The sequence below is a fragment of the Alicyclobacillus contaminans DSM 17975 genome, from assembly GCF_000429525.1.
In the GTDB taxonomy this organism is placed as follows: domain Bacteria; phylum Bacillota; class Bacilli; order Alicyclobacillales; family Alicyclobacillaceae; genus Alicyclobacillus_A; species Alicyclobacillus_A contaminans.
Genome location: NZ_AUCA01000005.1, coordinates 1 through 57,671, shown reverse-complemented (window position 1 = coordinate 57,671; position 57,671 = coordinate 1). Strand labels below are relative to the sequence as shown.

General features: G+C 60.1%; 58 protein-coding genes, 1 pseudogene and 1 riboswitch (1 of these 60 running past the window's edge). Of the genes and pseudogenes, 19 read left to right on the top strand and 40 right to left on the bottom strand.

From position 1 onward, the window contains the following. The 8 genes from G463_RS18530 to G463_RS0103435 all read right to left on the bottom strand — a co-directional run. Positions 1-459 carry the 5' end (the start) of an acetate--CoA ligase gene (locus tag G463_RS18530; protein WP_035485480.1) on the bottom strand. 1,125 nt of this gene lie to the left of the window's left edge, so the window shows 459 of its 1,584 coding nt (coding positions 1-459); it begins with the start codon at positions 457-459; its stop codon lies off the left edge, out of view. Positions 460-603: 144 nt separating this feature from the next. After that, positions 604-1,788 carry an acyl-CoA dehydrogenase family protein gene (locus G463_RS0103465; RefSeq protein WP_026974071.1) on the bottom strand — a complete coding sequence of 395 codons (1,185 nt, stop codon included), beginning with the start codon at positions 1,786-1,788 and terminating at the stop codon, positions 604-606. A gap of 29 nt (positions 1,789-1,817) precedes the next feature. Next, positions 1,818-2,165 carry a thioredoxin family protein gene (locus G463_RS0103460; RefSeq protein ID WP_026974070.1) on the bottom strand — a complete coding sequence of 116 codons (348 nt, stop codon included), beginning with the start codon at positions 2,163-2,165 and terminating at the stop codon, positions 1,818-1,820. Beyond that, complete coding sequence (locus tag G463_RS0103455) at positions 2,165-3,463, bottom strand: MFS transporter (protein WP_051321883.1); 1,299 nt, start codon at positions 3,461-3,463, stop codon at positions 2,165-2,167. Before G463_RS0103455 ends, G463_RS0103460 begins: the two co-directional genes overlap by 1 nt. Positions 3,464-3,629: 166 nt before the next feature. Then, positions 3,630-5,141, bottom strand: coding sequence for a carboxypeptidase M32 (locus G463_RS0103450; protein WP_342663810.1), 1,512 nt, complete (start codon positions 5,139-5,141; stop codon positions 3,630-3,632). A gap of 39 nt (positions 5,142-5,180) precedes the next feature. Then, complete coding sequence (locus G463_RS18525; RefSeq protein WP_051321882.1) at positions 5,181-6,257, bottom strand: phosphodiester glycosidase family protein; 1,077 nt, start codon at positions 6,255-6,257, stop codon at positions 5,181-5,183. A 162-nt stretch (positions 6,258-6,419) separates the two neighbouring features. Beyond that, entirely contained in the window at positions 6,420-7,256 is an 837-nt protein-coding gene (locus G463_RS0103440) for a sulfurtransferase (RefSeq protein ID WP_035485477.1), read from the bottom strand. Positions 7,257-7,274: 18 nt separating this feature from the next. Then, entirely contained in the window at positions 7,275-8,060 is a 786-nt protein-coding gene (locus G463_RS0103435) for an SDR family NAD(P)-dependent oxidoreductase (protein ID WP_026974066.1), read from the bottom strand. Between the two features lie 128 nt (positions 8,061-8,188). On the opposite strand from G463_RS0103435, the gene G463_RS0103430 reads away from it, so the two are divergent. The 3 genes from G463_RS0103430 to G463_RS0103420 all read left to right on the top strand — a co-directional run bounded on the left by G463_RS0103430 (position 8,189) and on the right by G463_RS0103420 (position 10,818). Further along, the gene (locus G463_RS0103430) at positions 8,189-8,512 is read left to right on the top strand and encodes a hypothetical protein (protein ID WP_026974065.1); all 324 of its coding nucleotides are present in this window, start codon (positions 8,189-8,191) and stop codon (positions 8,510-8,512) included. Between the two features lie 92 nt (positions 8,513-8,604). Continuing rightward, positions 8,605-10,161: a glucose-6-phosphate dehydrogenase gene (gene zwf, locus G463_RS0103425; RefSeq protein ID WP_051321881.1), complete on the top strand. Its 1,557-nt coding sequence runs from the start codon at positions 8,605-8,607 to the stop codon at positions 10,159-10,161. A gap of 9 nt (positions 10,162-10,170) precedes the next feature. Then, the gene (locus G463_RS0103420; protein ID WP_026974063.1) at positions 10,171-10,818 is read left to right on the top strand and encodes a cyclase family protein; all 648 of its coding nucleotides are present in this window, start codon (positions 10,171-10,173) and stop codon (positions 10,816-10,818) included. Positions 10,819-10,835: 17 nt separating this feature from the next. On the opposite strand, the gene G463_RS0103415 is transcribed toward G463_RS0103420, so the two are convergent. Next, positions 10,836-11,096 (bottom strand): hypothetical protein, encoded by a 261-nt coding sequence (locus tag G463_RS0103415; RefSeq protein WP_026974062.1) that lies wholly within the window; start codon positions 11,094-11,096, stop codon positions 10,836-10,838. Position 11,097: 1 nt separating this feature from the next. Continuing rightward, positions 11,098-11,994 (bottom strand): phosphogluconate dehydrogenase (NAD(+)-dependent, decarboxylating), encoded by an 897-nt coding sequence (gnd, locus tag G463_RS0103410; RefSeq protein ID WP_026974061.1) that lies wholly within the window; start codon positions 11,992-11,994, stop codon positions 11,098-11,100. Positions 11,995-12,045: 51 nt separating this feature from the next. On the opposite strand from gnd, the gene G463_RS18520 reads away from it, so the two are divergent. The 5 genes from G463_RS18520 to G463_RS18505 all read left to right on the top strand — a co-directional run bounded on the left by G463_RS18520 (position 12,046) and on the right by G463_RS18505 (position 16,357). Further along, positions 12,046-12,708 (top strand): HAD family hydrolase, encoded by a 663-nt coding sequence (locus tag G463_RS18520; RefSeq protein ID WP_051321880.1) that lies wholly within the window; start codon positions 12,046-12,048, stop codon positions 12,706-12,708. A 68-nt stretch (positions 12,709-12,776) separates the two neighbouring features. Beyond that, entirely contained in the window at positions 12,777-13,901 is a 1,125-nt protein-coding gene (gene mnmA / locus G463_RS0103400; protein WP_026974060.1) for a tRNA 2-thiouridine(34) synthase MnmA, read from the top strand. 407 nt (positions 13,902-14,308) lie between these two features. Continuing rightward, positions 14,309-15,241: a LysR family transcriptional regulator gene (locus G463_RS18515; protein ID WP_051321879.1), complete on the top strand. Its 933-nt coding sequence runs from the start codon at positions 14,309-14,311 to the stop codon at positions 15,239-15,241. Then, complete coding sequence (locus tag G463_RS21545) at positions 15,226-15,867, top strand: TetR/AcrR family transcriptional regulator (protein ID WP_026974059.1); 642 nt, start codon at positions 15,226-15,228, stop codon at positions 15,865-15,867. The genes G463_RS18515 and G463_RS21545 overlap by 16 nt, the downstream gene beginning before the upstream one ends. Then, positions 15,800-16,357 (top strand): SDR family NAD(P)-dependent oxidoreductase, encoded by a 558-nt coding sequence (locus G463_RS18505; RefSeq protein WP_281171050.1) that lies wholly within the window; start codon positions 15,800-15,802, stop codon positions 16,355-16,357. Before G463_RS21545 ends, G463_RS18505 begins: the two co-directional genes overlap by 68 nt. Positions 16,358-16,486: 129 nt before the next feature. On the opposite strand, the gene tkt is transcribed toward G463_RS18505, so the two are convergent. Then, on the bottom strand, positions 16,487-18,478 hold the full coding sequence (gene tkt, locus G463_RS0103380) for a transketolase (protein WP_425387046.1): 1,992 nt from the start codon (positions 18,476-18,478) through the stop codon (positions 16,487-16,489). Positions 18,479-18,721: 243 nt separating this feature from the next. Here tkt and G463_RS0103375 point away from each other — a divergent pair, with 243 nt between their 5' ends. Next, positions 18,722-19,129, top strand: coding sequence for a hypothetical protein (locus G463_RS0103375; RefSeq protein ID WP_026974057.1), 408 nt, complete (start codon positions 18,722-18,724; stop codon positions 19,127-19,129). Between the two features lie 55 nt (positions 19,130-19,184). Here G463_RS0103375 and G463_RS23105 read toward each other — a convergent pair whose 3' ends face one another. The 5 genes from G463_RS23105 to G463_RS0103350 form a co-directional block, all read right to left on the bottom strand. Further along, positions 19,185-19,325, bottom strand: a complete 141-nt coding sequence (locus G463_RS23105; protein ID WP_169725414.1) for a hypothetical protein — start codon at positions 19,323-19,325, stop codon at positions 19,185-19,187. A gap of 267 nt (positions 19,326-19,592) precedes the next feature. Continuing rightward, complete coding sequence (locus G463_RS18500; RefSeq protein ID WP_051321877.1) at positions 19,593-19,952, bottom strand: ArsR/SmtB family transcription factor; 360 nt, start codon at positions 19,950-19,952, stop codon at positions 19,593-19,595. Next, positions 19,936-20,382, bottom strand: coding sequence for an SRPBCC family protein (locus G463_RS0103360; protein WP_035485471.1), 447 nt, complete (start codon positions 20,380-20,382; stop codon positions 19,936-19,938). The genes G463_RS18500 and G463_RS0103360 overlap by 17 nt, the downstream gene beginning before the upstream one ends. A gap of 185 nt (positions 20,383-20,567) precedes the next feature. After that, entirely contained in the window at positions 20,568-23,006 is a 2,439-nt protein-coding gene (locus tag G463_RS0103355) for an ATP-binding cassette domain-containing protein (RefSeq protein ID WP_051321876.1), read from the bottom strand. Further along, the gene (locus G463_RS0103350; protein ID WP_026974054.1) at positions 23,003-23,569 is read right to left on the bottom strand and encodes an ECF transporter S component; all 567 of its coding nucleotides are present in this window, start codon (positions 23,567-23,569) and stop codon (positions 23,003-23,005) included. Before G463_RS0103350 ends, G463_RS0103355 begins: the two co-directional genes overlap by 4 nt. A gap of 105 nt (positions 23,570-23,674) precedes the next feature. Next, a riboswitch (TPP riboswitch) is annotated at positions 23,675-23,778 on the bottom strand. Between the two features lie 100 nt (positions 23,779-23,878). Between G463_RS0103350 and G463_RS18495 the strand changes: the two genes are divergently transcribed. Both G463_RS18495 and G463_RS0103340 read left to right on the top strand, forming a co-directional pair. After that, positions 23,879-24,754, top strand: coding sequence for a 5'-3' exonuclease (locus G463_RS18495; protein WP_051321875.1), 876 nt, complete (start codon positions 23,879-23,881; stop codon positions 24,752-24,754). Positions 24,755-24,808: 54 nt separating this feature from the next. Continuing rightward, on the top strand, positions 24,809-25,882 hold the full coding sequence (locus tag G463_RS0103340; protein ID WP_051321874.1) for an AbrB family transcriptional regulator: 1,074 nt from the start codon (positions 24,809-24,811) through the stop codon (positions 25,880-25,882). Between the two features lie 144 nt (positions 25,883-26,026). Here the strand turns inward: G463_RS0103340 and G463_RS0103330 are convergent. The 14 genes and pseudogenes from G463_RS0103330 to ispG form a co-directional block, all read right to left on the bottom strand. Continuing rightward, positions 26,027-27,926, bottom strand: a pseudogene (locus G463_RS0103330) (fructose-specific PTS transporter subunit EIIC). A 157-nt stretch (positions 27,927-28,083) separates the two neighbouring features. Beyond that, positions 28,084-29,979 (bottom strand): BglG family transcription antiterminator, encoded by a 1,896-nt coding sequence (locus G463_RS0103325; protein ID WP_026974050.1) that lies wholly within the window; start codon positions 29,977-29,979, stop codon positions 28,084-28,086. A 47-nt stretch (positions 29,980-30,026) separates the two neighbouring features. Then, positions 30,027-30,194, bottom strand: a complete 168-nt coding sequence (locus G463_RS22740) for a hypothetical protein (RefSeq protein ID WP_156900076.1) — start codon at positions 30,192-30,194, stop codon at positions 30,027-30,029. 103 nt (positions 30,195-30,297) lie between these two features. Further along, positions 30,298-30,642 (bottom strand): CHY zinc finger protein, encoded by a 345-nt coding sequence (locus G463_RS0103315; protein WP_035485468.1) that lies wholly within the window; start codon positions 30,640-30,642, stop codon positions 30,298-30,300. A gap of 22 nt (positions 30,643-30,664) precedes the next feature. Beyond that, positions 30,665-31,444 (bottom strand): bifunctional phosphoribosyl-AMP cyclohydrolase/phosphoribosyl-ATP diphosphatase HisIE, encoded by a 780-nt coding sequence (gene hisIE / locus G463_RS0103310; RefSeq protein ID WP_051321873.1) that lies wholly within the window; start codon positions 31,442-31,444, stop codon positions 30,665-30,667. Then, positions 31,420-32,202, bottom strand: coding sequence for an imidazole glycerol phosphate synthase subunit HisF (gene hisF / locus G463_RS0103305; RefSeq protein ID WP_026974047.1), 783 nt, complete (start codon positions 32,200-32,202; stop codon positions 31,420-31,422). The genes hisIE and hisF overlap by 25 nt, the downstream gene beginning before the upstream one ends. Then, positions 32,196-32,945, bottom strand: coding sequence for a 1-(5-phosphoribosyl)-5-[(5-phosphoribosylamino)methylideneamino]imidazole-4-carboxamide isomerase (hisA, locus tag G463_RS0103300; RefSeq protein WP_026974046.1), 750 nt, complete (start codon positions 32,943-32,945; stop codon positions 32,196-32,198). The genes hisF and hisA overlap by 7 nt, the downstream gene beginning before the upstream one ends. Next, positions 32,908-33,609 (bottom strand): imidazole glycerol phosphate synthase subunit HisH, encoded by a 702-nt coding sequence (gene hisH, locus G463_RS18490; RefSeq protein WP_051321872.1) that lies wholly within the window; start codon positions 33,607-33,609, stop codon positions 32,908-32,910. The genes hisA and hisH overlap by 38 nt, the downstream gene beginning before the upstream one ends. After that, positions 33,606-34,202, bottom strand: a complete 597-nt coding sequence (gene hisB, locus G463_RS0103290; protein WP_035485525.1) for an imidazoleglycerol-phosphate dehydratase HisB — start codon at positions 34,200-34,202, stop codon at positions 33,606-33,608. The genes hisH and hisB overlap by 4 nt, the downstream gene beginning before the upstream one ends. Then, a complete protein-coding gene (gene hisD / locus G463_RS0103285; RefSeq protein ID WP_035485466.1) occupies positions 34,202-35,500 on the bottom strand; it encodes a histidinol dehydrogenase in 1,299 nt (432 codons plus the stop codon). Before hisD ends, hisB begins: the two co-directional genes overlap by 1 nt. Then, a complete protein-coding gene (hisG, locus tag G463_RS18485; RefSeq protein ID WP_035485464.1) occupies positions 35,497-36,135 on the bottom strand; it encodes an ATP phosphoribosyltransferase in 639 nt (212 codons plus the stop codon). Before hisG ends, hisD begins: the two co-directional genes overlap by 4 nt. Beyond that, positions 36,132-37,229 (bottom strand): ATP phosphoribosyltransferase regulatory subunit, encoded by a 1,098-nt coding sequence (locus tag G463_RS18480; RefSeq protein WP_051321871.1) that lies wholly within the window; start codon positions 37,227-37,229, stop codon positions 36,132-36,134. Before G463_RS18480 ends, hisG begins: the two co-directional genes overlap by 4 nt. A gap of 403 nt (positions 37,230-37,632) precedes the next feature. Then, complete coding sequence (locus G463_RS18475; protein WP_035485462.1) at positions 37,633-38,292, bottom strand: MOSC domain-containing protein; 660 nt, start codon at positions 38,290-38,292, stop codon at positions 37,633-37,635. A gap of 37 nt (positions 38,293-38,329) precedes the next feature. Continuing rightward, positions 38,330-39,418, bottom strand: a complete 1,089-nt coding sequence (ispG, locus tag G463_RS0103260; protein ID WP_026974043.1) for a flavodoxin-dependent (E)-4-hydroxy-3-methylbut-2-enyl-diphosphate synthase — start codon at positions 39,416-39,418, stop codon at positions 38,330-38,332. 168 nt (positions 39,419-39,586) lie between these two features. Here ispG and G463_RS0103255 point away from each other — a divergent pair, with 168 nt between their 5' ends. From G463_RS0103255 to G463_RS0103245, 3 genes are all read left to right on the top strand, one after another. Further along, positions 39,587-40,654 carry a class I fructose-bisphosphate aldolase gene (locus G463_RS0103255; RefSeq protein WP_026974042.1) on the top strand — a complete coding sequence of 356 codons (1,068 nt, stop codon included), beginning with the start codon at positions 39,587-39,589 and terminating at the stop codon, positions 40,652-40,654. Between the two features lie 147 nt (positions 40,655-40,801). Then, on the top strand, positions 40,802-41,371 hold the full coding sequence (locus tag G463_RS0103250) for a DNA-3-methyladenine glycosylase I (protein WP_026974041.1): 570 nt from the start codon (positions 40,802-40,804) through the stop codon (positions 41,369-41,371). Between the two features lie 54 nt (positions 41,372-41,425). Further along, positions 41,426-41,611, top strand: a complete 186-nt coding sequence (locus G463_RS0103245) for a YjzC family protein (RefSeq protein ID WP_026974040.1) — start codon at positions 41,426-41,428, stop codon at positions 41,609-41,611. Between the two features lie 5 nt (positions 41,612-41,616). Here the strand turns inward: G463_RS0103245 and G463_RS0103240 are convergent, their stop codons facing one another. The 6 genes from G463_RS0103240 to G463_RS0103210 form a co-directional block, all read right to left on the bottom strand. After that, positions 41,617-42,009 (bottom strand): hypothetical protein, encoded by a 393-nt coding sequence (locus G463_RS0103240; RefSeq protein ID WP_026974039.1) that lies wholly within the window; start codon positions 42,007-42,009, stop codon positions 41,617-41,619. Between the two features lie 263 nt (positions 42,010-42,272). Beyond that, positions 42,273-42,899 (bottom strand): hypothetical protein, encoded by a 627-nt coding sequence (locus G463_RS0103230; RefSeq protein ID WP_026974038.1) that lies wholly within the window; start codon positions 42,897-42,899, stop codon positions 42,273-42,275. Positions 42,900-42,914: 15 nt separating this feature from the next. Beyond that, entirely contained in the window at positions 42,915-43,838 is a 924-nt protein-coding gene (gene cyoE / locus G463_RS0103225) for a heme o synthase (RefSeq protein WP_035485460.1), read from the bottom strand. A gap of 70 nt (positions 43,839-43,908) precedes the next feature. After that, positions 43,909-45,522 (bottom strand): cytochrome c oxidase subunit I, encoded by a 1,614-nt coding sequence (ctaD, locus tag G463_RS18470; RefSeq protein ID WP_035485457.1) that lies wholly within the window; start codon positions 45,520-45,522, stop codon positions 43,909-43,911. A 74-nt stretch (positions 45,523-45,596) separates the two neighbouring features. Then, entirely contained in the window at positions 45,597-46,265 is a 669-nt protein-coding gene (coxB, locus tag G463_RS0103215) for a cytochrome c oxidase subunit II (protein WP_026974036.1), read from the bottom strand. A gap of 384 nt (positions 46,266-46,649) precedes the next feature. Next, the gene (locus tag G463_RS0103210) at positions 46,650-47,813 is read right to left on the bottom strand and encodes an MFS transporter (RefSeq protein WP_245575677.1); all 1,164 of its coding nucleotides are present in this window, start codon (positions 47,811-47,813) and stop codon (positions 46,650-46,652) included. A gap of 217 nt (positions 47,814-48,030) precedes the next feature. Between G463_RS0103210 and G463_RS0103205 the strand changes: the two genes are divergently transcribed. From G463_RS0103205 to G463_RS0103195, 3 genes are read left to right on the top strand one after another with little or no spacing between them, the layout of a single operon-like run. Next, positions 48,031-48,507 (top strand): hypothetical protein, encoded by a 477-nt coding sequence (locus G463_RS0103205; RefSeq protein ID WP_026974034.1) that lies wholly within the window; start codon positions 48,031-48,033, stop codon positions 48,505-48,507. Positions 48,508-48,551: 44 nt separating this feature from the next. Then, a complete protein-coding gene (locus G463_RS0103200) occupies positions 48,552-49,514 on the top strand; it encodes an MraY family glycosyltransferase (RefSeq protein WP_026974033.1) in 963 nt (320 codons plus the stop codon). A gap of 22 nt (positions 49,515-49,536) precedes the next feature. After that, positions 49,537-50,679 carry a THUMP domain-containing class I SAM-dependent RNA methyltransferase gene (locus G463_RS0103195; RefSeq protein ID WP_026974032.1) on the top strand — a complete coding sequence of 381 codons (1,143 nt, stop codon included), beginning with the start codon at positions 49,537-49,539 and terminating at the stop codon, positions 50,677-50,679. 29 nt (positions 50,680-50,708) lie between these two features. Here the strand turns inward: G463_RS0103195 and G463_RS18465 are convergent, their stop codons facing one another. Beyond that, positions 50,709-51,935, bottom strand: coding sequence for an alanyl-tRNA editing protein (locus G463_RS18465; protein ID WP_051321870.1), 1,227 nt, complete (start codon positions 51,933-51,935; stop codon positions 50,709-50,711). 314 nt (positions 51,936-52,249) lie between these two features. On the opposite strand from G463_RS18465, the gene acnA reads away from it, so the two are divergent. Next, positions 52,250-54,970 (top strand): aconitate hydratase AcnA, encoded by a 2,721-nt coding sequence (acnA, locus tag G463_RS0103180; protein WP_026974031.1) that lies wholly within the window; start codon positions 52,250-52,252, stop codon positions 54,968-54,970. 111 nt (positions 54,971-55,081) lie between these two features. Here the strand turns inward: acnA and G463_RS18460 are convergent, their stop codons facing one another. Beyond that, positions 55,082-55,720 carry a DsbA family oxidoreductase gene (locus tag G463_RS18460; RefSeq protein ID WP_035485454.1) on the bottom strand — a complete coding sequence of 213 codons (639 nt, stop codon included), beginning with the start codon at positions 55,718-55,720 and terminating at the stop codon, positions 55,082-55,084. Between the two features lie 240 nt (positions 55,721-55,960). Next, positions 55,961-56,773 carry a MerR family transcriptional regulator gene (locus G463_RS21540; RefSeq protein ID WP_051321869.1) on the bottom strand — a complete coding sequence of 271 codons (813 nt, stop codon included), beginning with the start codon at positions 56,771-56,773 and terminating at the stop codon, positions 55,961-55,963. A 241-nt stretch (positions 56,774-57,014) separates the two neighbouring features. On the opposite strand from G463_RS21540, the gene G463_RS22735 reads away from it, so the two are divergent. Next, positions 57,015-57,338, top strand: a complete 324-nt coding sequence (locus G463_RS22735; RefSeq protein ID WP_026974030.1) for a hypothetical protein — start codon at positions 57,015-57,017, stop codon at positions 57,336-57,338. A gap of 105 nt (positions 57,339-57,443) precedes the next feature. Here G463_RS22735 and G463_RS0103160 read toward each other — a convergent pair. After that, the coding region (locus G463_RS0103160) for a transposase (protein WP_156900075.1) at positions 57,444-57,671 on the bottom strand (228 nt) is incomplete at its 5' end.

Genomic DNA, 57,671 nt, shown 5'->3' with positions numbered 1-57,671 from the left:
GTCGTCGTCGCTGGCCACCGCATCGAGTGACGTCCAGCCCTCCTGACGTCCATCCACAATGTAACACTGCCGCAGGCTGGGGCACTCTCCTCGCGCGAGATCGACTTCGCCGGTCAATGTGCTGTGCGCAATCACCGCCACGCTCTGTGCGTGCTGGAGCCGATAGGCGATGTCCGATTTGCGGAGCATTTCCGATCCGGGAATCACCACCGCGCCCAACTTGATCAGCGCCAGATAGACGATGTACGCCTGCGTTCCGCGCGGCAGCAGAACGAGCACCCTGTCTCCTTTCTGCAGCCCATGTTCAGCCAGGCCGCGGGCCAGCCGATTGGTTGTCCGCCGCAGTTCATCGTAGCGGACGCGCACCTCCTCGCCATCGGCCGAAACGCACAGCACCGCCAGCCTGTCCGGTGCCTGTTCAGCAATTCTGTCCACCTCGCGGGCAAAGTTGAAGCCCATGCCATCCTCTCCCCCTGATGGAATCTCACAAACATCCAATGCTACTCTATTTTATCCGTGATAATTCCGAAAAGTCCACCATTGGGAGGATTCAACGCACACACAAGCGAACGGCGACGCGTCGCGTCGCCGTTCACCGCGCGGTTACTCTTGATTCATCACCTGGTCCACCGCCCGCTCCGCCAGCAGTTTGAGCGTCACATCGTCCATTGGCGGATTGTGCAGACCGGCCCGCACGTCCCGATACAGCCGCTCCAGCACCATGTCGCGGGACAAACTTCGCGCACCCACCACGCGCATGGCGAGGTCCACCACCTCCAGCGCCGTGTTGGTGGCGTGCATCTTGGCCGCCGCCAGCGCGGGCTTGAGCGCCATCCGATCATCCGGCGATGCAGCGTCCCAGCGGCGCGCCACATCGTACATCAACGTGCGAGCGGTCAACAGCTTCAGTTCCATCTCTCCGATTTTCTGCCGCACGTGCTCCACCTTGGCGATGGGGTGCGGCAGGCTGTTCGGTTGATAAGTCGACGCATAGCGGACCGCCACGTCACGCGCATTCAACGCGATGCCCAGATAACAGGCTGGAATATGCAGTTGCCAGCCACCGCCGTCGCGATTGCGCACCGAACGTTCGCCGGGCCTGTAGCGCCCCACCAGGTGGTGCTCGGGGACGAACGCATCGCGAAGCACAATGTCGTGGCTTCCCGTGCCGCGCATGCCCATCATGTTCCACGTCTCAACAACTTCCACGGCTTCGCCGCGCACCAAAAATTCTCCGCTTTCCTCCGTATCGGCGATGCCCGCAGTCACCAGAATCCAGCCCAATGCCGGACTGAGGGTACTGAACGTTTTGCGGCCGGTCAAGCGGTACCCGCCGTCCACCCGCACGGCGGTCGTCTCCGGACGTCCGCCGCGGCTCGGGCTGCCGGTGGCCGGCTCGCTGGCGCAACTGTTGATGAGCTTACCCTGCGTCACGACACTCTCGCAGATTTCCGCAAACACCGGTTCCGGCAGCGCCCGGCTGGCGCGCAGGTTCAACATCATTCCGACATGCCAGCCGATGGCCAACGCGGTCGATCCGTCCCCTCTCGCCAACTGCTCCTGATGCAAAAGCAGTTCGTACAACGAAATTTCGAGTCCTCCATACGCCTTGGGCACCGTCCAAGTCACGTAGCCGGATTCGCGCAATGCGTCGATGTGTGCGTGCGGAAACATGTTGGTCTCGTCATAGTGCGGCGCGGTCTTGGCAAACGCGTCGGCCAGACGTTGCGTCACTTCCAGCCGTTGGCGCATGTCCTCCGTGGTCGCAAACCAGTTCTCCGTCCTCATCACTCATCCCCTCTCCGCCGCCAACTCGCTCAGGCTTTCTTCGACGCATCGTCAGTGGAGAGCACCTCGTCCAAGAACCGCTCAACCTCATCGCGCGTCTTCCGCAGTTTGCTGACGAACCGCCCAATCACCTGCCCATTGCGATACGCCAAGAAGCTCGGAATGCCTAGGATGTCCAGCGTCTCGCAGAGCTCCGGAAACGCGTCCCGGTCAACCTTGTAAAACGTTGCCCGATCCGCATAGGCGTCGACCACCTCGTCGATAAATCGATCCAGGTACCGGCAGTCGGGACACCAGCCCGCGGAAAACAGCATCACGCTGGGCTGCTCTCGCCGTACAACGGTGAAATATTCATCCAGTGTTCGAATCTCTTGCATTAAACTCCCTCCTCTGCTTCCAGCACGCGCCGTCCGGCCCGCTGCGACTTCGGCAGCAGACAGCTGCCCAAAACCCCACATGCCGAAAACAGCGCGGGCGCCAGAAACGCCAGTGCGTAGCCGCGCGCCGGCCCCGGGACGACGTGGGTTGGATTCACCGCATCGAGCACGGCGCCAAACAAAACCGGCAAAAGCACGGCGCTCAGAAATCCACCCATATTGGCAAACCCGGACGTGACGCCAGATCTGCTCGCCGGAGTCGCATCGCGAATCGTCGCGAACGTCAACAGACTGCCGCCACATCCAAATCCGAGCACGAACAGCACGAGGTAGGACATCCACTGTGGCGGATGCCCTCCCCACAGCGGAACGACCAACCAGGCCAACGTCGCGAGCGCCTGCAGCACGATGTAGGGCCGCCTCCGCTCCCCAAATCGATCCGAAATGTACCCGACCACCGGACCACCGAGGATGGCACCGATGAATCCCACCAGCACAAACTGCGCCGCCGTCGGCCGCGAGATGTGGTACATATCCATGAACACGGGCACCGCCCACAGCCCGGTGAATCCCAAATAACTGCCCATCACGCCAAAATGGCAGAGAAACGTGGCCCACGAGATGCGCTCCCGCACTACGATGTTCAGGGTCTGGGACAGCGGGATGCGCTCCACATGCAGAGAAGACTCCACCGGCCGCCGGCGTCGCGCTCCGGGGCGCAGGGCCAACAGGTCACTCGCTGCGACCAACAGCAGCAACACCCCGAGCAGACAGAACGGCCCCCGCCATCCGGACGCGGAGACCCAGGCGGCAAACGGAATGGTCGCCAGCAATGCGCCGACGTTGCCGAAGGTTCCTATGAAACCGAGAATGCCCCCAAACTCCTGAGCAGCGAACCAACGTCCGACAATCAAAACGATATTGATCCAGATGAGCGCGTCTCCCGCGCCGACCAGCGCCCGCCCCACGAGCAACCAGGCAAAATCGGGCGCGCCTGAAAAGACCACCGTGCCAAGGCCGTCCAGCACCGCCCCCGTAATGAACAGCCGTTCCGGCCCCAATCTATCGGCGAACGCCCCAATCGGCACCTGCAAAATCATGTAGAGAAAGTATTGCACGCTCGCCATGGTGCCGAGCACCGCAGACGACACGCCAAAGCGCGCCTGCAGCTGATTCGAAATCACGCCTGGCCCTGTACGTTGCGTGAAAACCAACAGGTAGGTGAGTGCCAGGGCCGCAAACACCACCCAGCGGTACCGCGAACGCACGGGACGATCCGTTGCTTCCACGTGTCTCACTGCCCTTCCCATCCCCGCTGATTCGCGATATGTGTCATGGTTTGCCTGCGTCCGGCGCGGTGCGCCAGAAGGCTCCAAACAAACTGTAATCCAATCCCAATCCGCTGTCAAAAAACGAAGGCCCCCGGTGACATCCCGGGAAGCCCGCGGCATCGGCGCTCATGGCTCACAGTGCGTAAAGCGGTGTGTATTTCTCGTAGAGATAATTCAACAGATACGTCGGGTTCATCGCTTCCCCGGTGACGGATTGCACAAGTTCGCCCGGTGTCCGCAGCTTTCCGTGGCGATGAATCTGTTCCCGCAGCCAATCCCGCACGTCCGTCACCCGGCCGCTCTGCAGCCGCTCCTCGAAGTCCGGCATTTGCTGCAACAGCGCATGCCGGAATTGGGCGGAGTAAATGTAGCCGAGCGCGTACGACGGAAAATACCCTATCAGTCCCGCGGACCAGTGAACGTCCTGAAGCACTCCGTCGCGATCGGTGTCCGGCGCCACGCCGAGGTATTCCTGCATTTTGTGGCGCCACGCTTCAGGCAGGTCGCGAACCGACAATTGCCCGTTGATCAAGGCCTTTTCCAGTTCATACCGGACAATGATATGCAGAGGATACGTCACCTCGTCGGCCTCAATGCGGATGAGCGATGGATGAACATCGTTGATGGCGGCGTAAAACGCGTTCAACGAAACGTCGGCGAGCGTATCCACCCTCTGCTGCAGCCACCCGTAGTTGGCCTCCCAGAACGCGCGGGAGCGCCCGATGATGTTCTCGAAGAACAGCGACTGGGACTCGTGAATCCCCATGGAGACCCCGCCGCACAGCGGCGTGCCCACCAGCGTTTCGGAAACGCCCTGCTCGTACAGGGCGTGCCCGCACTCATGCATGACCCCGAACAACGCGACGCGCAGGTCCTCCTCGCGGTAGTGGGTGGTGACGCGCACGTCATAGTGATTCAAGGTGATTTGGAACGGATGCACCGTTTCATCCAACCGACCGGCCGAAAAGTCAAAGCCGAGGACCCCGAGCATCGCTTCGCAGACCTCGCGCTGTGTGGACTTGGCCACCGGCCGCAGCAGCGGGCGGACATCCGGCCGGTGCCCGGACGCGGCAATCCGTTGCGCCAATTCTGTGAGCTCCTTGCGCAGCGGAGTGAACACCGCATCCAATTGCGCCACCGTCACGCCCGGCTCATAGTGGTCCAGCAGCGCGTCGTACGGGTTCCCTTCTCCCCCACGGTAGCCCGCGAATTCAATATTCATATCCACAATCCGCTCCAGGTACGGCTGGAAGCGCGCGAAATCGTCATCCTGTTTGGCGTCCTCCCACACCGACTCCGCTTCGCGCGTCAATGTGACGTACTGCTTGTACCGCGACCGCGGAATTTTTCGAATCCAATCCGCCTGTCGCTTCATCTCTTGAACACTCGCCTGCAGCACCGGGGTCAGTGTCGGATACACCGACGGATCGCTCAGTTCCTGCAGATATTCGGCCATCTGATCCGACGTGACGCGGTCGAAAATTTCTCCGCTCAACGTGCCGATGGCCTCTGCACGCAACGGTACGCCGCGCTTCGGCGCGCCGGTGCGCAGATCCCATTCAAGCAGCTCCAACGCCTCTTGATAATGCAGAATCTTCCTCATTTCGTCTTGAAACGCTGCTACAATTTGCTCCACGTTTGACATCATCTCGTCTCCATTTCCGAAATCCCAAGATGAAGGGACTCATGGGGCGTACGCATTCGCCGCCGCGACGGAAGAAAACACCATCCACGCGTCCGGCAGGTGACGTTGGTGGTTCGGATCGATGGTGGACGGGTGGTTCACCACCTGCCCATCCTTGTACAGCACGCTGGAACTGCCTCCGTCCATCGCGCACGCGTTCACGGCGCCGAGTTGAATCATTTCGTCCTGCACCTGGCGTTGACTCGCGCCAAGCGCGCTGCCGCCGTGAAAGCGTCCGTCGATGACCAGAAAGATGACCGTGCCGTCCTTTCGTTGGCCGATGGCAGTGCGCGGGTCTTGTCCCCAACCGCCGTCGCCCGAGGTGATCATGGGTTGGCCGTTCACCACCAGTTCCGGGTGGAACTGCATGGCATCCCGGACGCCCATCTGCTGCAACTGGGCCACCGTGTACTGCCCCATCACCATCACGCCGTCGGTCGTGAATCCCACGGTGGTCCAGTCATTGGTGCCTTTCGGCCATTGTATCACCCGGCCTCCAATCATCACCAGACCCACGGGCACACCGCCCCACCCATCGCCCTTGGGATCTTCGAATCCGCTGGCGTTCGTTCCCGCAATGGCTCCCGTGCGCTGTCCCATGGCGGTGATGTATTCTCCCATGCCATTGTGCACCTCGGCGGTGACCAGCCGTACCAGCTTCGGGTTGTGCACGAGCAGCGCGTACCCCTTCCACCCCGCGCCGGACACCGGCAGCAACTGCAGTTCGGGGGGCCCCGACACCGGCGTCACCACTCGAACTGCCTCTGACACGCCGGTATTTTGGACCTTCTGGTGCTGCATCGTGACCAGTTGATTGTACTCGGATGGCGTCGTCAAAAAGTGGGCGTACATATAGTGGCGCGTGCTGAGAATGGTCTCAGCCAGCGTCAACCGCAGGTTGCGCCCGAAGGGGGTATAAAAGCCGATGCCCACCAACGCCACAGTCCATACGGCGAGCGTCGCCAGGCTTCCCACCAACCAGCGGAGAATCCTGCGACGTCGGCGCTGCTTGCGCTGAAGTCGGCGATGTTTGCGAAGACCGCCCACGGCGGCCGGACTCGGACTCGGTTGTGCCACTGCACCGCCTCCTTCGTTGCTGATTGAGATGAAGCATCGGACCGTCCTGTGACACCACGGCATTCGAGAACTTCGACAAAAAACAGGGACTCACGACCGTATTCGCGAGCCCTTGTCGAAATCCCTTGTGGATTCTGAACAGAACGTCGGATGGCCGTCCAATCAGCCCTCCCCGGTGGCAACCGGATGCTCGGGATAAGAGCACCAGTCGCTCCAACTGCCCGGATACAGTTTGGCGCCGGAGACGCCCGCCAGAGCCAACGCAAACAGGTTGGCACACGCGGTGACACCCGATCCGCAATACATGACGGGAATCCCGGTGTCCACGAGACCGGCGAACCGCGCCGCCTGTTCCGCGGCTGACTTCCACGTCCCATCAGCACGAACTCCGTCCGTCCAGGGGCGGTTGTGGGCGCCGGGAATATGGCCCGCGACCGGATCGAGCGGTTCGACGTCGCCCCGGTAACGTTCGGGCGCGCGGGCATCCACCAGGGTAAGCGGCAAACGCCCGGACATGGCGGCCTCCACATCCGCCGTGCTGACAATCCAGTCGTGGCGGACACGCGGTTCCAGATGTCCCGGTTTTGGCGCCGGGACATCCGTCTCCACCGGCAGGTTTGCCCGCTGCCAGGCGCTGAAGCCACCGTCGAGAACGGCGCATCGATCATGGCCGAGGTAGCGAATCAACCACCACGCTCGCGGCGCCATGCCGCCGCCGACGTCATAGACGACCACCTGCGACGACTCCGTCACGCCGGCTGCGGCGAGCTTCGCCGCCAGTTCCGCCGGATCCGGCAGCGGATGCCGCCCGCCGTGAACGGACACCGGACCGGATAAGTCCTGCTCCAAATCCAAATAGTAAGCGCCGGGAATATGCCCCGCCAGGTACTGGGTCCGCCCTGCCGCAGCATCCCCCAGCTGGAACCGGCAGTCGAACACCACCACGTCCGCGTCCTGCAGACGTTCGTAAAGCGCCTCCGCTGTCAACAGCACACCCATTCCTCCCCCCATGGCTCGCTACGACCGCCGCGCGACCTTCCCGGCGCCGGCTTGATCCAGCGGTTTTACGATGATGGCGTCAATGTTCACGTGTTGCGGCCGCGTCGCGGCGAAACAGATGCAGTCGGCAATATCCTCCGCCGTGAGCGGCGTCATGCCGGCGTACACGTCGCTCGCCTTCGCCGTATCCCCGTGATAGCGGACGATGGAAAACTCGGTCTCGACCATGCCCGGATCGACCGTGGTCACGCGCACCGGTTTGCCGAGCAGTTCCTGGCGCAGGGCTTCGGTGATGGCGCGAACCGCAAACTTGGTCCCGCAGTACACCGAGCCTCCGGCGTACGCCTCGCGGCCGGCAATCGATCCCACGTTGATGATATGTGCGCCGTCCGTCGCGAGCAGGTGCGGCAGCAACAGGCGCGTGACACGGAGCAAGCCGAGCACGTTGGTCTCCACCATTTCCCGCCAGTCCGCTTCATCCGCGTCGCTGGCCTCCGCCACATGCGCGGTGCCCCGCGCCAATCCCGCGTTGTTGACCAGCACGTGCACATGGCCAAACGCCGCCAACGCCCCGTCGACGAACGCCTGTGTCGATGTCGGCGATGTCACATCCAGCGCGGAAATCCAGGGCTGTTCCCCGGTACGCTCCGCGATGCGGTCCGCCAAATCCTCGAGTTTCTCCACCCGCCTGGCCCCGAGCGCCAGGCGAAATCCGGCGTCCGCCAACGCCACCGCAGTCGCGGCGCCAATTCCAGAACTGGCGCCGGTCACCACTGCCACCTTGCCGTCTCCACGAATTGCCATTCGTCATCCAACCTCCTGCGCCGGGCGAGCTGGGCACCTGCCCGGGACCGCGCCCGGTATTGCTACATACAATGTACCACGCCATGCGGCCACAGGTGGAATGTGGATCACGAGAAAGGTGGATGACCATGCCCTGTCCAGAGGTGAGCACAGGCTTCGTGGAACTGCCGGGAGAGAACTACGAGCGCATTCAGGCGGAAGCGGATGCGGGCCGCAACCTGTGGCGGTTGAGCCCCGTGCGGACCGCGCAGGAAGTCGGCAGTCGCAACTTGGGACTGCGCCCGGACGATGTGTACACGTTTGTGGAACAGTATTACGATCCGGGCTCGGGTCTGCAGAATGCCGTTGTCCGGGTGAAGCATCGCAACTGCACGTACCTGGTGCATCTGTATCAACCGGAGCGGCAGGGCCAGCGCGGCATCTGGGTGGTGCAGGATGTGACGGAGCTGTAGAATTCGTGCTGGCGGCGAAGGGTGGTACAATGGTCATGAAATGGTTACAATACTACCCGAGTCAAATGGACTTCCGCAAAGGGTGAATAGGTATGACGACTGCTACTGTGACCGTGGGCGCGGTGCCGGGGACCCATCAGGTGGCACCGCCGCACACCTTCATTTTGTTCGGCGCCACGGGCGACCTGGCGCACCGCAAATTATTTCCGGCGCTCTACAGCCTGTACATGGACAAGCTGATGCCGGAACAGTTCGCCGTGGTGGGCGTGGCCCGAACCGACTTTGACGATGCGCACTTTCGCGACGAGGTGCGGAGCGCGATTGAAAAGTTTGGTCGAATTAAACCGGACAAGACCACGTTCGCCAAATTTGTCGAACGGTTTTTCTACAAATCTGTCGACGTGAACAATCCGGAGGACTTCCGGAAACTGAAGGAACGCGTGGAGCAGGTAGAGAAGCAGTTGGATCTGCCCAAGCAGCGCCTGTTCTACCTGGCCATGGCGCCGAACTTCTTCGGAACGGTGGCGCTGAGCCTGAAATCCTCTGGCCTCAGCGAGGTCGACGGTTGGCGCCGGTTGATTATTGAAAAACCGTTCGGACGGGATCTGGAATCGGCCCGCGTGCTCAACAACGAGTTGCGACAGGTGTTTGAGGAAGAAGAGATTTACCGCATCGACCACTACCTCGGCAAGGAAATGGTTCAGAATATCGAAGTCATCCGCTTCGCAAACTCTATCTTCGAACCCCTGTGGAACAACCGGTCCATTGCCAACGTGCAAATCACCTCCAGCGAGGTGGTGGGTGTTGAGGACCGCGCTTCCTATTACGAGAAGTCGGGTGCCCTGCGCGACATGGTGCAGAACCACATGCTGCAGATGGTCATGATGGTGGCCATGGAACCGCCGAGCCGCCTCAACATGGAGGCCATTCGCGATGAAAAGGTGAAGGTGCTTCGCTCGCTGCGCCGCTACACGCTGGACGAGGTGATGGGAAACGTTGTGCGCGGTCAGTACACCGCCGGCACCATCAATGGCAAGCCGGTCAAGGGCTATCGCGAGGAACCTAACGTGGCCCCGAACTCCAGCACCGAAACGTTCGTCGCCGCTCGCCTTTATATCGATAACTTCCGATGGGCCGGTGTACCGTTCTACATCCGAACCGGAAAACACATGGCCGCCAAGGCAACGGAAATCGTCATCCAGTTCCGCGACTTGCCGAAGGACATGTACTTTAACCAGAATGGCCAATTGGGGCCCAACCTGTTGCGGATTCGCGTGAATCCGCAGGAAGGGATGTCCCTGCTGCTGAACGCCAAACAGCCCGGGACGGATGAGACGGTGGTGCCGGTCTCCATGGAGTTCAGCCAATCCGTCACCAATTCCCCGGAAGCGTACGAGCGGCTGCTGCTCGATGCGATGCAGGGCGATTCCACATTCTTCACGCGCTGGGACGAGGTCTCTCTGGCCTGGAAGTTTGTCGATCCGATTGCCGAAGCGTTTCACACCCATGCCGTTCCGCTTCACCAGTACGCCGCAGGCAGCTGGGGCCCGAAGGCCGCGGAACAACTCTTGCACGCGGACGGCAACGCGTGGTGGCCGGTGCACGGTCAACAGCCCGCGGCGGCCGTCAAAGCGGGCAACCCCATGTGAGGTGATTCCATGCATCGTCTGGTTTACGATATTTCCATGCCGATTTACGAAGGGATGCCTGTATACAAGAACAAACCGGAAAAACAGCCGTCATTCACCATCACGAGCGACTTCTCCCATGGCTCCGTACGGGAAACCCGCGTTGCGCTGGACGTCCACTGCGGCACGCACGTGGACGCCCCGCTGCACATGGTGGAAAACGGCGCCACCATCGATACCATCGCCCTGAACGAGTTGGTGCGGCCCTGCCGAGTGGTGGATCTGACCCACGTCGTCGACGGCATCACGGCGCAGGATCTCGAATCTTTGTCCATATCGGCCGGGGATTTTCTGCTGTTCAAAACGAAGAATTCGTGGGATACGACATTCAATCCTGAGTTCATCTATTTGAAGGAAGATGGCGCCCGCTTCCTGGCGGAGCGGCGCGTCGCGGGCGTGGGGATTGACGCGCTCGGCATCGAGCGGAGCCAGCCGGGCCATCCCACGCACAAGGCGTTGTTCGCCTGCGGGGCGATTGTCATCGAGGGGCTCCGTCTGGCCGATGTGCCTGCGGGACAATATTTGATGGTGGCGGCTCCCATCGCGCTGCAGGGGCTGGACGCGGCGCCTGCGCGCGTCCTCTTGCTGGCTGAGGAGGCAAACCCGGTCAACACCTGATGCACCGGGGCCGACGGCTACCGATCATCGCGGCGCAGCTCTTCTTCGATGCGCCGCTCGATTTCCTCATCGGAAATGTCGAACTCGCTCGCCATCCGGCGGGCGAGTTCTCTTTGTTCCCGGTAATAGCGGCGCAGCGCCTCGCGGCGCCGTTCGGGAGATTCCTCCCGAACGCGCCGCCCGCTGAACCACCGATACAATCCATAGCTGATGGCGCTGGTTGCCAGCAGCATCACCAAGGCTGTCAGCGGATTGCCGAATCCAAAACCGATGATCATGTCACTTCTTCTCCACCGCGTGACCGCCGAATTCGTTGCGCAGCGCGGCGACGACCTTTCCGGTGAACGTATCATCCTTCAAAGAGCGGTACCGCATGAGCAGGGACAACGCAATCACCGGCACGGGCACCTGCAAATCCAGCGCCTCTTCCACCGTCCACTTCCCTTCACCCGAGGAATGCATCACGCCGCGAATGCTCTCCAGTTTCGGATCCTTCGAGAACGCCCGCTCGGTCAGTTCCATCAGCCAACCGCGTATCACGGAGCCATGGGACCAGACATGGGCGAGCTTCTCGTAGTCGTAGTCAAACGGACTCTGTTCCAGCACCTCGAAGCCCTCGCCAATGGCCGCCATCATCCCGTATTCAATACCGTTGTGCACCATCTTCGCATAGTGCCCGCTGCCCGGCTTGCCCGTGTACAAATAACCGCCTGGCACAGCGGTGTCACGGAAAAGAGGCTCCACCACCGGGAACACATCCGCGTCGCCGCCAATCATGTAGCAAGCACCGTGGCGCGCTCCCTCCATGCCGCCGGACGTGCCCACGTCCATATAGTGGATGCCGCTCGCCGCCAGCCGCTCCGAGCGCCGCAGCGTATCTTTATAGTGGGAGTTTCCGCCCTCAATCACAATGTCTCCGGCCTTCAGCAGCGGAACCAGGATATCGAGCAGGTCGTCGACAATTTTCCCGGCCGGAACCATCAACCATACAATTTTTGGTGTGGGCAGCGACGATACCAACACCTCCACGCTGTCGACACCGGTCCCGCCTTCTCCGGCAAACCGCTTGACGGCGTCAGCACTCACGTCATATGCCACAACCTGGTGCCCATGCTCCATCAGGTTCAGCCCCAGGTTGTACCCCATTTTCCCAAGTCCAATCAAACCGATCTTCACGTTCATCTCCACCTTTTTGCGTCGCCTGAAATCAGACCTTATACTGTTTCCATGGCGACCATTATATTCGATTTAGATGGCACACTCATTGACTCCACGAAGATTGTCCTGCCCGCGTATCGACAGGCCATTCGCACCGTGGCGCAGACGCCGCCGCCGAACGAGGCGGTCATGAAACGGACGTTCGGCCTTCCGGACGCGGACATTTGGGCAACCCTGTTGCCCGGCGCCACAGAGAGTGTTCGCCAGGCAGCGTACGAGTACACCGAGCAGTGGGTCGGAAACAACCTATGTACAGTGGACCTTCTGTTGCCGCACGCACGCGATGTGTTAGCGGAGCTGCAGCAACGTGGACATACACTGACCACGGCCAGCAATTGCGGCCAAGCCTATCTGGACGCAGTGCTGGATAGCCAGGGACTGCGACCGTATTTTACCGCGCCGCTGTGCTTGGGCGGCGTGGGGGGACAGCGCAAAGCGGACATTCTCGCGCGGCACTTTGAACGGTTCGAGAAAAACACAGCGGTCATGGTGGGTGATCGCGCCACCGACGTGGAGGCGGCCCAAGCACACGGCATTCCGTGCATCGGCTGCCACTTTGTCGACTTTGGGGATCCCACCGAGTTGGCGGGCGCGGTGTGCGTCATTCACCAATTGACCGAACTGCTGGACCTGTTTCCAGCAGGACAGTCCACTCTATCCCTGCACGGTTGACGAGCGGCCAACCCTATTGTACCGTTTTTCTCCGACGAGGGCACGCGCGAACGAGGAGGTGATTTGCGATGCCAAAATCCCCCGCAGAAACGAAAGTTGTGGTGGGAATGTCGGGAGGTGTGGACTCGTCGGTGAGCGCCCTGCTGTTGAAGCAACAGGGCTACGACGTCGTCGGCGTGTTCATGAAGAACTGGGACGACACGGACGAGTTCGGATACTGCACCGCAACCGAGGATTTTGAAGATGTGCAGCGCGTGTGCGAGCACATCGGCATTCCTTATTACAGCGTCAATTTTGAACGTGAATATATGGAGCGGGTGTTTCAGGAGTTCCTAACGGAATATCGTCGGGGCCGAACTCCAAATCCCGACGTGTTGTGCAATCGCGAGATCAAGTTCAAAGAGCTGCTGCAATGCGCACTGGATCTCGGCGCTGACTATTTGGCGACCGGTCATTACGCGCAGTTGCGCCAGGGACCAGAGGGGGCACAGCTGCTTCGCGCCGTGGACGGCAACAAAGACCAAACGTACTTTCTGTACATGGTCGGCCACGAGCCGTTGGCGCGGGCGCTGTTTCCCATTGGTCACCTGACCAAACCGGAAGTCCGGAAAATCGCTGAAGAGGCCGGGCTGCCAACAGCTAAGAAAAAGGACAGCACGGGCATCTGTTTCATCGGAGAGCGCAACTTCCGGGAGTTTCTCAGTCACTATCTGCCCGCTCAGGACGGCGAAATTCGCACGTTGGACGGCGAATTGAAGGGCCGTCATCATGGTTTGATGTATTACACCATCGGCCAACGGCAAGGGCTCGGCATTGGCGGCAGCGGTACGGGAGAACCGTGGTTTGTGGTCGACAAAGACCTGACCAACAACGTGTTGATTGTTGCCCAGGGGCACAACCATCCTCACCTGTTCGCCAGCGAGCTGGTCGCGTCCGACCTGCACTGGGTCAGCGGGCACGCGCCCGCCGAAGAGTTTCGGTGCACCGCGAAAATCCGGTATCGTCAACCGGATCAGCGGGCCACGGTACGCGTGAACGGGGACACCTGTGTGGTCACCTTTGACCAGCCGCAGCGCGCCATCACACCGGGCCAGGCCGTGGTGTTTTACGATGGCGAAGTCTGCCTTGGTGGAGCCACCATCGACCGAGCTGTCCGCGACGATGGAAGGGTGCTGGCAGGGGGAACCGCGTAAGCCGCGAGTTCCCCTGCGGGAAGTCACCAGGGACACTCTCTGTCCCGCGTCCATGCATCGGTGCACTGTTCGCACAGCGCGAGGTCGCGTTCCTTTTCATTCGACAACGCTTCTCCGCAAATCGTACAATTCGTAGACTCCGCTGCATGCATCCTGGACCGCCTCCCGTTTCGTATACGTGCCATTATACGGAGCGGGAGCGCAGTCGGCAATAAAAATTCTAACTATTCATAAAAATTTAACACACGTTGGCCGTGACGCTGACGCGGGTCGGCTTGTGTTTGAAACAGCTTTCAATTACCATATAGCCAGCAGACAGATGGCATGATATCATGCTTATTGATATTGTGCGCTTCTCGCGCTCATCGCATGGGAAGCGAGGAAGTGCCGAACAGTGAGGAATTCGCTTGGAAACCAAAGATATTGCCTTGTTTCTTGCCATCGCGCGGCTCGGATCCATTTCCCGAACCGCCGAACAACTGTACATGTCTCAATCCACCGTGACCACGCGCCTGCAGCGTCTCGAGCGGGCGCTCGGCTACGATTTGTTCATCCGCACCGCGAACGGCGTGCAATTGTCCGGACCGGGTCAGCGATTTCTGCCGCTGGCAGAACAGCTGGTGTCAATTGAGCAGCGAATGCTCCATCCCGACGTCACGGAGACCCCCATTCTTCGCTTCATGTCCGGCCGGGCCTTCGTGTCCGTGGATGTCCCCCAATGCCTGCTTCGGATCTCGCGGCACATGCAGGTGCACCTGAAAGTCCGAATGGGGTTGTACGACGACATGCTGAACGCCCTGCTCACCCACCAGGTCGACTTTTGTTTTCTCGGTGAACCGATATATCACCCCCACGTCAAGTTGGTGGAATTCCTGCCGGACGCCATTGATTTGGTGGTTCCGGAGCGGCATCACTTCGTCCACAACTTCCCGGGGATTCGGGCGCTGTCCAACGAACCGTTTGTCGCGTTCGGCCGGTCGTCATCGCCCTTTCGCAAGCGCGTGATGAACCTGCTCGCCAAGGAGAACGTGTATCCCAACGTTCGCGCCGAATTGGACAGCATCGACGGGATCAAAGCCATGGTGGCTCATGGACTGGGCGTGTCATTTCTGCCTCGCAGGACACTGGGCGATGCGGCGTTCAAACGAATTGCGGTGATTCCGATGAATCATCCCGCGTGGACGCGGCCAACGTACATAGCTTATCCGGACGCCATGGAGAACCAGCCCATTACGCGGCAGGTGCTTGAGCTCATTTCTGGGTATTATCAGGATCTGGAGAGAATCCCCCACTCCAGCCGCAACAAGGATGGTGTACAACTGCCATGCGACAACCCATGACCAAGGAACAGCGCAGGGCACACATCCTGCGCACCGCCAAGGCGCTGTTTCAGGAAGAGGGATATGACCACGTCACCATCGCCGACGTGATCAAGCGGAGCAATATTGCCAGGGGGACGTTTTACCTGCACTTTTCCTCGCTGGAGGACCTGTTGTCCACCCTGTTTGACGAAGTGGTGTCCGAAACTTGGCGGCGCATCGCGCCCATTTTGGAAGAGGTGGATGACGTGGAGGCCTGCACGGTGGAAGTCGTGCACGCCGTGTTCCGCATGTTCGACAACGACGATGAATCGATGATCAGCGTGTTCTTCTCGGGCGGCGGAGAGAGGTTTCTGCGCAAACGGGAAGAGGCGATGTACAAGCAATTGGGCGGCCTGTTGGTGCAGGCGCTGGAACGCCGGCATGAGAAATTGTACGGACACGCCAAACCGTGCGACCTGCCAAGAGTCGGATGGACAGTGGCGATGCTGATTTCCCTGGTGGCGAACATGACGCATTACGCCGCCCACTACATCCAACCGGAAGAGCGGTCGCTGTTCGAAGCCAGCTTGGTCCGCTTTGTGGTGGCCGGCGTCAAGGAACATCTCGCTCCCCTGCTGCGCGCGGGATCGGAACCAAACGCGTGAGCACGACTCGTGCGACGGCCATTGGCATGGCGGCACGAGGAGCGGAAAAATTGTGAACATCTCGTCGGTGCTCGGTCAGGTTACCATTCCCTTGATGGGTGCCTACACTGCCAGCAAACACGCGGTGGAATCTCTGTCCGACGCGCTGCGCATGGAACTGAAGCCAATCGGCATCGACGTCATCACCATCGCTCCCGGCAGCATCCGGACGAACTTCGGAAGCACCTTGACACAGACGCTGAATTGGCTGAGGCCGGACTCACCGTACCGAGCAGCATACGAACAGATGCGGTCAGATCGGTTGTCCGACCGCGGCGCAGAACCGACAGTGATTGCACAGGCCATCCTGCGCGCCGTACGTTCCCCGCGGCCGAAGGCGCGCTACGCCATACCCTGGGACGCAAAGCTGATGCCCGTGGCCAAAGCGGCCCTGCCGAAACGCGCGATCGACAACATTTTGCGCCGGGTCATCATGGGTCAGCGGAGCTGACGAACCGCCCCCCCTCGGTACAATCTTACCCCAGTCCATACAAATAAAACCTGGGGCCCCGCAGGTGGGCCCCAGGCTGGCTGTCGGTGGGATTGCATCGCGCTCGGTGCAAACCATTCCGAGCTTCACTTACCGATTCAAAACCGATTCGGCCAACTTCAGGACATTTTCGAGCGTGAAGCCGTACTTCTCCACCACGATGTCCCCAGGTGCCGAGGCGCCGAAACGGTCAATGCCAAACACTTCCCCTTCCGATCCCACGTACTGATACCAAGGCATCGGGCTGGCCATTTCAACCGCAAGCCGCTTCGTCACGCGTTTCGGAAGCACACTCTCCTTGTACGCTTCGTCCTGTTCGTTGAACAGGTCCAGGCACGGCATGCTGACCACGCGCACCGCCACTCCGCGTTCGGCCAAAGCTTTGCCGGCACCGAGCACCCACTGCACTTCGGAGCCGCTCGCCATCAGAATCAGCGCATCTCCCTGGCCATGCTGGAAGATTACGTATCCGCCGCGCTCGAACTGAGCCCGATTCGCCTGCACCTCCGCCAGCGTCGGCACTTTCTGACGCGTCAACGCCAGCGCAACCGGACCATCGCGGTGTTCCAGCGCGTACTTGAAAGCGAGCGCCGTTTCCGTCGCGTCGGCGGGACGGAACACCTTGAAGCCCGGAATCGCCCGCAGCGATGCCAGTTGCTCAATCGGCTCGTGGGTCGGTCCGTCCTCGCCCACCGCGATGCTGTCGTGCGTAAAGATATGGAGCACCGGTTGCTTCATCAATGCCGCCAACCGCAGCGCCGGCCGCAGATAGTCGCAGAACACGAGGAACGTGCCGGCAAACGGCATGACCCCGCCGTGCAGCGTCATACCGTTGAGCATGGCGCCCATGGCGTGTTCCCGCACCCCGAAGAAGAAGTTTCGTCCGCTGTAGTTGCCGGGCTTGAAATGGCCGAGGTCTTTCAGCAGCGTTTTGTTCGATCCGGACAGATCCGCCGAACCGCCGACCAACTGCGGCACATGCGGCGCAATCGCGTTCACGATTTTCCCAAATGCGTCGCGGGTCGCCACAGCGCCCTCGAAGGTTGGCAGAACCTTGTCCCAATCCACCGAGACTTTGTCACCGAGCGCCTGCTGGAACCTCTTTGCGTCGTCCGGATAGGCGCGTTCATACGCCTCCAGCCGCGAATTCCACTCCGCCTCCAGCGCAGCGCCCCGCTTGCCAATTTCCAACATGTGCGTCCGCACTTCTTCCGGCACCGTGAACGGCGGCAGCGTCCAACCGTACATCTCCTTCGCCTTTGCCGCTTCTTCGCTGCCGAGCGGTGAGCCGTGCGCCGCTGCCGTTCCCTGCTTGGATGGAGCCCCATAGCCGATGACCGTTTTCACTTCAATCATCGTCGGCTTGTCCGTGACGGTGCGCGCCTCGGCAATCGCCGCATGAATCGCCGCCAGGTCGTTGCCGTCCTCCACGCGCAGCACATTCCAACCACAGGCGCGGAACCGGGCGGCCACGTTTTCCGTCGAGGACCACTCCAGCGGACCATCCAACGAAATGTCGTTCGAATCATAGAGCACAATCAGTTTGTTCAGCTTCAGGTGGCCAGCCAGCGCAACCGCTTCGTACGCCACGCCTTCCATCAGGTCGCCATCACCGCACAGCACATACGTGTAATGGTTGACCAGCTCGATGTCCGGTTTGTTGAACATGGCCGCCAGATACCGCTCCGCCATGGCCATGCCGACAGCCATCGAAATCCCTTGGCCGAGCGGCCCGGTGGTCGCGTCCACCCCAGGCGTGTGGCCGAACTCCGGATGCCCAGGCGTTTTCGATCCCCACTGCCGGAACTGTTTCAGATCCTCCAACGACACGTCATACCCCGCCAGATGCAGCAGGCTGTACAGCAGCGCGGAACCATGGCCCGCCGACAACACAAAGCGGTCACGGTTCACCCACCCCGGGTTTTTCGGATTCACATTCAAAAATTTGGACCACAGCACATACGCCATGGGAGCGGCCCCCATGGGCAGGCCGGGGTGCCCCGCATTCGCCTTTTCGACCTGATCAATGGAAAGTGTTCGAATGGTGTTTACAGCCAGTTGGTCAATCTTTCCAAACTCCACAATCTCCACTCCTCGCCACCAACTAGGATTGCTTTTTGTATGATAGCACTTCATGCGCATTGTCTCCAAAGGTGGTCCTGAGATTGCAAGAACCACTCGGTCCACCGGCGGGTCTGTTTGTTCCGGAGATGTCTCTGCTGATACGCGCGGAGGACATCAGATGCCCAGCCGGTTTGTCCACACAGGGCACAGCGGATAAGCATACGTTGCATTACGCTTGCTGCCAGGGGAGGCTGGGTGCAAATGAACAAGCGGTTTAAGCCAGCGCGCAACCGTTTGGGTCTACGCATTCCCGTGATCTTTGAAGATAAGCCGCTCGATATTCCGGTCTCGGTTCGTCCGGATGCACCGTACGCGGCGCGCGACTTTGACAGACACCGAGGCCAATGGATTGAATTCAAAACGCCATGGGGAAAACACAGGGGCATTGTGGAATCGGTGCAGCGCGACAGGGTGCTTGTGAAAATGCCCAAACAGTACGCGACCCGCGGGCTGCTCAATTACCTGAGGGGGTCAGAGACGGATGTTCGTCCCGTTTCGTTCGATGGCTTCGACGACGGATGCGTGCCCTTTCGCCACCGGGGCCCATGGTGCTGGTGTTGGCTTCCGATTATCATCATCCTCTTCATCTTTCCGTGGTTCTGTTGGTGAACCCTCACACCATGCGCCCCGGCAGCTCGCCTCCGCCGGGGCGTGTGTTGCCGCATCATCCTTTGAGAGATTCGAGCCATTCGGCGTAACACGTATCACACAATGGCTCGTCATGTTCATCGTCCACCTCGTAGAACGTGACATAATGGGGTCTCATGTCGATGTCGTGTTCACAGTAGTAGCATTTCTCAGCCATTGCTCGAACCTCCTCAACGATTCCTCAGATCATCTCAGGGAGACGGGATGTTGAGCGCTCCGCGTTGCCTGAACCTCCGGCGCAACCACCTCCGTGATCGATCACATCGTCTTCGTGCAAGTGCGGTCCATTTGTGGTTTGTCCCGTACACGCCGGAATATGCTCACACAGCATTTATAAAATTTGGAAATTCCGATCCCGACGTGACGAGGATGTCCGAAAACAAAGTGCGGCAGCATCGCTGACCGCACCTTGTCGCCGTAATGGTTAGGATTCAGACGCGGAGTCCGTGCGAGAGGATGGAAATGCGGTGGAGGGGCCTTGTTCCACCGTTTGCTTCAGGAGAGCCAACTTGTTGTCCCAATATCGTTCGAAGTACGAAAGCCAATCGGCGACCCAGGACAATGGTTCAGGCTGGAGTTGATAGCGAGCTTCACGGCCGACCCGTCGGCACCGAACCAAGCCGGCGTCCGTAAGAATCTGCAGATGCTTCGCCACCGCCGAGCGGCTGATGGGAAAACAATCCACCATCGCCGCCACGGACATTTCCTGCTCGGCGAGCAATTGCATCATCCGGCGGCGCGTCGGATCGGCGATGGCGTGAAACACATCATGTCTGGCTGCCATGGTCCATCGCCGCACCTTCGACAAACGAACGCAACGTCTGTTTGACCTTCTTTTCCCATCCATCATCCATAACATTGCGAACGACAGGATGGGGCTGCCCGAAGCGGGTGACCTTGTCCGCGTCCCACCCGGAATGAATCAACGTGAATTCGGTGGCGCCGTCCGCCAGCTCGCGCAGTTCAAACACCACATGCCAATCCTCATCCCAATCAAAGCCCAGGCGATACGGCGGACTCAGTTCCGTCACCTTGCACGGAGAGTCGCCGAACGGACCGGCATGCAGCACGAATTCCTGCCCGAGAACGGGTTCGAAGGTATTCGGCATGAACCAAGCGGCGATGCCCTCCTGAGTGGCCACCGCCTGCCAAACTTTCTCGACGGGCGCGTGAATCACAACCGTCTTCCGGATTTCCGGTATGCTTACTCCCACAGAATCTCCTCCTCAATATTTCCAAAACAACACCAAAAGGTGTTGTTTTGAGTGTAGCTCACATGATCTTAAGTTTGCAACACCTACAGGCAGCGAACTGTCCACACCGCCCGGTGAAAAACGAAGACCCGCACCATCGAGGTGCGGGCCAGGTCATCCAGTTTCCACCCAGAGACGGCATCCGTTCAATGAAGCCACAGCACCAGAATCAGCGCCACACCGGGTACACACAGACCGTACCATACATCCCACATTCGAACGCAAATCGGACGATAGAACGTACGGCCGGCCACGGACGTGGAGGCCGCTCCAACAAATCCCCTCGCCTCCATCGCCGTGGCAATCCGCTCACTCATGCGCACAGCCTGAGTCAACAGCGGGAGCGCGTACGTGACCGGGCGAAGCCATGACCAACGTGCATCTTTCCCCCGCAGTTGTCTCGCCTGATGGAGTTTTATCCACTCCTGTTGAAACAGGGGAGCGAGCCGGAGACCGGCCAACAGTCCATAGGCGAACTTGGGCGCCAAGCGCAGGTTTTGGCACAGACTGAGGATCATCGCCGTTATCTCCGTGCTGGACACCAACAGGAGGCCGAGCCCCACCGCCGCCAGCATGCGAAACGCGAGCACAACGCCGGTGTGAAGCCCCGTCCAGCTGAGGTGAAACCACAGCAGATGGAACGTCGGTACGCCTGGCGGTACGGCGGAAAACGCCACAAACGACCACACGTATAAGACATAGAATCCGATAAATGGAGAGAGCCGCTTCAGAATGGCCAGCGGCCCCAAACGCGGAACCATCACCAGCAGGACGAGGGACCAGGCGAACAACCCTGCGGTCTGGGTAAGCGTGTGCGCTCCCACTTCCAGCAGGACAGCAGCAAGAACCGCCAGCAGGTGCACCGACGGATTCAACCGTCGCGCCACCCCCCGCACGCCCCGCGATACCACACCGGGCCCAACCGACTGACCGGGGGGTGTCTGCTCCTCTGCCTCAACTGGCCGGACTTCCAAGTCGGTTCGCGGGATCTCTTCCACTTCCGCTAGCAGGTGCGCTTCGGCCATCACGTCCGGTCGTTCAAACAGAGTGCTGGGCGGGCCGCAAAATGTCAATCGCCCGTCGCACATCACCCAAACCTCGGTCGCGTGGGCGCGCACCAGGTCCATATCGTGCGTCGTCATCACGACGGTCTTTCCCGCTTGTTGGAGGCGTTTCAACGATTCCATCATCGCGGCCTGCGTTTTCGCGTCCTGACCGAACGTGGGCTCATCCAACAGATAGACCTCGTGCGGATCTTTGATCATCGCCGCCACACTCAGCCGCCGTTTCTGTCCTTGGCTCAGCGCGTATGGACTCCGATCCGCCAATCCGGACAACCCGAACTGCTCCAACAGAGACGCCACGTCTGGCGGAACGCCGTCCTGCAACACCCGATTCGCCAACTCATCGCCGACCCGCTCGTAGATGAACTGGTGTTCCGGGTTCTGGAAGCCGAAGGCACGAAAGGACTGCCGCGCCCGCTGCGGCCATTGCTCCAACGGGCGACCGCGCCACAGGAGCTGGCCCTGGCTTGGTCTCGTCAATCCGGCCAACACCTGAAGCAACGACGATTTGCCCGCGCCATTCGGCCCCACAATCGCAATGAACGCCCCCGCCGGCACCGTGACATCCACATCTCGCCAAACGATGTGGTCACCGTATTTCAGAGACAGTCCGTGCCCGGATATCAGCGGCTCCTCTGCCGGGCTGTCCGCATCCAGGCCCTCTGCGAAGCTTGCTGCCGCAGGCTCGCAAAGTGGCGTGAAACGCCGCGAAACCCGTGGCTGCGGCGCCGCGTCATACGGCGAAGATTGCCACGGAGGAACCACTCCCGCCTCCTTCAGCCATGGCCACTCCGCAGCCAGCACCTCGCGCGCCGGTCCGCACCGCCGCACGCGACCATCCGCTGCAAACAGAACCACTCCGTCCACATGCGGCAGCAACGGCATGAACTTGTGCTCAATGATCAGTTGCGTCTGCCCCGCCTCACGCAGGCGCACCAACTGTTCAAACACCAACTTGGACGAAGCAGGATCGAGATTTGCCGTTGGCTCATCGTAAATCAGGAGTTGCGGTTGCATCACCAGCGCGGAGGCAATCGCCAGTTTTTGCTTCATTCCCCCGGAGAACACCGCGTGCTCTGCCGTCATGGGTACATCCAACCGCACCGCGGCCAGCGCCCGGCGGATTCGATCCGGCATCTCATCTGCTGGACAGCGTTGGTTCTCCAGCCCAAACGCCACTTCGTCATCCACGTGGAACATGCAGAACTGTGCCTCGGGATCTTGAAACACATATCCCACCGCACCCGTCGCGGCCAATCCGGGATGCTTCTCCACATGACCTTCCACCCGCGCCTCCACAGCGGACGGAATGAGTCCGCCGCAAAGCATCGCGAGCGTACTCTTGCCGCATCCACTGGGTCCGAGCAACAGCCAGGTTTCACCGGCGCGAATGGTCAACGACACGTCTCGCACCGCCGGCTTGGGCGCGTCCGGATACGCGATGGTCACATCCGAAAGCCGGAGCAGCGGCGCGCCTCGCCGCTCCATCTGGTGCTCCCGCCGCCGCTCCACCTCCATCATTGGTCGAACGCCCGCTTCTGCTTGCCAATTTCGAAGTTGCGCAGGCTGCCGGTTCGGAACAGAGCATCGTCAATCCATTTCGGCAGCAGCCCCGCCAAAATGGCGCCGCTCAGCAGCGTCGCGACGGTGTAACCGACGATATTGCCAAACGAGTACGAAGCGCCGCCGTACTGCGTCAGCCACTGCACCGTATTGCCCACCCCGCCGATGGCGCCGGCGAGCATCAAAACGCCGGTTCCATACCGCTTCCATCCGAACAGCAACAACCCGAGCTCCGTACCACCGCCCTGCAGCAAACCGGAGATGAGCACATTCACCCCCCACGGACTGCCAAACGCCCACTCAAACACCGCGCTGGCGAATCCGGCCAGCAGCGCCGCACCCGGCCGCCGCACAATGTAGGCCACCAAAATGGAGGCAATCCACCATACGCCGTTCATCAGTCCCTGCACCCATGGAGCAAGGCTAGTGGTCAGCGTCGACAGCCAGTCCCATCCCATGTACACCGCCCCGCAGACGACCGAAAAAATCACAGCCAGCACAATGTCTCTCAACTTCCACATCTGTGTTTCCCCCCTGCAGCGTTTTGGCGCCCGCTGTCACCACGAACAATGCAAATAAGCCTCGACAACTCCCAAATGGCGCGTTGTCGAGGCGTTCAGCCAACGTATTGGTTCGTGGCACTTCCTCCCGCTGGTATTACCCAGATCGAGTCCTGAAGGGTTAGCGAATCCTTCGCTTCTCAGCCATTCTGGCACCCCTAGCGCCCTTGCTTTGCAATTGACGCCCTCACTGTACCACGATTTTCAGACCGTGTAAATCCACCTCGTTTGCTATACTGAATGAATGAGTGTAAAGGAGACGGGATATTCGTGATACCTGCAGATTTCTTGATTATGGACGGCAGCGCCATGTTGGTGCGAGCGTTCTTCGCCAGCGCGGGCGGCCGATGGCCCCGGACGCAAGAGGGGCACCCGACAAACGCCCTGTTCGGATTTCTCAACCTGATGACCGGAGCACTGCAGCGCGTGCGGCCTTCCCACGCATGCGTGGCCTGGGACGTCTCACGCGATACGTTTCGACGCACCCTCTACGCTGCGTACAAAGGAACCCGCGCGGAGTTGCCGGAAGACCTGCACCCTCAGTTTTCACTGATGCAGAAACTGTTAAGCGATCTCGGCATCGCACAGGTTCGGCATGAAGCGTATGAAGCGGACGACCTCATGGGCACGCTCGCCGTCCGCGCGGCCGAAGCGGGCCTGAAGGTCCTGATTCTCACCGGTGATCACGATGCGCTCCAGTTGGTCGGTCCTGATGTGACCGTCGCCATCATGCGCCGGGGCATCACGGAAGTGGATCTGTATACACCGACCACCCTGGAAGAACGGTTTGGCCTCACCCCCGCGCAGTGGATAGATCTCAAGGCGCTGATGGGGGACCGCAGTGACAACATTCCCGGCGTTCCCGGCATCGGCCAGAAGACCGCGCTCAAACTGCTGTCAGAGCACCACACGCTCCAGCAGCTGTTGGCTGCAGCCCCTTCCCTTCCCGGAGCCGTGGGCCGAAGGCTGTGTGAACACCACGAGAGCGCTTTGCTGAGTCAACGGCTTGCCACCATCGTGACCGATGTTCCCATCGCGTTATCTCCGGCGGATTGTCGTCTGACCATGGACGTGGACGCGGCGGAAGCCACCTTGACCGCCTGGAAACTCCAGCGGTTCGTTGCGCCACTGCGCAGCTTGGCGTAAATCGGTTCTCGACGCGTCCCGACGAGCCCCTCAACCGGAAAGGAGGCTGTCCCTGTGCAACGGCATGACGAACCTCGACAGAACTTTCCCGGTATCCGAAACGGCGCCGGGCGCTGGTTGGGATTGATCATCCTCTCTGCACTCGCCGGGTTGGCCGCGTCTGCCGCAGAGCTTCCAGCCGCTTGGATGGTGGGCCCCATGCTGGTCAGCCTGGTCTTTTCCGTTTCGTCCCGCCGCCCCATTCGCCTGCCGAAACGTGTCTTTGCGGCCGCACAGACGGTCATCGGCGTGCTGATTGCGGGGACGTTTCGCCGAAGCGATATGCCATTGCTCGTCGCGCACTGGTACGCGGTGTTGCTGGTCAGTATCGGAACGCTGCTCGTCAGCGTGCTGATAGGGTTTTCCATGGCGCGGCGGCGCTTGATGGACCGCCCCACCGCATTTCTCGGCGTCATGCCCGGCGGAGCCTCGGGTATGGTTGCCATGAGTTCCGACATCGACGCTGATCCAAAAATGGTTGCTCTGATGCAATACGTTCGCCTGCTCACGGTCATCGTGAGCGCGTCATTGGTCACCAAATGGCTCGCGCCCGCATCCGTCATCGGTACGTCACAGGCCGGAGGCGCCCAAGTCCATGCTGGATGGCTCCAGGTGCTGTTATCGCTGTGCATCGGTGGCGTGGGATCGGTTTTGGGTCTGCGACTGCGTCTCCCGGCGGGCGCTCTGCTCGGATCCATGGCGCTGGGGCTCGTCGCCAACCTGAGCGGCGTGGTGGCAGTCTCGGTCCCCCCATTCCTCACCGCCATCGCGTACGGCGTGATGGGCATCTATGTGGGGTTGCTGTTTGACCGTGCATCCATCTTGCACGCGGGCCGGCTCCTGCCGACCATCGTATTGTCGAATGTCGCGTTGGTCATCGCCTGCGCCGCCATTGGCGGGGTGCTCACATGGCTGACGTCGGACTCCTTTCTGACCTGGTTCCTGGCCACCAGTCCGGGCGGCCTCGACTCCGTGACCCTCATGGCGCTCGGCAGCGGCGCCAATGTCGCCCTGGTCGTCTCTTTGCAAACCGTTCGCCTGTTCGCCATTGTGTTTCTGGGACCAGTGGTGGTCAAAAAGTTGAACTGACGCCAAGGTCCAGGGACCTCGTGTCTTCCTTGGCCTCTCTGCCCCACTCTCCCTCACCAACGGTGCATGCACGGCTGCTTCGGCAAAACAAGGGGCGGATTCTCCCATCGAGATCCGCCCGTTCTCACCTTTATTTTTCTTGGATTATTCCACGGTTTCGAGAAGCGCCATCACTTCGTCCACGTTGGCTGCCTGGAGCAGTCCCTGCCGGAATTCATCGTCAATCAACTTTCGGGAGAGCATCTGCAAAATCTTCAGATGCTCATTTCCCTCCGCTGTTTCCGGTACCGCCAACAGAAAGACCAAATGCGCAGGTTCTCCGTCCAAGCTGTTCCAGTCCACGCCCTCCGGCTTCTTGCCGAATGCCACGCTCGGCGTCTTGACGGCTGCGGACTTTCCGTGCGGAATCGCAATGCCAAAGCCAATGCCCGTGCTGCCCTCCTGTTCCCGCGCGAACACCGCGTCCAGGTAGGCGTCCTTGTCCAACAGACGCCCGTTGGCCGCCAGCACGTCCGCCATCTCCCGAAGGATTTCGTCCCGCGTGGAACCCTGCAGATGCAAATTCACCAATTCCCGACTCACCAAGTCTGTCAATTTCAACTCACGCCACTCCTTCTGTCTCTTCGTCTGCTGGAATTTCCTTCTTCAACAGATTGACAATCAATGCGGTGATCACAATCCCGACGAGAATGGCCACGAAGAACATTGGAACATTGTCCACAGCCCGCACCACAGCAACCACCGGACCGCCGTGCGGCACGTGGTCGGTGACGCCGGACAACATGGCGATGACACTGCCGCACATGGACCCAATCATGATGCTCGGTATGACGCGGAGCGGATCGGCGGCGGCGAACGGAATCGCACCTTCGGTAATTCCCACAAGGCCCATTGCAAACGCCGCTTTCCCCGCGTCGCGCTCATCCTTGGTGTACCGCCGGCGACCGATGAACGTCGCGAGCCCCATGCCGAGCGGCGGAATGCAGATGGCCACGGCAATCGGTCCCATGATGAAGTATTGTCCACTCTGAATCATCGCGGCCCCGAACAGGAACGCCACTTTATTGACCGGTCCCCCCATGTCGAACGAGATCATGGCGCCGAGAATCAGTGCCAGCACCACTTTGCTGGCTCCTTGCATGCTCTGCAGCCACGATTGCAGGTCGGAGAACACGATGGCAATCGGATGTCCAATGATCCAGATGAAGATGGCCGCCACCACCGCGCTCGACAGAATCGGGATGATGAGAATGGGCATGATGGGCTGAATCATCTGCGGCACTTTCCACGTCTTAATCCACTTTGCCACGTAACCAGCGAGAAAACCAGCGACAATCCCGCCGAGAAAGCCGGCGCCTGCGGTGCTTCCGTAGAAACTGCCGTTTGCGGCAATGTAGCCGCCAATCATACCCGGTACCAATCCGGGCCTATCCGCGATACTCACTGCGATGAAGCCCGCGAGAATGGGAACCATGAAGCTGAAAGACGCGGTGCCCACCTGCAGAACGTGATCCCAGAACGATCCGGGCGTCACCGCCATCCCATGCGCCGTCGGATGCCCGCCAAACCCGAGCGACAGCGCAATCAACAGCCCGCCCACGACGACGAACGGGATCATGTAGGAGACGCCGTTCATCAGGTGGCGATAGACCGGGTTTTGACGGGACTTGCGGGCCTGTTTGATCTCCTGTATCGTCTTCAACCGCGATCCGGCATCCGCCTGTCCCTGCCCGTAAACGGGCACGTCGCCCTCAGAAAACGCGCGGATCAGCTCTTCCGGCCGCCTGATGCCGTCCGAGACGGCGACTTCCAGCAAGCGCTTCCCCACAAAGCGGGACTTGTCCACCGTTTTGTCGGCGGCTATGATGATGCCGTCTGCCGCCGCAATCTCTTCGGCGGTCAACTCATTCTCCACCCCGATGGACCCCTGAGTTTCCACCTTCATGTCCACACCCATGGCCTCTGCAGCCTTGGACAGTTTCTCCGCCGCCATATACGTATGGGCAATGCCGTTGGGACACGATGTGACAGCCAACAATTTCATAGAAATCACCTGACCTCCCATTGTCTTTCTGCCACTGGAGAGTTTGCATAAAACGCTTTCAGGCACACTCCAATGATGGCTCAAAAAAAGCGCGGATTAAGTCACAATTTGTTGCCGGAAACTCCGGAAAAAGTGGACTTAATCGCACCCATGGAGGTCAGAGGTACCGCAGATCTTCCGGGGCGTCGGACAACCGGGCCAACTCGGAGAATAACGTTTTCCAGTTCTCCTGCACCTGCCGGTTCAGAGCCAGCATGAACACCGTGTGGACCGCTTCCCCGAACCAGTCGACCGGGTGGCGCAACCGGGCCATGGCGACGCACGGTTTCATCACCGATGCTGGATTGCCGTGCGGTAGGGCCAAACCACCGCCGATGGTGGTGGGAGAAACCTGTTCGCGGGCGAGGCATTCTGCGGCATACCCGGATTTGACATGTCCCGCATGCTCCAGCGCCTCGGCCATGCGCAAGATGATTTCGTCTTTTCCCGCAGCGTCCAGGTCAAACGTGAGCTCCCGGTTCAGGAGCGCGTTGAGCACCGGATACTTCGCCGCCCCGGACGGAACCGACACTGTGGACGCCGCCAGGAACTGCTGCAGTTGCGCCTGTTCGTCCGAGGTGAAGAACGGGGATACCACGAAGCAGGGAACGGTCAGATTGGGCAAGGGAACGGTCGTCACGAGGCAATCCGGGTGATGCTGTCGCAGCGCGCGCTGAGCCTCCGCCTCACCGACCACCCCGACGATTCGCAGTTCCGGAAACCGCTGTTCCAATTTCACGGCCAGCAGCTGGGCCATGCCGATGCCGAAGGAACACACCACAAGCACCCGCTTCGGCTGCGGACTCGCGGCGTTCATGCGTTCCCGCGATGCTTCGAAGTGCAGCACGAGATAGGCGATTTCATCCTCCGAAACGCCCATGGAATAGTCGGCGGCCAACGCTGGCAACAGGGACGCCAACAGATCAAACAGGTACGGAAATCGCCGTTTGATCTCCCGACAGAGTGGATTGTGCACCCCGAGGCCATGCTGCAGCCGATGCATGGCTGAGTACAGGTGAACGGATAAATTGGAATACAGCGCGCCATCCGTGGTGAACGGGTAGCCCGTCAATTCCTGCATGCGTTCGATGAGGGTTTCACAAAACGTCAAAACATGCGTAGGCACGGTGAAGCCGTCGGCCAAGCCATCGCCGTACCGGCGCTTGGCGCCGACCAGGTGCAGGGCGATGTACGCCACTTCGTGCGGCGGAAACGACACCGCGAAGGACTCTGACAAAGCCCGCGTCAACGCTTCCGCCTGTTGATACTCGGGCAACGACCGCAACGGCTCCACTTCCACGGCGGGCATCACGATGGCGCCTCCCTGCTTGATCCGGCGCACAGACACGAGGATGTGAATGACCAAATTCTGAAGCGCCTCTTCGGCGTAGGGTGGGTGTCCCTGATGGACTTCCAACTGATGGCGAACGAGGTTCACATCGTGCATCGGGAACAGTCCGTCGAGCGCCTTCGCCACTTCCGCCATCGCCAGACGGCGATTGCGCTCCGGTCCCACCACCTGCAGTCCCGTGTGCCGCTTGCGGAGCAGCGTCAATCCCCGCACGGCCAACCAAGCGCTCACCTCGTCCAACCTCGCTCGAACCGAGGGCCGGGAGAGATAAAACCGGGACGCCACGTCCTGAATCGTCACGGCGGCGGTCTGCTCCAGGAAGTACGCGCACATCTGCAGGTGCAGCCGCTCTGGCTCTACATCCAATCCGCGCGTCGCACCGCCTGTGTTCCGGGTCCGTTCCTTCAGATACGCGTCCATGGCCCATCGCGCTGCGGGGCCGGCCTGCACGCGGATACCCGCGTTCGGCTTGCGCTCGAGATGAGCGCCTTGCAATTGCAGCCACGACGCCAACGCGTGAAGGTCGCTGCGCACCGTGCGCTCGCTGCAGCCCAATTCCTCAGCCAAGCTGTGGACCGGGAGATATTCGGAGGTTTCATAGAGCAATCGCAACAATCGGATTTGTCGATCATTCAACGCTGTTTCACCGCTCCGTTCCGCCATCCATCCCTCTCATTCTACGGAATGGTGGAACGAAGTCAAAACCGTGCTCATACATCGGTGCTGGATACTTCAACGCGGCGCAGACAGTGGGGACATTCGGCGATGGGCAACCCGCTCTGGAGCTTCAAGGGACTGATGCGAAAGGACTCTTCACAATACGGGCAGACGCAATACGCCTCCTTTTCATTGACCATGTGATTGAAATCCCATTCCATCCAGGCTTCCTCCTTTTCTCGATTGTCCTGTATATTTATATTCTTAGACGATGCAACCGGTTTCCACGTTACACGCCGCAGAACAAAAATCCAGCCACACAAGTCAGTGTGAACTGGATTCGATGCCAAAATACAGTGGATAATGCCGTTTGCAGCCGGGATTGAACGCCGCATCGCACGCCGGGCAGCGATATCCGCACGCGAGGTACTCGCGGACGCTCAACTCGCGCCCGCAATGGCCGCACAGCACGGCGCGTTCATCGAAGCGCTCCTTCGGCCACGGCATAGCCTCGTGGTCCGCCGTTTCCGCGTGGCATTCGTAGCAAGGATAATACGTTCCACAACAGGCGAATTTGATGGCGATGATGTCGCGGTCAGTATGGTAATGCACGCAACGCGTCTCGCCGTCGACCAACCGCCCCGCCACGTCCACTCCGTGAATTTTCATACTCTCCGCTCCATTTCTACGCTCACTGGGCCCGCGCTTTCAAGACCGCCCGGACCTGGGCCGGAGACAGTCCGGCCGTCTTCCAGAGAACCAACAGGTGGTACAACAAGTCGGCGCTTTCGGCAGCCAACTCCGCCTGACCAGCGGCCGATTCGACGGCGTTCTTCGCAGCAATCACTGTTTCAACCGCCTCTTCGCCCAATTTTTTTGCGGCTTTGTCCACGCCCTGGGTGAACAGGTACGTCGTGTACGATCCGTTCGGCCGCTCCCGCCACCGGTGATCCACCACGCCCCACAGATCTGCGAGGGTGTCCAACAGCCCGGATATGGAATCGGCATCCCGATTGCCTTTCGAAGTCTCCACAGTCTCGCGGGAAGAAGATACAGCGTCCGCCGCGGGCGTTCTGCCCCCGGTCGCTTGCGGATTGGCCATGGATCCAGGCACATCCGCCACGCGGTCCACCTGCCGGTAGAAACACGTGTCCTCTCCCGTGTGGCACGCTGGGCCGTTCGGGAGGACCCGATACAGCACGGCGTCTCCGTCGCAGTCGACGCGGACCTCCACCACCTGTTGCGTATTGCCGCTGGTCGCGCCCTTGCGCCAGTACGCCTGTCTCGACCGACTCCAAAACCACGCCTGCCCGGTCGCGAGTGTTCGCTTCAACGCCTCCCGGTTGGCGTAGGCCAGCATGAGCACGCGCCCGTCCTCTGCATCCTGCACCACCACGGGCACCAGTCCGGTCGCCGCGTCGTAGCGCACCACGTCCAACGCTGCCGTCACCCCGCGTTCACCGCGCTCCATCGCACCGGGACTCCTTTCTGTCGCAAATACGATTTCACTTGGCCGATGGACGTCTCGGCGAAATGAAACACACTGGCCGCGAGCGCCGCGTCCGCCTTGCCGTCGGTTAACACCTGCCAGAAGTGCTCCTTCTTGCCGGCGCCGCCGCTGGCAATCACGGGCACATTGACCGCTTCCGAGACCAGGCGGGTGAGAATCAGGTCATACCCGTTCCGGGTGCCATCCTGTCGGAAGCTGGTGAGCAGAATTTCACCGGCGCCGAGTTCCGCCACGCGTTTCGCCCAGGTGATGACATCCATGCCGGTGCCCACCTTGCCGCCCTGAATCATGACTTCGTACTTCCCCATGTGCTGGTTCAGATTGGCGTCAATGGCCACCACCACGCACTGTTCTCCGAAGCGATGCGCCGCCTCCTTGATCAATTGCGGATTGCGCACGGCGCCCGTGTTCATGGAGACCTTGTCCGCGCCGGCCAGCAACAGGGCGCGCACGTCGTCCACAGTGGAGACGCCTCCCCCCACCGTCAGCGGAATATTGATGCGGTTCGCCACTTCCGACACCACGCGGTGTGTCGCCAAGCGCCCCTCTTCCGAAGCCGAGATGTCGAGCAGCACCAGCTCGTCCGCGCCTTCCCTAGAGTACTCCTCAGCCAGTTCAATCGGGTCTCCCGCGTCGCGACGGTTCTCCAAAAAGCCCACGTGCTTAACCACGCGTCCGTCCAACACATCAAAGCAGGGAATGATCCGTTTGGTCAACATGCCTGCCCCTCCTCCAAAGCCGCAATGGCTTCCCGAACCGACAGACGACCGTCGTAAATGGCGCGGCCGGCAATGGCGCCAGCCAAACCGGCGGCTTTCGCGGCCAACACGTCAGCCAGATTGCGAATGCCCCCGGACGCAATGGAGAGCAGCCCCGCCGCCTGCACCGCCTGGGTCAACACCAGGTTGGCCCCCTGCAGCGTGCCGTCCCTATCCACGTCGGTCACCAGCGCGTGCCTGGCACCTGCGGCCGCAAGCTGTTCGGCCAGCTTGACCAGCGGAATCTCCGTCTGATCCAGCCAACCATTGACGGCCAATTTTCCCTGACGACCGTCCAACCCAACCACCAGCGCGTCATGGCCCACGCTGGACACCACCTGGTTCACCCAGTCCGGCTGGCGCGCCGCGGTTCCCACCACGCAGCGGTGGACCCCGAGATCGAGCCAGCGACGCAGCGTATCGAGGTCGCGAATGCCGCCGCCCACCTGGACCGCCACTCCCGCAGCCCGGGCCACGCGCACCACTTCGGAGATGGCGGCCGTGTTGACAGGCTTGCCCACTTTGGCCGCGTCGAGGTCCACCACGTGCAGCCAGCGCGCCCCTTCCTGAATCCAGCGTTCCGCCATCGCCGCCGGGTTGTCTCCGTACTCGGTCTGCTGATTGTAATCGCCCTTCAGCAACCGAACACAGCGGCCATCCAAGATGTCAATCGCGGGAAACAAGTGAAATTCCGCCACCTGCATCGGGCCGTCCCTCCTCTCCATGGGCGGCGTACCAAGCCCGGCAGATCTCCACGAAATTGGCCAGAATCAATCCGCCGACACTGCCGCTCTTCTCCGGGTGAAACTGAACGCCGAAGGTGCTGCCTTTGGCCATCACGGCAGGAACCTGCGTATTGCCGTACTGCGCCGCTGCCAGAAGGTGCTCCGGTTCCTGCGGCACCGCGTAGTACGAGTGCACGAAGTACACGTAGTCGCCGCGGCGAACGCCCCGGAGCAGCGGGTGGTCCTTGACTACCGTCAAATCGTTCCAACCCATATGAGGTACCTTCACACTGTTCGGGAACCGCACCACCCGGCCGGGAAACACGCCGAGCCCCACGTTGCTGCCGTGCTCCTCGCTGATTGAGAACAACAGCTGCATGCCAAGACAAATGCCGAGCAGCGGACGCCCTTCGCGGATGGCTTGCCGCACCACGCCGAGCAGACCGGAAACCCGAAGTTGGAACATGGCGTCTCCAAACGCACCCACGCCAGGCAACAGGATGCCCGTCAAATCCTTTCGCTCGGCTGCGAGCGCTGTGTAAACCTCCCCTTTATCCACAACCACAGTATCCTCGCCGACCCGAGCAAACCCGCTGCGGACGCTGGATAGGTTGCCAATGCCCAAATCGAGAACCGCAATCACTCCAATACCCCTTTCGTGCTCGGCACGCCGCCCGCATCCGGCGCCACCGCTTCGCGAAGGGCGGCGGCCACCGCTTTGAACAGCGCCTCTGCCATATGATGGCTGTTTTCGCCGTACAGGATAGCCAAATGGAGTGCCATCCGGGCTTCATTCGCAAACGACTTGAAGAACTCGTGCACCAGTTCGGTCGGAAATGTGCCAATGCGCTCCGCCGGGATTTTCCCCTGCAGCACGAACGCCGGCCGCCCCGACAGATCCACCACCGCCCTCGCCAGCGTCTCGTCCATCGGCGTATGGCGCTCTCCATAGCGCCGAATGCCCGCCTTGTCTCCGAGGGCGCCATGCAGCGCGCGCCCCAGACACAGGCCGATGTCTTCGACCAGGTGATGGTCGTCCACGTCCACATCCCCCGTTGCGGTGATGGACAGGTTGAACCGTCCGTGTGCCGCAAACAGGTGCAGCATGTGCCGCAGGAAGGGCACGGGGAAGTCGAGGTTGGCTTCACCGCCGCCATCCAGGTCCAGGTTCAGCGAGATGGACGTCTCTCCCGTGGTTCGTTGCACCGCGAACTCCCGCTTCCGTTTTCCATCCATCACGGGCCTTCCTCCTCCTGTTCTCGAATCGCGACGGCCGCCGCGTGCGCCTGCAGCCCTTCCGCTTCCGCCAGCGCGCGAATGTCCGCCGCGTGCGCCCGAAGGGCCGCCGGCGTGTACTCCACCCACGACATGCGCCGGACAAAATCGTCCACGCCCAGTCCCGAGGCGAAGCGGGCCGTGCCAAAGGTGGGCAGCACGTGGTTGGTCCCCGCGTAGTAATCGCCCACCGGCTCCGGGGTGTGCGAACCGAGAAACACCGCGCCGGCCGTGTGCACCCGCGCCAACCACCGGTCGGGTTGTGCCACCAGCAGCTCCACGTGCTCCGGCGCCGCCCTGTTGACCACCGCGAGCGCCTCGTCCATGCTCTTCGCCACCACCACGGCGCCCCAGGCCTCCAGCGAAGCGGCCGCCACATCGCGGCGGGGCAGGGCCGCCAACTGCTGCGCCAGCGCTTTGTCCAACGCGTCCGCCAGAGGTTCATGCGTCGTCACGCAGACCGCGCCTGCGTCCGGATCGTGCTCCGCCTGAGCCAGCATGTCAGCCGCGACATAGGCCGGGTTGGCCGTTTCGTCCGCGACGATGAACACCTCGCTTGGCCCCGCGATGTTGTCAATCCCCACATCTCCGCTGACCCAGCGTTTCGCATGCGCCACATACGCGTTGCCCGGCCCGACAATCTTGTCCACTTTGCGAATGCTCTCCGTGCCGTACGCCAGCGCCGCGACCGCCTGAGCGCCGCCCATGCGGTACACCTCGTCTACGCCGAGCAGGTGCGCGGCCGCCAACACCAGCGGATGCGGCAATCCCGTGTCGGACTGCGGTGGCGACACCAGCACAATCTCCGGCACGCCCGCCACCTGCGCCGGAATGACGTTCATCAGCACGGTCGACGGGTACGCCGCGCGACCGCCCGGCGCATACACGCCGACGCGCTGCAGCGGTCGCCACACAAGCCCCAACCGCTCCCCATCCGTTCCGGTGCGTGTGATGTCCGACCGTTTCTGCAGTGCGTGAAAGTTCCGAATCCGATCCGCGGCGCGCTCCAAAGCTTCCCGAATCGCGGGAGCCAATGCCGCATACGCCGCGGCCATCGCATCGGGGGACACGCGAAGGGAGAAATCCGGGTTGGTTGCTCCGGCCACCCCATCATACTTCGCGGTGAACCGCCGAACCGCCGCATCACCCTCGACCCGAACCGCTTGAATCACCGCTCGCACCGCATCCTGGCGCGTCGTGTCCGCGCCCTGCGTGCGTTGCCATTGCCACTCGGACGCCGGCACGCGTTTCAGTCTCATGCCTTCCATCCTCCTTCCAGCGCTGTCTTCAAACCGCTGGTGATGCGATCTATGGCGGCTTTCTTCAGACGATAGCTCGAGCGATTGGCAATCAGCCGAGCGGAAACATCGAGCACTTCGTCGAACACCACCAGTCCATTCGCGGCCAGAGTGGCGCCGGTCTGGACCAGATCAAAAATTCTGTCGGCCAGGCCAATCACTGCGGCCAATTCGATGGACCCGGACAACCCCACCAATTCGACCGATTCTCCCTGGCTGCGAAAGTATTGATCCGCCAACCGGGGGTACTTGGTGGCCACGCGGCGCGGCCGCTTCTCCCGTTCCGCAGGCGGCCCGGCGACGCACAGCTTGCACGCCGCAGCCTGCAGGTCGAGCAATTCATAGACATCGCGCGGATTCTCATACAAGACGTCCTTGCCCACCACGCCGATGTCCGCCACGCCAAACGACACATACGTGGGAACGTCGGCCGGCTTGGCGAGCAGAAAGCGCACCGTGCCATACGTGTCCGACGGTTCCTCAAACACCAGGGCCCGACTCTCATCCAAATCTGTGGGAACCGGCAGCGCTGCGCGCTGCCACAGTGGCAGCACGCCCTCCATGGTCCGCCCTTTCGCAAACGCCACCGTAATCACCGCTCCGTCTCCTTTCCACCGGTTTCCGCGCCGAGCCAGCGTCCGTCGGTGAGCGCGGCGAGCAGCCGCTCCACCTCAAACGTGAACCCCACCGCCGGCGCCGGCGCGCCAAATCGGGCGAGCAGTTGGTCATACCGGCCGCCGAGCGCCACCGGCGCGCCGACTCCGGGCACGAACACCTCAAACACAATGCCCGTGTAATACGGCAAATTTCGCGTTAATGTGAAATCAAACGAGAGGTGATGCGTCAAGCCGCGCGCCTGCAGCATCTTCGCAAAGTCTGTCAATTCCGCCCAGAGCGTTCGCGCGAACTGCATCGCCCGCAGCCGCTGTGAATGATCTTCCACATCCGCCGCTGCCGACACACCCAGCGGATCGAGCAAGGATTCAATCGAGTCCGGCCGCAGAGGGGTGAGCCGGGCAAACCGCGACAGCATGTGGTCACCGGCCGCCTGGTCCACGTGGGCCTGACGAACCCCCACGTAATCCCCCCGCAGCAGACAGTCCATAATTCGCTCCCGAACGTCATCGGCCAGTCCTTGTGCAGCCAGCAGCGTTTCTGTCAGCTGCGCATGACTCACCACCATCTGCCAATCCTCCAACTCGAACAACCCCATGGCATGCTGGCAGAGCGCAATGATGTCCACGTCGGCCGCCCCGGCGGGCGGGCCAATCCACTCCACGCCGACCTGCGTGGATTCCGCCGCTTTGCCGCTGGCCCACGACAGTGACGCCGGGGCCGTGGACCTTCGAAACACCTTCTCAGCGTAGCACCAGCGCACTTCGGGCTGTCCATTGGCGATGAGGGGAGCGGCCATCCGCGCGATGGACGGCGTCATGTCCGGACGCAGCGCCACCATGCGGCCGTTGATATCGAACCACCGCATCCAGTCGTCCGCTTCCTCTGCGCGGCGTCCCCGCAGCAGCGTTTCCACATATTCAAACGCGCCACTCGATACCATCTGGTATCCGTGATTCTCGAAGAATTCCAATAACCTGGATTCCGTATCGCGCCGAACGCGCGCCTGTTCCGGATATACGTCGCGCATGCCCGCCGGTTGTTCGGCAAATCCGTGCGGCAGACCCCATGTCACGTTCCATCACGTCCCGATTCGTTGTTGTTCCCGTTTCTGCAGTGTTGCTTTAGTTTGCTAATAAGATAAAGTATAGGGTTGATTGTAGCCGTTCCGCCAGTCATCGTCAACCGTGCCCGACAACGCGGAGACGCGGACGGGCGGGCGCCGGCAGGCCACGGACCGCCTCATCCGGTGACCTGCACAATCTCTACATATGCGCACCACATTTTCTCCACATTCTGCTTGTACACTGTAGCCATAGGCAGGGCGGCACACGTGGCCGCCAGCGTTGCAGGCGAAGGCGGAGCCTGCAACTCAACCCCCTTGCTGATGTCGAAGAACACTCTGTAACTCCCGCAAACGGGCTGTCCGTACCGGTGATCTGTACTCACCGTTGGACAGCCCGTTTGCGTTCCCGTATTCAATGTTTGAGCGCAGCGCGCAGCGCTTCCCGCCAATCGGCCGACAACGCCGGGCACTCCGCCAGCATGGCCGCTTCGCGCTTCTGTTCACGGCGCGCGCGGTAAACCTGCCGCGCCCGCACAATCGTCCACTCCGGATAGGGCCTGGCCACGCGCTCGAGCATCATCCCCGCTTCGACGAACGCCTCCTGCAGCACGCGCAGGTACCATCCCGTCCGGCTCGTCGCCTCCACCCGCGCCGCTAAATCCGGAATCCCGTGGCGGCTCGCCAGTTTCCAACACGGATTTCGAGGCTGCGACACTTCCAGAACCAAGTCGCCGATGCGGTAGATATCCCCGATGCATACGGAGGACTCCTCCAAGCCGGTGACCGTCAGATTTTCGCCGAACGCGCCATACTCGAAAGGACGTGGCAGCTCCTCGCGCCATTGCGCATAATGATCCGCCGCGTACATCAGGACCGGTCTGTCCGGCCCACCGTGGTACACCAGATCCGCCTGGCCATCGCCGGCCAGATTCAATCGCCCGACGAACACCGGTCCGTCCACGCGCTGTTTGGCAATGCCGGAAACCCACTCCCGCTCCCCCGTTTTGTCGGTTTCCGAACCGCCGTACCTCTTCGGCAAGCCGACCTGTATGGACACAATGCGCGCTTCCATGGTTCCCCCTCCGCATGCGGGCAGCCACCGCGCACAATCAGTCGTGCAGTCGCCCCGTCTCTTGGTAATGCTTGGCCATCAAATCGATCTCCTTTTTCAGTTCGGATACGAGGTCCGCTTCCGGGATTTTGCGAACCACTTCCCCCCGCCGAAACAGGAGACCTTCGCCGCGCGCACCGGCAATCCCGATGTCCGCCTCGCGGGCTTCGCCCGGACCGTTCACCGCGCAGCCCAGCACCGACACCTTGATGGGCGCTTTGATGGTCTGCAGATATTCCTCCACCTCGTTGGCGATGGAGATGAGGTCAATGTCAATCCGCCCGCACGTCGGACAGGACACCAGCGTCGCCGCGTTGGAAATGAGATGGAACGTCTTCAACAATTCTCGCGCCACCTTCACTTCCTCGACCGGATCCGCGCTCAGAGACACTCGGATGGTGTTGCCAATACCCATGGAGAGCAGCGTCCCCAGTCCAGCGGAACTCTTGATGGTGCCGCTGAACAGCGTGCCCGACTCCGTGATGCCAAGATGCAGGGGATAATTGAACGTTTCCGCCGCCAAACGGTAGGCTTCAATGGCCATCGGCACATCCGATGCCTTCATGGACACGATGATATCGTGGAAATCCAGTTCTTCGAGAATCTGAATGTGATGCAGCGCGCTCTCTAGCATCCCCTGCGGCGTCGGATACCCGTATTTCTCCAGGATGTGCCGCTCCAGCGATCCCGCGTTGACGCCAATGCGAATGGGAATGCCGCGCTCCTTGCACGCTTGGACCACCGCCTCCACTCTGTCGCGCTTGCCAATGTTGCCCGGATTGATGCGGACTTTATCCACGCCATTCTCAATGGCCCGGAGCGCCAACCGATAATCAAAGTGAATGTCCGCCACCAGCGGAATGTGAATCTGCCGCTTAATCTCTTTGATGGCCTCGGCAGCTTCCAGTGTATTCACCGTGACGCGGACAATCTCACAGCCAGCTTCCTCCAGGCGGTGAATTTCCGCAACGGTGGCCTGTACGTCCGCCGTCTTGGTGGTGGTCATGCTCTGTATAATCACTTGGTTCGATCCGCCAATGGTCAAATCGCCGACCTTCACCGGCCGCGTTTCTTGTCGATGGAACATATTGATTCTCCCCAAGTTGTTCATTTTGATTGATTTTTGCACCACGACACATTATACACCAATTTAGGATTCGCGTTTTCGGCCGCGAATTGGTACAGTAGGGAGCGTAACAGTGATACAGTCATGTGACGCAGAATTCATTCATTTTGAAAGAAGAGGTGCAAAATCGTGCTGGACCAAATTACGTCCTACCTCGGTTCGGAAGCGGAGGACCTTTTGAACCACACCTGTACAACGATTCCGAAGAGCGCATTGACGCTGCCCTCGCCCGACTCGGTCAGCGAGGTGTTTGCGGCCTCCAATCGCAACAACCAAGTCCTGCGCAGCCTGCAATGGATGATGAGTACAGGCCGCCTGGCAAACACCGGTTACGTTTCGATTCTGCCGGTTGACCAGGGCATTGAACATTCCGCCGGCGCCTCGTTCGCCAAGAACCCCGCCTATTTCGATCCGGAAAATATCGTGAAGCTGGCCATCGAAGGCGGGTGCAACGCCGTGGCGTCCACCCTCGGAGTGCTCGCGTTGACCTCTCGCAAGTACGCGCACAAGATTCCATACATTGTGAAAATCAACCACAACGAGCTGCTCACCTACCCCAACAAGTTCGACCAGGTGATGTTCGCGAACGTCCGCCAGTGTTGGGAAATGGGCGCGGCCGGCATTGGCGCCACAATTTACTTCGGCTCGGAGGAGTCCACCCGGCAGCTCCAGGAAGTCAGCGAAGCGTTCGCGCTCGCGCACGAACTCGGGATGTTCACGGTGCTCTGGTGCTATCTGCGCAATCCGAAGTTCAAGAAGGACGGCGTCGACTACCACACGTCCGCAGATCTCACGGGACAGGCCAATCATCTCGGCGTCACCATTGAAGCGGATATCATCAAACAGAAGTTGCCGGAAACCAATGGCGGCTTCAAAGCGCTCAACATGGAAGGCAGCAGCTACGGCAAAACCGACGAACGGATTTACACCGAGCTGACCAGCCCGCATCCGATTGACCTGACGCGCTACCAGGTTGCCAACTGCTACATGGGCCGCGTCGGTCTCATCAACTCCGGCGGTCCATCGGGGACAAACGACTTCGCCGAAGCGGTCAAGACGGCCGTGATCAACAAGCGCGCGGGCGGCATGGGATTGATTTCCGGCCGCAAAGCGTTCCAGCGTCCGATGGACGAAGGCGTGAAGCTGCTCAACGTCATTCAGGACGTGTATCTCTGCGAAGACATCACCATTGCCTGAGTCCAGCTCAAAGGGGACTGTTTCCGGCAGCCGTTCGTCGGCGAGGGACAGTCCCCGCTTTGTCTCAAACACCGGCCTCTCGTCGGACCGTTCCAGGCATGCTGATGCCAGGATAAGCACAATTCTCACGAAATGGAGACAAACACCATGCAACGATGCGGATGGGTGAACGAAGATCCGCTGTACGTCGCGTACCACGACGAGGAATGGGGCGTCCCGGTGCGCGATGACCGCAAGCTGTTTGAATTTTTAATTCTCGAGGGCGCGCAGGCGGGGCTGAGCTGGTACACCATTTTGCGCAAACGCGAACACTACCGAGCAGCGTTTGATCAGTTCGATGTCGACCGGGTGGCGGAGTACGGCGACGACAAAGTGGCACAACTGCTGTCTCCGTCCTCAGGCATTGTGCGCAACCGACTCAAGGTCGCCTCAGCGATTCGCAACGCCCGCTGTTTTCAGCAGGTTCGGGCGGAGTACGGATCGTTCTCGAACTACCTGTGGGGCTTTGTGGATGGGCGTCCGGTGGTCAATCACTGGCCAACGCTGCAGGACGTGCCGGCGAGCACGAACCTGTCTGACACCATCAGCAAGGACCTGAAACACCGGGGGTTCAACTTCGTCGGCACCACCATCGTGTACTCGTACCTGCAGGCCGTCGGAGTGGTGATGGACCACATTGTCCCCTGTTTCCGCCACGCGCAACTGGCACGGGAATGACGCCACCGGATGATGGCGCGCAAATCGCCCATACTATGCACTGGGGGTGACCGCATGGGACAGGAAAACCAATTCGAACCCGGTTGGGAAGTGCCGAATGACGGAGAATATGTGGAAGTGGGTGAACATCCGGACAGCGGAAACCTGCGGAAGCCAAAGAAGGTGCGGCTGAAAAAGGGCGACCGATTCCCGGAGACGAGCCATCCCAATCGAAAGTGGACCCGCAACCGCAATCAATAAATGACCTATCCGGTTCCAGCGCCCCCGTGCAATGTTTGAAGGGCTCCGATGGACAGGGGACTGACCACCAGCAAAACACTGCCGATGAAACCGACCACGGCAACGGCGGTAGCCACCCACAGCACAACGCTCCGCCGCCAGACCAGCGTCAGACTGCCGAGTCCCATCACCGCGGGCATCCAGAGCGCGCCGAACAGATAGTACAATTTGAACCACCATGATGAATGCGGAACGAGCCACAGCGCGATGCAGTACGCCAGTGACGCCGTCGCCGCGATACCCAGCGAACCGGCCCAAAACGCATGGCTGAGCGCTCGATTGCGCAGGTACCGTGCTCCGACGTGCACCGCGAAGCAGGCGCACAGGAGCGCCACCAACAAAGCGGGAAACGTGTCCATGCCACATGGCTCCCTCAAACATGAATACGCTTACAGTTTATGCGTACAGGCGCTCCCGCACAACCCACGGAAGCGTCCGCGTGGTCCGCGAACGGAACTCCATCCATCAGGGGGACATGCAAGTGCCCCCCTGACCTTCACCGCTTGGCGTTCAACAACCGTGTGGTGTACGCAAGGATGAATAGACATAACCCGACAAAGACGAAGAGTCCCAGCGCAAATGCTATCAACTGCATGTTCATCCGCCTCCTGTCCGTCTGCACCTAGGTGAGATGCTGCCCGCACCATGCGGCGAACTGACTGACCGATACCACGTTTTCCACCAAGAGAATCACCACATTCGAAAAGGCCGTGTACAACCAGACGTTCATCGCCACCGGAAAATAACCGTTGACCATGCGCTTGTTCCCGTAGGCAGAGTACCACCCGACGCCAGCCAACAAGACAATGCACACCACGCTCAACAGAAATTCCATGACGGCAGTCGGTGCATAGATGGTGGCCACCTGTTTGCTGTAGCCGGCGAACCACAGCATCAGGTTGAACTGCACGATGACCTGTGCCAGGTACACCAGTGTGGTCAAAGCCAGCACGGCGCGAAAGGGCCGCCACCGATCCCGCTTGAAGAAAGCCGCCGCCACAAACAACAACAGCACGGCCAGCACCGACAGCAGAACGGTCACATACGGCAGATTGCGCAGCAAGCTGTTGTCCAGTTGAAATTTGCTCGGCGACCATTTCCGCAGATACACGTTCGATCCCACGAATGTCGCGGTCATGAACGTCAGGGACACCAGCCCGAGCCATACCGCCAGGTTCGCGTTGCCCTGCGGATCGATATTTTCATGATGATCGATGTGTGCATCCGAGTTCGCGTGCATGTCGGACACAATGCTCCCTCCCCGTCAAATCCCGTGTAGCGTGGACGCGCTCGCAACCATGGCCGCGCAGAGCGCCAGCATGTACAGCAGCGAATAGGTGAACATTCGGTGCGCCCAGCGAACATCGTTGCGCGTGAAGACGCCCTGGATGGCCAGAGCGAGAAAGCCGATGCCCAGGCTGCCTGCGGCGAACAGATACAGCGCGCTGTGCAGGCCGTTCTGATACAGGCCCACCGAAAATCCGGCCAACAACATACAAAAACCAATCGTTTGACGTTTCGTCGAGGGCACGCCGTGAACCACAGGCCACATGGGGATGCCGGCCGCTCGATATTCGTCTGCCCGCTTCAGCGCCAGCGGGTAGAAGTGGGACGGCTGCCAGCTGAGAAACGTGAGGAACAGGAGTACCCCCGCCCACTCCAGCCGTCCGCCGGAACCTGCAAAGTACCCGACCATCGGCGGCATGGCGCCGGCCACCCCGCCGATGACCGTACTCCAGGCAGTTTTCCGCTTCAGCCAAAGGCTGTACAGACCTGCGTACATGCCAAGCCCCACCGCAGCACAGCAGAAGGCCGTCCAGTGGATGAAAACCATCAGCATGACCAGACCGGCCACACCCAGCAGCAGTCCCACGATCAGCGCCCGCTGCCGGTGCAATCGCCCATTGACCAGCGGGCGATGCCGTGTCCGCGTCATTTTCCCATCGATATCCACATCCACGACGTTGTTGAGGGCGGCCCCGGAGGCGACGACCAAGGCCGTGCCCAACAGCGTCCAGAACGCCGTTGTCCAGTGGGGCGGCCCTTCTCCCCCGAGCCACAGGCCAGCCGAAGCGGCCAACAGATTGGCGAGCGTGATACCCGGTTTGGTGAGCGTGAGCCAATCTTTCAGGGACTTGGGGGACGACGCCGTCACCGCTCGACTGGCCGTCACCGGCTGGACTGTCATGGAGCAACGCCCCCTTTCTCCACCTTCCGCGGTGCTGCCGCTCGGCACGCCTCACGGATGAACCACGGCGCTATCCCACAGTCCCCTCCAATTCCTCCACTGTGTACGCCTGATACGGGTTCTGCGTGACCACGGGCAGTTTCGAAAAGTTATGGGCGGGTGGGGGTGAACTGACCGTCCACTCCAGTGTGCGCGCCCGCCAGGGATTGTTCCCCACCTTCTTCCCGTATTTGGCCGAGTAAAACAGATTGAACACGATGATCAGCGTGCCGATGCCGAGAATGTAGCTGCCAATGGTCGCGACATCATTCCAGAACTGAAACTCCGGTGCATACGTCGCGTACCGCCGCGGCATTCCGGCCAAACCCAACAGATGCATCGGAAAAAATGTGACCTGCGTTCCAATGAAATAGAACCAAAACGAGACATGCCCCAGGCGCTCGTTGAACATGCGGCCCGTCACTTTCGGAAACCAGTAGTGCAAACCGGCCATGATGGTCATCACACTGCCGCCGAACAATACGTAATGAATGTGGGCCACCACGAAATACGTATCGTGCAGATGCATATCCAGCGGCACTGCGGCAACAATCACGCCGCTGAATCCGCCGATGATGAACGATCCGATGAATCCGAGCGACGCGTACATCATGGGCACGGTGTACTCCACCGCGCCGCGCCACAGGGTGGCCAGCCAATTGAAGATCTTGACCGACGTCGGCACCGCGATGATGAGCGATGAGATCATGAACGGAATCCCTGCAGACATCGCCATCCCCGCCACAAACATGTGGTGTGCCCACACGAAGAACCCGAGAAAGCCGATGGCCACACTGGAATAGGCGATGGCGTGGTAACCGAAAATGGGCTTCCTCGCAAACACCGGCAGCACTTCGGAAATGATGCCGAACGCCGGAAGAATCATGATGTATACCGCAGGGTGGGAGTAAAACCAGAACAGGTGCTGGTAGAGCATCGGATCGCCGCCCGCCGTGGCGTCGTAAAAGACTGTGCCAAAATGCCGGTCCGCCAGCAGGGTGGTGACGGCGCCGGCCAGAGCTGGCGTACCAAAGATCTGCATGTACGCGGTGACCAGCATGCTCCACACGAACAGCGGCATTCGATTGTACGTCATTCCCGGCGCGCGCATCTTGTGAATGGTCACGACGAAATTGATGGCGCCGAGAATCGACGACAGGCCCGCGATGTGAATGGCCATGACCCACAGGTCAATGCCTGGACCCGTGGACTGAATGCTGTAGGGTGGGTAGGCGGTCCATCCTGCGTCCGGCATGCCGAAGAACATGCTCAGAATCAGCACGATGCCGGACGCCAAGTACAACCAGTAGCTGAGGGCGTTCATGCGGGGAAACGCCATGTCCCGGGCACCAATCATGAGTGGGACGAGGTAGTTTCCGAACGCGCCGGTCAACAGCGGGATAATCACCGAGAAAATCATGATCGTCGCGTGCATGGTGAAAAATTCGTTGTAGGTTTGCATGGAGAACAGGCCGGAAGGAACCAACAAGTCGGTGCGTACCAACAACGCGAACAAGCCGGAGACGAGAAAGAAGAAAATGGACGTGACGCCGTACATGATGCCGATTTTCTTGTGGTCAACCGTGAGCACCCAATCGCGGATCCACGATTTGCTCGACGCACGCACCGGCAGCACAGCCTCCATCGATTCCACCACCTTCAGGACAATCTGTCATTGACTGACTTCCCAGAAATCGCATGGACAGTTTCAGCGCGGTTTCATTGCCCGGACGACTGTTGCTGCTTGGCAAGTTCCGACTGTTTCCAGCGCTCGTAGTCGGCGGGCGTCATCACGGTCATTTTGGCATCCATCAGGGAGTGCTGAAGTCCACAGTACTGATCGCAGGGAACGTCAAACACTTTGCCGACGTCCGCCGCATCCGCCTTCATCCAGAACTCCGTCTGGCGCCCGGGCAGGGCATCCTGTTGAATACGTACGGCCGGAATGTAGAAACCATGCACCACGTCGGTGGAAGTAATTTTAAAGAGCACGTTTTCCCCGGCGGGCACGCGCAGGTCGTCCCGTGTTTTGAGCCCGTTCGGATACTGGGATTCCCAAGCCCACATGTGCCCCGTCACCTGAATCACCTCCGGCTTGGCCGGCGGCGTCTGCATGGCGTAGACGTACTTCACACAGCTGACGCCCATGAACACGAGGACCACTGCGGGAACAAGGGTCCACAACAATTCCAGCTTGTTGTTTCCGTGCACATTGGCCCCCACCGCGTTGAGCCGGGATCGTCGGTAGCGGACGAGAAATGTGATCAACAGCACTTCCACGAGGACAAAGAAAAAGGCGATAATCCCCAGCATGATGTAGAACAAACGGTCCACCTGATGGGACATCTGCGTCAATTCCGTTGGCAGCCAGGATGCAATTGCAACCACGTCACACCCTCCTCGGCCTGGTTTCACCGTGTCGCCGACAGTCACCAACGAATCATCACGCGAAGCCGCCCGCAAACAACAGCGCATACACTTCTAAATATTCGAACTATAATGAGTGCGATGGTAGGGGCTGCGCCATCCGGTTCGATATCCGTGCTGCGCTGGGGCCAGGCTGCCCTGGCGCAAACCTGTCCGGCCGACGGAACGGGACCTTCGTCCCGAGCTACAGGTACAGTTTACCATAGCTCCTCGCCCACACGTCAAGACACCAGCATCCCTCGGGACGCGGCCGGACCAGGTCGCCGCCACACGCACCGGCGCCAGGGACGAGACGGCACCGGGCCCCGCACGAGGAACCGAAATGGACGCGGGATGGTATCCGCGCTATGACAACAGCGTCCCTTCCAGCCGCTGCTTGGCCCGTGTATACGCATAGACGAGTCCCGTCGCTGCCAGCGCAATGGCACCCGTGACGATGAAGGGAACGGCGTGCTGCAATTGATACAGCAGCGTGGCCACCAGAGGACCCACGACGCGCGCCAGACTGTCCATCGAAGAAATCAATCCTGACGCCAACCCTTGCCCGACGGTCGTCTCCTTGGTGATGACGGACTGCAGCGTCGGCTTGATGACCGTGTTCCCAGCGCCGAAAACGGTCATGAACAGCGCGGCGGTGAAGAAGTTGCTGGAAAATAGAATGGCCACCAACCCAATCCCGGAAATGACCAGTCCCGCGGTCATCATGCGAGGTTCTTCGCCGGGCTTCACCCGCCGCACCACTCCCCCCTGCAGGAGCGCGCCCACAATGCCGGAGATGAAAAACATCATGCCCACCTGAAACGACGTGACGCCAATCCGGTCCATCTCGTAATACTGAAAGCACCCTTCCAAGCACGAAATGGAAAACTGGGCCACAAAGTCCACGATGTACAGGTATTTGAGCGGTCCGGTGAACCCGGCGAAACGGTGTTCGACAGACGTGTTCTCCCCGCCCGTGACGGGATGGTGGGATTCCTTGAGGGCCACCCATCCCCAGAGCGCATTGGCAATGGCAAGCCCAGCCGCGACAAAGAAAGGAACCTCCGGGCCGAAGACACTAAGTGCTCCGCCAATGCCCGGCCCCAACACGAAGCCCGTGCCAATCGCCATTCCGGCAAACGCCATGCCCTTGGTCCGGTCCTCCACCCCGGTCACGTCGGCGATGTACGCCATGGCGGTGGCGGTGACCGCACCGGAAAATCCGCCACCGACAAGGCGTGACACATACATCAGCCACAGGTGATGCGACGCCAGGCCAAATACAAAAAAACTCACCGCGAATCCGGAAAGTCCCATCAGCAGCACCGGCTTTCGGCCCATGCGATCAGACAACCGGCCCCACCACGGTGAAATGAAGAAACCGACGGCGGAATACACGGCCAGCATCAAACCGAGTTGAAACGGCTGCGCGCCCGCGTTCTGCACCATGACCGGAAGCACCGGGATAATCAGCCCAAAACCCATGAAGACTGTTACCAACATGAGCAGAATGACACTGAGTTTTCGCATCAATGCGGATTCCTCCCCATCCGTTCACAGCATAGCACGGCCCACCGGACCGCTGAAAGTAATCTCCCCAGGCATTGCGAACCTGTGAAGATGATGTGGAATCGCGCGTCCATGTCTAGCTGCCCGCGGGTGGTTGCAGTATAATCATCCTCGGACGTGCGCGACAAACCGGAAGGATATGGCTGACCATTCTCCATGAGAAAGGGCGTCTTCCTGCATGTTGCCTGCTGAACTTACCGCGGCAAAGCGCCGCCGGCGCAGCCGAATCTACATGGTGGTGACGGTCGTCTGCATCGCCGCTGTGATGGTATTCCTATATGTCAGTATGAAACAGATTACGGCACAGAGGATGGCGCAGCACAAGCACTCTTTCATGGGATATGTGACGGAAAACCATATCGGCAAGCTGGTTGAAATCGACAGCGGGACGGGGTTGGACCCCATGTCCTATGTGCTTGAACTCAGCCACCCGGTGGCTGACGCGGACAAACAATCACTGCTCCTTCAGTACATGGAAAAATACGTGGAAGATGACCGCGGCACAGTCCTCACAGTCGTCTATGTGCACCCGGACGGCCACACGCAAACCCCCATCGGAGAAGCTCACTACAATCCGGTGGACGGGCGTGTCAGTCTGTCTGTGCACTTGGACGATGGGCAGACGCGGTCAGCGGTTCTCCGTGAAAACTGGTAGGCCTGGCCAAGCAGGCCTTTCACTGCCATGGGAGGCATCGACAGATGTTTGTATGGATGAGCGGGATCCTGGCGTTTGTCATCGCCTGGGCAACCGTTCCGTATGTGAGACGCTTGGCGTTTCGCTGGCAATTCCTTGACCGCCCCAACCAGCGCAAGGTGCACAAGGCTCCCCTGCCGCTGTTGGGCGGAGTATCCATGTTCGTCGCCTTCGTCGTCGCGGCCACGGTCATCACCTACATCCAAGGCAGCGCGCCAAAGGTGTACCCGGGCATTCTGTGCGGCGCGGCGCTGCTGTTTGGCATCGGCTTGGTGGATGACTACTGCAAGTCTCGAGGGCGCGATTTTTCGCCGTGGCCGCGCTTGGTCACCCAAATTGTGGCCGCGGCAGCGGTCGTATTCTCCGGCGGAACGGTTCACGGCTTCTCCATTCCGCTCCATCACCCTGCATACGTTCAATTTCCGTATTGGCTGTCCACATTCGTGACCATCGTGTGGATTGTCGGCGTGATCAACGTGTTCAACTTCCTGGACGGGTTGGACGGACTGGCGGCCGGCATCGCCTCGATTTCCGCCGTGACGCTCCTGTTCGTGGCCTTGGTCAAAGGGGATGTCACGTCGGCCATCTGGGCTGCGGCAGTGACCGGGTCTGCGCTCGGCTTCCTGCGCCACAACTTCCATCCGGCACGCATTATCATGGGCGATGCCGGATCGACCCTGCTCGGCTTTCTGCTCGCGACCATTTCCGTGGTTGGCGCGTTTAAATCGGCGACGGTCATCTCCATTTTCGTCCCCGTCCTCGCCCTCGGCGTCCCCATTTTCGACGCCATTCACGTGGTGATACGAAGGGCCATGGCTGGAAAACCGGTGTACAAGCCGGACAAGACGCACGGCCACCACCGGTTGTTGAACTCCGGATTTTCGCAGGTCCAGGCGGTGACCTTCATGTACCTGGTCAGTGCCTGCTTTTCGTTGGCATCCATGATCCTTGTGTTGCTGCAGCACTAGCGCGTGCGGAAAGGGCTGAACCATGACTGCATTCACCTTTGTGGCCACCACCCCCATGGGACTGGAGGCCGTGCTCAAACGAGAACTGTTGGGCCTGGGCTTCGAAGATGCCCGGGCCTTCAATGGCTATGTGGAGTTCACCGGCGACGAAACCACTGTCGCACGCTGCAACCTGTGGCTGCGGACAGCCGACAGGCTGCTGTTGAAGATGGGCGAATTTGAGGCCACCACCTTCGATGAATTGTTCGAAGGCACGAAAGCCTTGCCGTGGCCCGACCTCCTGCCCATCACCGCCCATTTCCCGGTCGAGGGCAGATCTGTGAAATCACAGCTTGCGAGCGTCCCTGCCTGTCAGCGGATTGTCAAAAAGGCGATTGTGGACCGGTTGTCTCAAGCGTACCGCGTTCACACCTTTCCCGAGTCAGGCGCCACGTACGCTGTGGAGGTGGCGCTGCACAACAATCGCGCCCTGCTGACCGTGGACACCAGCGGTGCCGGTTTGCACAAACGAGGCTACCGGACCGGCCTCGCGGCCGCGCCCATCAAGGAGACGCTGGCCGCCGCGCTCGTGCTTCTCAGTTGGTGGAAGCCCCACCGTCCCTTTGCCGATCCGCTCTGTGGCAGCGGCACCATCGCCATCGAAGCGGCGATGCTCGGCCGCAATATCGCGCCAGGGCTGCAGCGCAGCTTCGCTGCGGAGGGTTGGGGGCTGCTGCCGGATTCGGCGTGGGCCGACGAGCGAAAAGCGGCGTACGCTGCCATTCGCCAAGACGTCGAACTGGACATCACCGCAAGCGATGTCGATCCGAACGTGCTCCGCCTGGCCGCGCGCCACTGCGAAGCTGCCGGCGTGGATCTGGACGTTCGGATTGTCCAACAGGATGTGCGCGACTTTCACCCCAGCACCGCGTACGGCTGCGTCGTCACGAATCCGCCATACGGGGAACGCCTCGGCGACCAGCGCGAGGTCGAGGCGCTGTACCGCAGCTTGGGGCGCGTGATGGCGCGGTTGGACACGTGGTCGACCTTCGTCATCACGTCTCACCCCCGGTTTGAGTCCCTGTTCGGACGCCGCGCCGACAAACGCCGGAAATTGTACAACGGACGGATTGAGACGCAGTTCTATCAATACTTGGGTCCGCTGCCACCCCGCAAGGAGCCGTGATACCAAGGAAATCTGGCACGTTGCGGCGGCTAGACGCGGGCCGCAGCCAGTTCCGCGCGCAAGGCCTGAAGCAGAGTGTCGGTCGTCATCCCGGCACGAGCCGGAACGGCCCCCTGGGCGGCGATGGCACTGCCGCCTCCCTTCGCGGAATACGGCGCCAGTGCCCGCTGAAACCATTGCTTGGCGGGCAGCGATAGATGGGTGGCGAGATGGACAAACCAGCCATTGTCGGTCTCGGCCACCAACGCTATCGCGTGCGGCCTCGGGTTCAGCAGTTCCTGCAGGTGCAGGGCGTACCGCCGCAAGTCCGCGGGACTGTCGCATGCGTCGACCGCAGTCACCAGCTGCACGGAGCCGTCAGCCGACTGCTCGACCGATGCCATCTGCGCCGCCGCCCAGGCGTCCGCCAGAGCATCTCTTGCCGCATCGAGCTGCTTTTGCAGATGGATGGTCGAAGCCTGCAGCTTCTCCACCGTCGGCCGCAGTTCGTCCAGCCCGCACGACAACAGAGCCCCCACTTCTTTCACCACCTGGGTCTTTCGCTGATGATCCCAGAGCGCCCGCCCGCCGCAGACAAACGTGACCCGCACGCAGCCACGCACACTTTCCGTTCGCACAATTTTAATGAGACCCACAGCGCCGGTTGCCGCTGGATGTGTGCCTCCACACGCATTGTCGTCAAACCCTTCGATGCTCACAATGCGGATGTCCTTCTCGACACTGGGTGCCTTTATCAAGTTGAACGACGGCAGTTCCGCCGCATCCACAAAACGGGCCCGGATTGGCCGGTTTTCCCATACCACTTCGTTCGCTCTCCGCTCGACCGCCGCCACCTCGGCGTCGGTCAGGCGCGGTGCGGCCAGGTCAATGGTGACCCACTGCGGACCGAGGTGAAATCCCACCGTGTCCACACCAAGCAGTTCCTCGATGGTCCGCGACAGGATATGCTGGCCGCAGTGCTGCTGCATGAAATCGAACCGACGCCGGCCATCGATACGGCCATGCACCTCCGAGCCCACCACCAACGGCGCCAGAACCGTGTGATAGATGTGGTCGTCGCGAATCCACACGTCCACCACCTCCGCCTCGTCCAACCAGCCCAAATCGTGCGGCTGACCTCCGGAGGTCGGATAAAACGCCGTTTGATTCAACCGCACGTGCCACCGATCCCCGTCCTGCTCCACTTCTTCAACCTTTGCTGAAAACTCCCATAGGTAACTGTCCGAATAGTACAGACGTTCTTCTCGAATACTCAATACAGTCTCTCCTTCATTAGAACGTGTAAGGTCGTCCAGAATTTCCGACGGCTGGCTCGGTCAGCGAACTTGCAATCTGCCTGCATTCGGTAGTAGAGTGTCAAATGACTGCAATCATCTCGTCGCCGGGACGACGCGTGTCTGTGGAATCAATTCCACAGGATGCGGTCGGCTCCCTTCCCTTGTCCGAATGGACATCGGAAATTGGAATTCTTCCATCGGCAAATCTGATCAGGGTTCGACACACTGCATCAAATTTGCGAAAATCATCCTCTAGAAACCGCACATGCAACAAAGAGAGTGGGGGAATCAAGATGACAGACAGACGCGATCCATTCGGCGTCCGCGCTGCGCTTTCCGTCGGCGGAAAGTCGTACACCTACTACGACATCGCAGCGCTCGAAGAGAAAGGCGTGGGCCCTGTTTCCCGGCTTCCCTTCTCTATCAAAATCCTGCTCGAAGCCGTAGTTCGGCAGCTCGACAACAAGGCCATCTTCGAACAGCACATTCGCGACCTGGCCAATTGGAACGCGGCAGCTCCGGCTCCGAATGAAGTTCCGTTCAAGCCGGCGCGCATTTTGCTGCAGGACTTCACCGGCGTCCCCGCCGTCGTCGACTTGGCTGCCATGCGTGCCGCCATGCAGCGGGCGGGTGGCAACCCGAAACGCATCAATCCGCTGATTCCGGTGGACCTGGTCATTGACCACTCCGTGCAGGTCGACGCGTTTGCCTCGAAAGAAGCGCTCGAGTTCAACATCCAAAAGGAATTTGAACGCAACGAAGAACGCTATAAGTTCCTGCGCTGGGCGCAAAAGGCGTTTGACAACTTCCGCGTGGTTCCGCCCGGAACGGGTATTGTTCACCAAGTGAACCTAGAATATCTCGCCAAGGTTGTGCAACAGCGGGAAATCGACGGCGAAACCGTGATTTTCCCGGACAGCCTCGTGGGTACGGACTCCCACACCACCATGATCAACGGCATTGGCGTGCTTGGTTGGGGCGTTGGCGGTATCGAAGCCGAAGCCTGCATGCTTGGACAGCCGCTGTATCAGCTGATGCCGGAAGTCATTGGCTTCAAGCTGACCGGCCAGCTCCCGGAAGGCGCGACGGCGACCGACCTCGCACTGACGGTGACCAATATGCTGCGCAAGAAGGGCGTCGTCGGCAAATTCGTGGAATTCTACGGTTCCGGCCTGAGCTCCATCAGCTTGGCGGACCGCGCGACGGTGGCCAACATGGCACCGGAGTACGGTGCAACCATGGGCTTCTTCCCGGTCGATGCGGAAACGCTCAATTACCTGCGCAATACCGGCCGCGACGAAGCGCTGGTGGAATTGGTCGAAGCGTACACCAAGGCCGTCGGGCTGTTCCGCACGGACAGCACGCCGGATCCGGTATTCACCGACACGCTGGAGCTGGATTTGTCCACCGTGTCTCCGACGATGGCTGGCCCGAAACGCCCGCAGGATAAGATTGAACTGAAGAACATGAAGTCTACGTTCCGCGAGGCGTTGCAAAAGCCGATTGACAAAGGCGGCTTCGGACTCACCGACGAGCAGCTGAACAAGTCTGTCCCCGTCGTGCGCGATGGCAAGGAGAGCACCATGAAACCCGGCGCGGTGGTCATTGCTGCCATCACGAGCTGCACCAACACCTCCAACCCGTCCGTGATGGTGGGCGCAGGTTTGGTGGCGAAAAAGGCGGTGGAACGCGGTCTCACACCGCCGAGCTACGTCAAGACCAGCTTGGCCCCCGGTTCCAAAGTGGTCACCGACTACTTGGAACGGGCAGGATTGCTTGAACCGCTGGCGGCGGTCGGTTTCGATGTGGTCGGGTACGGCTGCACAACCTGTATCGGGAACTCCGGTCCATTGCCGGATGAAATCAGCAACGCTGTACGCGACAACGACCTGTTGGTGTCGGCCGTGTTGTCCGGCAACCGGAACTTCGAAGGCCGCATCCACTCCCTGGTGCGCGCGAACTACCTGGCGTCGCCGCCGCTCGTTATCGCGTACGCACTGGCCGGAACGGTGGACATCGACCTTGTCAATGATCCGCTCGGAACGGACAAGAACGGGCAACCGGTCTACCTCAAGGACCTTTGGCCGACGTCCAAGGAAATTGAGGAGACCATCGCGAGCTTCCTGACCGCCGACCTGTTCAAGGAACGGTACGCGGGCGTGTTCACCAGCAACGAACGCTGGAACGCGTTGACCACGCCGGAGGGCGACCTGTACGAATGGGACAAGGCGTCCACCTACATTCAGGAGCCGCCGTTCTTCGTCGGCCTGTCCGCAGCGTTGCCGGACTCCGGCGACATTGTGGGCGCGAAAGTGCTCGCACTGCTCGGAGACTCGGTGACCACGGACCACATTTCTCCGGCCGGATCCATCGCGCCCACCAGCCCGGCAGGCAAATACCTGACGGAACATGGCGTCAGCCCGGTGGACTTCAACTCGTACGGATCGCGCCGCGGCAATCACGAAGTGATGATGCGCGGTACATTCGCAAACATCCGCATTCGCAACCAGGTGGCGCCCGGTACGGAAGGCGGCGTGACCAAGTACCTGCCGACCGACGAAGTGATGCCGATTTACGATGCGTCCATGAAGTATCAGGAAAACGGCGTACCGCTCGTGGTCATCGCGGGCAAAGAATACGGCACCGGTTCTTCGCGCGACTGGGCGGCAAAGGGGACCACGCTGCTCGGGGTGAAGGCGGTCATCGCGGAAAGCTTCGAACGCATCCACCGCAGCAACCTGGTTGGCATGGGCGTGCTCCCGCTGCAGTTCAAGAACGGAGACAGCTGGCAGTCGCTCGGTATCACCGGCCGTGAAACGTTCGAAATCCGCGGACTTAGCGGCGATCTGCAACCGCGTCAGGAACTGCAGGTCAAGGCAACGCGTGAAGATGGCAGCACGTTCACCTTCCCGGTGACGGTCCGCCTCGACAGCGGCATCGAAATCGAGTACTACCGCAATGGTGGTATCCTGCAGACGGTGCTGCGCAGCTTCTTGGCGGAAGAAGCGAAGTAATGTAAACGCAAGTTGTGCAAAAAGACAAAAGGCTGGAGCGTCGCTGAACGCAGCGACGCCCCGGCCTTTTTAAATTGGTGCAGCACAAAGCTCCACGTCGCCCTTCCGACGTTACTGATGGGCCGCCTCCGCCCGGCGAAACGCGTCCAAAAACACTTCCACCGGCTGTGCACCGGAGACGGCAACCACTCTATCCACGACAAAGCAGGGCACGCCGTGAATCCCCAGCGCTTGCCCTTCACGCTCATCCTGACGAACTTCCCGCGTGTAGTCGCCCCGTTCCAGCATGTCGCGGACGTCCGCCTGCGGCAGCCCGACCTCGCCAGCCAGTTCCGCCAGTGTATCCCGGTCCCCGATGTCTTTACAATCGGTGAAGTACGCGCGGAACAACCGCTCCACCATTTCCACGCTCCGATGTTTGCCCGCGGCGAAGTGCATCAGACGGTGCGCGTCAAAGGTATTGGTGGGAATGATGGTATCCATGTGGTAATCCAGCCCAACCGCCTTCGCCCGTCGCGCGACATCCGCGTTCATGGCCCGCGCGCGTTCCACGGTGATGCCGAATTTCTCGGCCAGAACACTGTGCAAACTCTTTCCGGTATTGCGCGGCGCCGACGGATCGAGCTCAAAGCTGCGATAAATGATTTCCACCTTGTCTTTATCCGGCCACTGTTCCAACGCCTGTTCGAAATGGCGTTTCCCCATGTAACAGAACGGACAAACGAAATCAGACCAAATTTCGACTTTCATCCGACGACCTCCAAACCAGTTCACTTAAGCAATAAACATTCACGTCAGGCATTCCATCCTTGGTTGCATCCATATCCGGCACAGTTATTCTTCCGATAATTCATCAACTTATTATTTGTAAGCTTTAATTCGCAGATTACAATACCTCAGTTTCCACACCTTTGTCAATGCATTCCTTGGTGACAAATACTTCGATACCTTTTCAGGTATTATGCCCGAAGGGCTGGACAGGTTTCCCACCTAATGGCTCTCACGGCTACGTCGTGCATGAAGGATTGAACAAGCTTGTTTGATGAACTCTCTTTCCTTTGTTGTCAAAACATACATTTGCGGTTTCTTGTCTTCAGGCAATGCGTTGAAGTTCTCCCAAGCTGCCATCATTCCAGAGAGTATTTCCTGATCCCACCCTTGGGATCGCCGTCTATTTAGGTCCGTCAAATACTCAGCAAGACGCTGCGCCGCCTCACTGGCCGGATCTTCATTCTGTGCCACGAGTCTTCTCAGTTCATCATAAAAATAGCTGTATTGCTGATGTGTTTCTTCCGTGAAATCGTGCTGTGCCAATCTCCTCAAAGCTTCCTTCGAAAACGATTGCAATGCAATATCCCGCAACGTTCTCCGTTCATCAGGGGCCAAATACTTACTGACCCATTCTGGCTTCAAATCCATTTGCATCACCTCGATGATTTTAGTTATGGCTTGAAAGTCCAGCGTTTCTGTTTCCAGTTTTTCAATCTTCTCAATTGCATGAATGATGGAGTCAATCTGTTGCCGTTTATCAAGCAACATTTTCTTCTGCGCTCTGAGTGCAGAAGAAAGCTCACTAGCTCCTTCTTCAATAAGATTCTTGATTTCTGTTAGAGAGAATCCAAGATACTTGAGAGCTAAAATCTGTTGCAATCGAACCAGATCGTCGTCCGAATATAATCTGTGCCCAGCCGGTGTGTACTGTGAAGGTGAAAGTAATCCCTTCTTGTCATAGAACTGGAGTGTACGCACGGACACGGATGATTTCTTCGCAAAATCATTGATGCGATAAAATTTTCGATCCAAGTCTGAGCCCCCTTCCATGACAAACATAGAGTATTACGCTGCGTCGTATTCAAGTGCCCTTCGTGTACGTTGGATTACGTCGTGGTGCTCGCTCCCCCCCGCCAGTATGCCTGAATTTGCGCAGAGTTTGGTCTTAACCCCATGTAAAGTAGAAAGTCCAATTTGAACGTCATCATGCATCTTTTCAGGTGAAGGTAACGATTCAAAGTTTCGCAACGTCACATTATAGGAGGTGAGCTTCATGAAGAAGATTGTTGAAATCGCGGTAATTGCTTTATTGCTAGTTGGATGCGACAAAACAGCACAACCAGCTCCAGCAACGAAACCACCTTGGGTTGCGTCCTATGCGGTTGGAACACCAACTGTGTATTATTTTTCCACAGGTGAGGAAGTACAAACTGTTGGAAACTTTATAGTCTCGTTCAATCCGAAAAGCATGAGTCAAGGACCCAGTGGATGGTCATCTGATATTACAGACATCAACCAAATTGAGATTTATGCTATCCCCGGCATCGATGTAACACAAGCTGTAGCCGTGAAATTCTCTAGGAGCGTGTCCGAGTAATCGACCGAAGGGCACGCTCCTGGGTGTCTTGTGGTAATGGTGAATGTTGGCGCCGACTGGGTTCGCGGCTCTTGTCCTGTATGTCCTATGTCCGCCACATCGGAGTTACACGGTGGCCGGCTTGGACCGTCCATACCGGAATATCTTCAGGAGGTTGTGGCACATCGCTACCAAGGACCATTCCCCTCGCACCTTAGCCAGCCCACGCAAGGAGAAGCGAACAAACCCCATGCACGCCTTGATGTGGCCGTACACAGGCTCCACGATGACCTTCCGCTTGGCGTATATCGCCCGCCCTCGTTTGGTCATCAGCTTCCGTGCCATCCGTTGTTT

Bases quoted from the DNA above. Each gene is read 5' to 3' on its own strand.
- G463_RS0103465 (WP_026974071.1), bottom strand. From the start codon at position 1,788: ATGAGGACGGAGAACTGGTTTGCGACCACGGAGGACATGCGCCAACGG.
- G463_RS0103460 (WP_026974070.1), bottom strand. From the start codon at position 2,165: ATGCAAGAGATTCGAACACTGGATGAATATTTCACCGTTGTACGGCGA.
- G463_RS0103450 (WP_342663810.1), bottom strand. From the start codon at position 5,141: ATGTCAAACGTGGAGCAAATTGTAGCAGCGTTTCAAGACGAAATGAGG.
- G463_RS0103440 (WP_035485477.1), bottom strand. From the start codon at position 7,256: ATGGGTGTGCTGTTGACAGCGGAGGCGCTTTACGAACGTCTGCAGGAC.
- G463_RS0103435 (WP_026974066.1), bottom strand. From the start codon at position 8,060: ATGGCAATTCGTGGAGACGGCAAGGTGGCAGTGGTGACCGGCGCCAGT.
- G463_RS0103430 (WP_026974065.1), top strand. From the start codon at position 8,189: ATGCCCTGTCCAGAGGTGAGCACAGGCTTCGTGGAACTGCCGGGAGAG.
- zwf (WP_051321881.1), top strand. From the start codon at position 8,605: ATGACGACTGCTACTGTGACCGTGGGCGCGGTGCCGGGGACCCATCAG.
- G463_RS0103420 (WP_026974063.1), top strand. From the start codon at position 10,171: ATGCATCGTCTGGTTTACGATATTTCCATGCCGATTTACGAAGGGATG.
- G463_RS0103415 (WP_026974062.1), bottom strand. From the start codon at position 11,096: ATGATCATCGGTTTTGGATTCGGCAATCCGCTGACAGCCTTGGTGATG.
- G463_RS18520 (WP_051321880.1), top strand. From the start codon at position 12,046: ATGGCGACCATTATATTCGATTTAGATGGCACACTCATTGACTCCACG.
- mnmA (WP_026974060.1), top strand. From the start codon at position 12,777: ATGCCAAAATCCCCCGCAGAAACGAAAGTTGTGGTGGGAATGTCGGGA.
- G463_RS21545 (WP_026974059.1), top strand. From the start codon at position 15,226: ATGCGACAACCCATGACCAAGGAACAGCGCAGGGCACACATCCTGCGC.
- G463_RS0103375 (WP_026974057.1), top strand. From the start codon at position 18,722: ATGAACAAGCGGTTTAAGCCAGCGCGCAACCGTTTGGGTCTACGCATT.
- G463_RS23105 (WP_169725414.1), bottom strand. From the start codon at position 19,325: ATGGCTGAGAAATGCTACTACTGTGAACACGACATCGACATGAGACCC.
- G463_RS18500 (WP_051321877.1), bottom strand. From the start codon at position 19,952: ATGGCAGCCAGACATGATGTGTTTCACGCCATCGCCGATCCGACGCGC.
- G463_RS0103355 (WP_051321876.1), bottom strand. From the start codon at position 23,006: ATGATGGAGGTGGAGCGGCGGCGGGAGCACCAGATGGAGCGGCGAGGC.
- G463_RS0103350 (WP_026974054.1), bottom strand. From the start codon at position 23,569: ATGTGGAAGTTGAGAGACATTGTGCTGGCTGTGATTTTTTCGGTCGTC.
- G463_RS0103325 (WP_026974050.1), bottom strand. From the start codon at position 29,979: ATGGCGGAACGGAGCGGTGAAACAGCGTTGAATGATCGACAAATCCGA.
- G463_RS22740 (WP_156900076.1), bottom strand. From the start codon at position 30,194: ATGGAATGGGATTTCAATCACATGGTCAATGAAAAGGAGGCGTATTGC.
- G463_RS0103315 (WP_035485468.1), bottom strand. From the start codon at position 30,642: ATGAAAATTCACGGAGTGGACGTGGCGGGGCGGTTGGTCGACGGCGAG.
- hisIE (WP_051321873.1), bottom strand. From the start codon at position 31,444: ATGGAGCGCGGTGAACGCGGGGTGACGGCAGCGTTGGACGTGGTGCGC.
- hisF (WP_026974047.1), bottom strand. From the start codon at position 32,202: ATGTTGACCAAACGGATCATTCCCTGCTTTGATGTGTTGGACGGACGC.
- hisA (WP_026974046.1), bottom strand. From the start codon at position 32,945: ATGCAGGTGGCGGAATTTCACTTGTTTCCCGCGATTGACATCTTGGAT.
- hisB (WP_035485525.1), bottom strand. From the start codon at position 34,202: ATGGATGGAAAACGGAAGCGGGAGTTCGCGGTGCAACGAACCACGGGA.
- hisD (WP_035485466.1), bottom strand. From the start codon at position 35,500: ATGAGACTGAAACGCGTGCCGGCGTCCGAGTGGCAATGGCAACGCACG.
- G463_RS18475 (WP_035485462.1), bottom strand. From the start codon at position 38,292: ATGGAAGCGCGCATTGTGTCCATACAGGTCGGCTTGCCGAAGAGGTAC.
- ispG (WP_026974043.1), bottom strand. From the start codon at position 39,418: ATGTTCCATCGACAAGAAACGCGGCCGGTGAAGGTCGGCGATTTGACC.
- G463_RS0103250 (WP_026974041.1), top strand. From the start codon at position 40,802: ATGCAACGATGCGGATGGGTGAACGAAGATCCGCTGTACGTCGCGTAC.
- G463_RS0103245 (WP_026974040.1), top strand. From the start codon at position 41,426: ATGGGACAGGAAAACCAATTCGAACCCGGTTGGGAAGTGCCGAATGAC.
- G463_RS0103240 (WP_026974039.1), bottom strand. From the start codon at position 42,009: ATGGACACGTTTCCCGCTTTGTTGGTGGCGCTCCTGTGCGCCTGCTTC.
- cyoE (WP_035485460.1), bottom strand. From the start codon at position 43,838: ATGACAGTCCAGCCGGTGACGGCCAGTCGAGCGGTGACGGCGTCGTCC.
- ctaD (WP_035485457.1), bottom strand. From the start codon at position 45,522: ATGGAGGCTGTGCTGCCGGTGCGTGCGTCGAGCAAATCGTGGATCCGC.
- G463_RS0103210 (WP_245575677.1), bottom strand. From the start codon at position 47,813: ATGCGAAAACTCAGTGTCATTCTGCTCATGTTGGTAACAGTCTTCATG.
- G463_RS0103205 (WP_026974034.1), top strand. From the start codon at position 48,031: ATGTTGCCTGCTGAACTTACCGCGGCAAAGCGCCGCCGGCGCAGCCGA.
- G463_RS0103200 (WP_026974033.1), top strand. From the start codon at position 48,552: ATGTTTGTATGGATGAGCGGGATCCTGGCGTTTGTCATCGCCTGGGCA.
- G463_RS0103195 (WP_026974032.1), top strand. From the start codon at position 49,537: ATGACTGCATTCACCTTTGTGGCCACCACCCCCATGGGACTGGAGGCC.
- acnA (WP_026974031.1), top strand. From the start codon at position 52,250: ATGACAGACAGACGCGATCCATTCGGCGTCCGCGCTGCGCTTTCCGTC.
- G463_RS18460 (WP_035485454.1), bottom strand. From the start codon at position 55,720: ATGAAAGTCGAAATTTGGTCTGATTTCGTTTGTCCGTTCTGTTACATG.
- G463_RS22735 (WP_026974030.1), top strand. From the start codon at position 57,015: ATGAAGAAGATTGTTGAAATCGCGGTAATTGCTTTATTGCTAGTTGGA.